The following is a 57671-nucleotide window of genomic DNA, read 5'->3' on the forward strand; positions in this document are numbered from 1 at the left end:
GGCGCCCGGCCGGGGCAGGATGGGCGGATGGGACGGGCGACTGACCGACGCAACGTGCTCCGCATCGACCTCGGGCCGGACGGACGGGTGGTCCGCCGGCTGGACACCCTGGCGGCCGAGGAGCCGTTGGAGATCCGGGTCGGTCCGGCTGGGCCGGGTCGGCGTCGTCCGCTCGCGGTGACCATGCGGACGCCCGGCGACGACCTCGACCTGGCGCTCGGATTCCTGCTCACCGAGGGGCTGATCCGGTCGGCCGACGACGTGCAGACCGCCCAGCTCTGCGCCGGGACGGAGACACCGAACACGTACAACGTGGTCGACGTGACGCTGGCCCCCGGCGTGCCCGAGCCGGCCACCGACCCGGCCCGCAACTTCTACACCACCAGTTCCTGCGGAGTGTGCGGCAAGGCGAGCATCGACTCGGTACGTACCCGCTCGGCGTACCGGGTCGCGGACGACCCGACGACCGTGCCGGCCAGCGTGCTCACCGCGCTCCCGGACACGCTGCGTTCCGCCCAGCGTGGCTTCGACCGCACCGGCGGACTGCACGCGGCCGGCCTGTTCACCACCGCCGGGGAGTTGGTCGTGCTGCGGGAGGACGTGGGCCGGCACAACGCGGTCGACAAGGTGGTCGGTTGGGCCGTCCGGGAACGGCGGCTACCCCTGGCCGGACACCTGCTGCTGGTCTCGGGACGGGCCAGCTTCGAATTGACCCAGAAGGCGTGGATGGCCGGGATACCGCTGCTCGCTGCGGTCTCCGCGCCGAGCACCCTCGCCGCCGACCTGGCCGCCGAGGCGGGGATGACCCTGGTCGGCTTCCTCCGTGGCGAAACCATGAACGTCTACACCGGCGACCACCGGATCGGCTGCTGACGCCACCTCGACCATGGCATTCGATTCCCGGGCTCAGGACCGTCGTGGGAAGGGGCAGGCATGAGGAAGGGTGGCGGAGCGCTGGACTGGTCCGGCTGCCGGAACGCGCGTGACCTCGGTGGTCTTTCCACCTCCGACGGGCACCTGATCCGGCGAGGTGCCCTGCTCCGGTCGGACAGTCACGAACGACTCACACCGCCCACCGTCGAGGCCCTCCGGAGTGGCCGGGTGAGCCGGATCGCCGACCTCCGCTGGGCCTGGGAGTGCACGAGACAGCCGAGTCCGTTCGTCGGCGATCCGGTCTACCGGCACGTGCCGATGCTCGACGACGTGCTGGCCTACACTCCACCGCCGGACACCTACGCCCCGATGCTCGACCACAACCGCCAGCGGATCGGTGCCGCCTTCCGAGCCGTGGCCGAGGCACCGCCGGGCGGTGTCCTCGTGCACTGCACGGCCGGACGGGACCGGACCGGCGTCCTGGTGGCGCTCCTGCTGACCGTCGCCGGGGTGGCCGCCGAGGACATCGCTGCGGACTACGCGCTCACCGACGCCTGTTCGCCACAGCCGATGCGGCACACCCTCACCCACCTCGACCAGCGCCACGGCGGCGTCCGGGCGTACCTGCTGGCGGCGGGTGTCGGGGCAGAGGCACTCGCGGCAGTGCGCGAACGCCTGCTGTCCGCCGGGGTCGGCCGAGACACGCCCCAATCGGCCTCGGCTACTGGCGGCCGGACCGCTTGACCAGAAGCGCAACCAGGCCGACGACGAGCGCAGCGGTCACGACGACGCAGAGCAGAACGGCTATGTGCCACGGCTTCAGAGCACCCATGCCGAGCACCGTACCGCCCATGGTCACCTTGTTGAATGGACGCTTCGGCCCTACGGCCCGCCCTGACCACGCGCTTTGCTCAGTACGCCCTGGACCGCCCGCCCTGGCCGCCTTCTCTCCCGTGGGCGACGACCAGGGCTGGCCTCGGGGAGGGCTGCCGGGGTAAAAGCTCAGCGACCTCTCCGCCGGCGTCGGCGACGGCTGGTGCGCTTGTCGTTGAGCACCGGCCAGTCGGTCAGCCGGGACGGTGGCACGCCCTGGCGGAGCAGGTCGTCGAGGAGCAGCGCCATCGAGTAGTCGGGATTCCGGGCAAGCACCCGTTCCAGGGCCACCGCCGCCAGCGCACCCTGACCGGCGCGGAACGCGGCGAAGGCCAGCAGGCAGCCCGGGGCGGCGGTCAACTCCGGCTCGCTCCGGCGGAACACGTCCGTCCAGAGCGCGAGGTGCTCGTCCGCGCCGTCGGTGCGTTCCCACACCTCGTCCCGCGCCGGCACGAAGGTCAGCAGCAAGCCGAGCCAGGCGACCTCGTCGTCGGTCGACCCCTCCCCGCGTCGGGTCCGTTCCAGCGACGCTTGGTGCGCCTGTCGGGCGGCCCCGATCATCGCCCGGCCGGAGATCAGTTCCTCGGGAGTCACCGCGCCGAGCAGGTCACCGAGACGTTCCCGGGCCTGGACGGTGGCCTCGCGCACCGCCTCCCGGGCCGGCCCCTCCACCGGAGCCACCTGGGCGGTCAACGCCGCCCGGTCGGGAAGGGCAACCTGCCCGGCGAAGACGGCGGCGGCGGTGACCTGGCTGGCCCGGGGGTCGTACCGGGTGCCCTCGGGCGGGCAACATCCGGGGTCGTCACAGAGGTACGACCAGTAGCGTTCGTCCTCCACCCGCAGGGCGTCCAGCACGGCGAGGCCGGTCCCGTCCAGCTCGCGGCGGACCGCGTCCAGCGTCACGGTGACGCGGGCGGCCGGACCGTACCCGATGGCGGTGGCCGCGTCGGCGCCCTGCCGGCCGATCACGGCGGCAAGGTACCGGGAGACGGGGCCGGGATCGGTGCCGGGCGGTGGCAGGTCGGCGCGCGCGGCGAAGATGATCTGCTTCTCCCGGAGCGCGACCAGCACCACGCTGTCGGCCGGGTGGAATCCGAGCAGGTACGGCACGGCGGCGATCAGGTCGGCGGGTGAGCGGACGGCGAGCCGGGGGCGGTCGGTGGAGTTCATGTCGGCAGCCTGCGCGGCGGACGGACCGGCGGGCAGACCCTGTGGACGACACACGTTCCGTCCACAGGTCGGGCACGCGCCGGCCCAGGTCAGCGTGAACGTGCAGTCAGTGCAGGTTGTGGGTGCGACGGGAGATGACCCGAGGAAACGACGGGTTGGTCGGTGGGCGCACAACCGGGGCAGCTCGACAGTGTCCCGGCGGGCACCATGCCGCCGCCGACCGGCTACCTTGCGCTCATGGACCTGGCCTACCTACGGGCACACCCGGCGCACCTGCCGACCTTCCTGACCCATCAGCGGATCCGGGAGACGCCGGTCTCCGGGGGCAGCATCTGCGCCGCCTCCCGGCTCACTCTGGACGACGGCCACTCGGTCTTCGCCAAGAGCTGGCCGGAGGGGGCCGACCAACCGGCCCCGGCGGGGTTCTTCGCGGCCGAGGCGGCCGGGTTGCGCTGGCTGCGCGAGGCGGACGCGGTGGCCGTACCCGAGGTGCTGGTGGCACTGCCGGAGCTGCTGGCGGTCGACTGGATCGAGCCCGGCGAGCCGACGCCCGACGCCGCCGAGCGGTTCGGACGGGAGCTGGCCGCCCTGCACCGCAGCGGCGCGCCGGCGTTCGGGGCCGACTGGCCCGGCTTCGTCGGCGCGCTCGACCAGGACAACACCCCGGATCCGGGGCCGTGGTCGACCTGGTTCGCGCAGCGCCGGCTCCTGCCGTACCTGCGGCGCTCGGTCGACGTCGGCGCGCTCACCGCCGCCGAGACCGCGCTGGTCGAGCGGGTGATCGACACCATCGGGGAGTACGGCGGCGACGAGCCGCCGGCCCGGGTCCACGGCGACCTGTGGCCGGGCAACGTCGTCTGGGGTCTGGACGGGCGGGTTTGGCTGGTGGACCCGGCCGCGCACGGCGGCCACCGGGAGACCGACCTGGCCCAGCTGGCGCTCTTCGGCGGCGCACCCCACCTGGACCGGATCCTGGCCGCCTACCGGGAGGCGTGGCCGCTGGCCGACGGTTGGCGGGAACGGGTGCCCCTGCACCAGCTCCACCTGCTGCTGGTGCACACCGCGCTGTTCGGCGCGACCTGGCGCGAGGCGGTCGGCCGGACCGCCCGAGAGGTGATCGACGAAGCCTCCGGCCGCGCTACCGTCGAGCGATGAGCGTGGACCAGCCGAGCACGGGCGGCCTCGTCGACCGGTACGGCCGGACCGCCCGGAGCCTGCGCGTGTCGTTGACCGACAAGTGCAACCTCCGCTGCACGTACTGCATGCCGGCGGAGGGATTGCCCTGGCTGGCCGGGCCCGATCTGCTCACCGACGACGAGATCGTCCGGCTGGTCGGGGTGGCGGTCCGCCGGCTCGGTGTGACCGAGGTGCGGTTCACCGGCGGGGAACCGCTGATCCGTCCCGGGCTCACCCGGATCGTGGCCGCCGTGGCGGCCCTGGCTCCCCGCCCCCGGATCTCGCTGACCACGAACGGGATCGGACTGGACCGGGTCGCGCCCGCGCTGGTCGCCGCCGGGCTGGACCGGGTGAACGTCTCCCTGGACACCCTGGACGCCGACCGGTTCGTCCGGTTGACCCGGCGTCCCCGCCTCGCGGACGTGCTCGCCGGCCTGGCCGGGGCGGCGGCGGCCGGGCTCCGACCGGTCAAGGTCAACGCGGTGCTGATGCGCGGGATCAACGACGACGAGGCGCCCGAGCTGCTCCGGTTCGCGCTGGCCCACGGCTACGAGCTGCGGTTCATCGAGCAGATGCCGCTGGACGCCCAACACGGCTGGGACCGGTCCGCCATGGTCACCGCCGACGAGATCCTCACCGCTCTGACCGGGGCGTTCGCCCTGAGCCCCGACCCGGTCGCGCGTGGGGCGACCCCGGCTGAGAGCTGGCTGGTCGACGGCGGCCCGGCCCGGGTCGGGGTGATCGCCAGCGTCACCCGGCCGTTCTGCGGTGACTGCGACCGCACCCGGCTCACCGCCGACGGGCAGGTCCGGTCCTGCCTCTTCGCCACCTCCGAGTCGGACCTGCGCGGGGCGCTGCGCGCCGGGGCGGACGACGCCGAACTGGCCCGCCGCTGGCAGCGGGCGATGTGGGGCAAGGCCGCCGGACACGGCATCGACGACCCGACCTTCCTGCAACCCGCCCGGCCGATGTCGGCGATCGGAGGCTGACGTGCGGCCGGACACCGGGACCCCGCAGGGGCCGCCTGAGACACAGGTCACCATCCGCTACTTCGCCGGGGCCCGGGCCGCCGCCGGGCGCGCCGAGGAGCACGCGGTCGCCGGGCGTACGCTCGACGAGGTCCTCGACGACCTGGTCGGGCGGCACGGCGACCGGCTCGCCCGGGTACTCCGGGCCGCGAGTTTCCTGGTCGACGGCGTGACCTGTCATGATCGTCGGACCCCGCTCCCGGCCGGGGCCACGATCGACGTCCTGCCCCCGTTCGCCGGGGGCTGAGGGAGGCAACGCGTGTTGGCGGTCCTGGGCTTCGTGGGCACCCTGGCCCTGGTCACCGGTCTGATCCACCTCTACCTCTGGAAGCGGCTGGTCCGGGACACCACCCGTCCCGGTCGCTGGCGCCGGATCGGCACGGTCACCGTGCTGGTGCTGGCGGTGCTCGTACCGGTGACCATGGTTGGCACCCAGGCGGGCCTCTACTGGCTGGCCTGGCCCGGGTATCTCTGGCTGGCGGTGATGTTCTACCTGCTGGTCGTTCTCGTCGCGCTGGAGGTGCCGATGCTGGTGGCCCGGCTGGTGCTGCGCCGCCGGGCCGTCGCCGCCGAGCCGACCGCCGCCGCCCCGGAGCCGGCCCTGGTGGGGGCCACCGGCCCCGCCGACCCGCCGGCCGTCGACGCGGTCCGGCAACCCGATCACGACCCGGCCCGCCGGCTGCTGCTGGCCCGCGGCGCGGCGATCTTCGCCGGACTCACCGCGACCGGCGTGACCGGGTACGGCATCCGCACCGCGCTCGGCCCGCCCCAGCTCGACCGGGTGCAGATCCCGCTGGCGAAGCTGCCCCGCAGCATGGACGGGCTGCGCATCGCCACCGTCTCCGACATCCACCTCGGTCCGCTGCGCGGCCGGGCGCACACCGAGCGGATCGTGGCCGCCATCAACCGGCTCGACGCCGACCTGGTCGCGGTCGTCGGTGACCTGGTCGACGGCAGCGTCGCCGAGCTGGGCGAGGCCGCCGCCCCCCTGCGTGGCCTGCGCTCCCGTTTCGGCAGCTTCTTCGTCACCGGCAACCACGAGTACTACTCCGGTGTCGAGGAGTGGGTGCGGGAGGTGGACCGGCTCGGCCTGCGGGTGCTCCAGAACGAGCGGTTGGAGATCGCCGCCCGGGGTGGCGTGCTCGACCTGGCCGGGGTGAACGACCCGTCCGGTGAGGGCGGCACCGGTCTGGCCGCCGGGCCGGACTACGCGGCGGCGCTCGGCGACCGGGACACCTCCCGGCCGGTGGTGCTCCTGGCCCACCAGCCGGTGGCCGCGCTGGAGGCCTCGAAGTTCGACGTCGACCTGCAACTGAGCGGGCACACCCACGGCGGGCAGATCGTGCCGTTCAACCTGGCCGTTCGGCTCGAACAGCCGGTCGTCTCCGGCCTCGGCGAGGTGGACGGCACCAAGGTCTACGTGACCAACGGCGCCGGCTTCTGGGGTCCACCGGTACGCGTCGGCGCGGAGCCCCAGATCACCCTGGTCGAACTCCGCTCCCGCTGACCCTCGGGCGGGCTACGGCGGCGGCCGGTAGCTGCGGCTGACGATGGTGCGGACCTTGCGCAGGGTCGCCTCGGGGTCGTTGACCGCGTCCCGCCACCGCTCGACCAGGGCCTGGAGTTCACACACCCGGGCACTGAGCTGGGCGATCGTCCGCTGCGCCGAGGCCATCTCGGTCCGGGACTCCACCATCTCCCGCTCCAGCTCCACCAGGCGTGCCCGCAGCGGCTGCACCAGCGTCAGGGCGGCGTCGGTGAGCGTGTCCGCCGCGTCCGCCTTGAACTTCCCCCGCTGGAAGAGGACCGCGACGATGGCACCCACACCACCGAGACCGCCCGCGACGCCGATCACGGAAAGCAGTACCTGGACCCACTGGGGAGCATTCGGGACGCTCGGGGCCGGCCCCTCGGTCGGCGTCCTCACGGCGTACGCCCGAACGGTGACTCGCGCTCCACCTCCCGGCCGATCTCGGACAGCCGACGCAGGATGAGCACGATCTCCACTGAGCGCCACACCGAGCCGATGGCGACCGCGGCGATGAACAACGTGGCGGCGATCGCCTGGGTCCCCGCGGTGGTGGAGAGGGCGACCACGTACATGCCGGTCACCGTGGCGAGGATGAGGACGGCGGCCAGCTCGATCCCGAGCCGGGTGGCGCACTGCCCCGGCCAGACGATGCCCAGCAGCCCGGTGAGACCCGCGACCAGCAGGCCGAACTCCCAGCCCGTCTGGACCAGATCCGGCATGGCCTGCTCCACCGAGGGGGGCCGGACGTCCAACGCCATCATCAGTGCGCCACAGACCGGCGCCACCAGGAGTACCACCGTCTCGTAGGGACGGATGCGTGTCTGATCGAGGATTCTCATCGTCCGTTCCTCTGCCGAATGCGTCATGACACCAAGCCGGCCGTCACGGCGGCGTCACGTCCGGCGGCCCGGGCGACGATGGGACGCCGGAGCGTCACGGGGATTACCCATGTCACCGCCGCGCGTGGCGGGGAGCGGGCCTCCGGCCGGGCGTGACAGGATGCGGCGTGTCTCCGTTCAGCGCCGTACCCTCCGGTGGCCCCTCGCCGTTCGTCGCGGACCTGCACATTCACTCGAAGTACTCGCGGGCGTGCAGCCGCGACCTGACGTTGCCGAACCTGGGCTGGTGGGCCCGGCGCAAGGGCATCGGCGTGCTCGGGACCGGCGACTTCACCCATCCCGCCTGGTACGACCACCTGCGGGAGACCCTGCACCCGGCCGAGCCCGGCCTGTACCGGCTCGGTCCCGAGGCCGAGCGGGACATCGCCCGTCGACTCCCGCCCCGGCTGGCCGACGCGGCCGAGGCGGACCCGGTCCGGTTCATGCTCAGCGTGGAGATCTCCACGATCTACAAGCGGGGCGACCGGACCCGCAAGGTGCACCACCTGATCTACCTGCCCGACCTGGACGCGGTGGCCCGGTTCAACGCCGCCCTCGGCCGGATCGGCAACCTCGGCTCGGACGGCCGCCCCATCCTCGGGTTGGACTCCCGGGACCTGCTGGAGATCACGCTGGAGGCGAGCCCGGACGGCTACCTCGTCCCCGCGCACATCTGGACGCCGTGGTTCTCCGCGCTCGGCTCGAAGTCCGGCTTCGACGCGATCGCCGACTGCTACGCCGACCTGGCCGAGCACATCTTCGCGGTGGAGACCGGGCTCTCCTCCGACCCGGCGATGAACTGGCGGGTGGCCAGCCTCGACGCCTACCGGCTGGTGTCCAACTCGGACGCGCACTCGCCGCCCGCGCTGGCCCGCGAGGCGACGGTCTTCGCCACCGGGCGGGACTACTTCGCCATCCGGGACGCGCTGCGGACCGGCGACGGGCTGGCCGGGACGATCGAGTTCTTCCCGGAGGAGGGGAAGTACCACGCCGACGGGCACCGGGTCTGCGGGGTGAACTGGTCGCCCGAGCAGACCCGGGCGGCCGGCGGGCGCTGCCCGGAGTGCGGCAGACCGCTCACCGTCGGCGTGCTCAGCCGGATCGAGGAGCTGGCCGACCGGACCGAGGGACACCGCCCGGAGCAGGCCCGCGAGGTCACCCACCTGGTACCGCTCGCCGAGATCCTCGGCGAGATCAACAAGGTGGGCCCCCGCTCGAAGAAGGTGGAGGGAAAGCTCAACGACCTGGTAGCCGCGCTCGGCCCGGAGTTGGAGATCCTGACCACCGCCCCGCTCGACGAGCTCCAGCGGGTCGGCGGGGAGCTGCTCGCCGAGGGGATCGGCCGGCTCCGGCGGGGCGAGGTGCGCCGGGTGCCGGGCTTCGACGGCGAGTACGGGGTGATCACCCTCTTCGACCCTGCCGAGCTGGGCGCCGCCAGCGGGTCGGGCGGCCAGGAGACGCTGTTCGACGTACCCGTGCCGAAGCAGCGGTCGCCGAAGGAGCCAGCGGCCGCGCCCCGGGCCAAGAGCCCGGCGAAGGCCGAACCGAAACGGCGCCCGGCACGCGAGGCGGCCGTTCCCGCACCACCGATCGCGCCCCCGCCCTCGCCGCACGAGCCGTTCGAGCCGATGCTCGCCGGGATGGAGGAGGTCGGCACCGGCCTGCTGGACCGGCTGGACGCGATGCAGCGGGTGGCCGCCTCCGCGCCCGGCGGGCCGCTGCTGATCGTCGCCGGACCGGGCACCGGCAAGACCCGGACGCTGACCCACCGGATCGCCTACCTCTGCGCCGAGCTGAACGTCTTCCCGGAGACCTGCCTGGCGATCACCTTCACCCGACGGGCCGCCGAAGAGCTGCGGCACCGCCTCGACGGGCTGCTCGGTCCGGTCGCCGAGGACGTCACCGTCGGCACGTTCCACTCGCTCGGGCTGACCATCCTGCGGGAGAACGCCGAGGCGGTGGGGCTGCCGTCGGACTTCCGGATCGCCGACGACGCGGACCGGACGGCGGCCCGCGCCGAGGCCGGTGACGACGAGGCCGCCTACACCGACCTGCTGCGTAAACAGCAACTCGTCGACCTGGACGAACTGCTCACCCTCCCGGTCGAGCTGCTGCGCGGCGACCGGAAGCTGGTGCAGCGGTACCGGGACCGGTGGCGTTGGATCTTCGTGGACGAGTACCAGGACGTCGACGCGGTCCAGTACGACCTGCTCCGGCTGCTCAGCCCGCCCGACGGGAACCTCTGTGCGATCGGTGACCCGGACCAGGCGATCTACTCGTTCCGGGGTGCGGACGTCGGCTACTTCCTCCGTTTCTCGGAGGACTTCACCGACGCGCGGCTGGTCCGGCTCAACCGCAACTACCGTTCGTCGGCACCGATCCTGGCCGCGGCGGTGCAGGCCATCGCGCCGTCCTCGCTGGTCCGGGGCCGCCGGCTGGATCCGGCCCGGCTCGACCCGGAGGCGCCGCTGGTCGGCCGCTACCCGGCGGCCTCCGTCACCGACGAGGCCGACTTCGTGGTCCGGACCATCGACGAGCTGGTCGGCGGACTCTCGCACCGGTCGCTGGACTCCGGACGCATCGACGGCCGAGGATCGAACGTCTCGTTCTCCGACATCGCCGTGCTGTACCGCACCGACGCCCAGGCTGCCCCGGTCCTGGACGCCCTGACCCGGGCGAACATCCCGGTGCAGAAACGCTCGCACGACCGGCTGCGGGACCGGCCGGGTGTGGCGGCCATCGCCCGCGAGCTGCGACACGCTGATGGGCTCGACGGTGGTCTACCGGCCCGGGTACGCCTGGTCGGGCAGGTCCTCGCCGACCGGTTCGCCACGCCCACCCTGGACTCCACCGGCTCGGTCCGTCCCGAGGACGTCCGGACGGCGGTCGACCTGCTCACCCCGCTGGCCCGGCGCTGCGGCGACGATCTACCGCTGTTCCTCTCGCAGCTCGCCACCGGCGCGGAGGTCGACGCGCTCGACCCGCGCGCCGAGGCGGTCACCCTGCTCACCCTGCACGCCGCGAAGGGCCTGGAGTTCCCGGTGGTCTTCCTGGTCGGCTGTGAGGACGGACTCCTGCCGCTGCGCTGGCCCGGCTCGACGCCGGACGAGGACGACATCGCCGAGGAGCGGCGGTTGTTCTTCGTCGGGCTGACCCGTGCGCAGGACCGGCTCTACGTCAGCCACGCCGGCCGGCGGGCCCGGCACGGGTCGGAACGGGACTGCCGCCCGTCACCCTTCCTCGATGTGATCGACCCGGGCCTCTTCGAGCGCCTCGGCGACGAGGAGCCGGCCCGGCCGAAGAACCGCCAGCTCCGACTGATGTGAAAGCGTGCGTCCCGACCGTCCCGCCCGGACGGTAGGCCCGGCGGACGACACCCACCGCAGGTGACGGCACACGTTCGGGGCATCAGCGGAGCGGGTCGGTCACGCTACGGTGACCAGGGCGGCGGCGTCCCTGTGCTGTCCGGCCGCCGACCACTCGTGCCCAGGAGGCGAGCATGGCGAACTACGGACCACCGGGGGCGAACCGCCCGGAGCCGTGGCACGAACCGCCGGACGAGTCGCACCCGTGGCGCGACCACGAACCGCCGCGAGCCGGCGGTTACCCGGGGTCCGGCCGCCAACCGTGGAACGACGGCCACCGTCAGGGGTACGACCAACCGTGGAACGACGGTCCCCGGCAGGGCGGGGCGTACCCGGTCGGGGAGCCGGCGTACCTGGGCCACGGGCCGGACCGGTATCCACCGGAGCCGGCGGATCCGCCCCGGCGCTCCGGCGGACGGGGCCGCATGGTCGCGGTGCTCGCCGTGCTGGCGCTGCTGGTGCTCGGCGGCGGCACGGCCCTGTTCCTGCTCGCACGCGCCGACGAGCCCGACCCGCCGCCGGTCACCGCGCTGCCCTCGGCCACGGCCACCCCGTCCGGGCAGCCCGCCGGTCAGCCGGACGGCGCGGTGGACGGCTCACCGAACGCCCTGGCGCCCGAGTCGTCGGCCGATCCACGCTTCGCGAAGGCGGGACAGTGCGTCCGCAACGACGGGCGGGCCGGCGGCCGGCCGAAGCTGCTGGTCACCGGGTGCGGGCCGAAGACCTACGAGGTGCTGCGACGGTTCGACGGGGCGACCAGCGGCGAGAAGGATGCCGAGGCGAAGTGCGCCGACGTCGACGGGTACACCGACTGGTACTTCTACAACAGCGAGCTGGACACGCTCGACTTCGTGCTCTGCCTGAAGCTGCGCTGACACCGCCCGGGCGGACCCGCTACCGGAGTCTAGGGCTGTCTAGCGTGGACGGCAGACAGCCCTAGACTCCGCTCGATCCCGTCGCCCGGCGAGACACGCCGATGCCGTCCTCTACGTATCTCTAGCTGCGGCGCTAGACGGCCCGATACGGTGCGAGACGTGGATCCGGTCCGCAACCCGTACGCTCCGGGCGCCGGGCAGCGTCCCCCCGAGCTGGCCGGCCGGGGGCGGGAGCTGGACGTCTTCGACATCGTGCTGGAACGGATCGCCCGGGGCCGCCCGGAGCGCAGCCTGATGCTCACCGGGCTGCGCGGGGTCGGCAAGACGGTCCTGCTCAACACCCTGCGTTCCCAGGCCATCGGTCGGCTCTGGGGCACCGGCAAGATCGAGGCACGGCCGGACCAGTCGCTGCGTCGTCCGGTGGCAGCGGCCCTGCACATGGCGGTGCGGGAACTCGCCCCCCGGCACCGTGCTCCCGAACGGATCGACGCCTTCCTCGGCGTGCTCAAGGCGTTCGCCCAGCGTGGTGCGACCACGGCGGGCGGAAGGGCCGGCGCGCCCCGGCTGCGGGACCGCTGGCAGCCGGGGATCGACGTGCCGGCCAGCAGCGGCCGGGCCGACTCCGGGGACATCGAGATCGACCTGGTGGAGCTGCTGACCGACGCGGCGAGCGTCGCCGCCGACGTCGGCACGGGCATCGCGGTCTTCATCGACGAGATGCAGGACGTCGGCCCGGAGGACGTCAGCGCGCTCTGCGCCGCCTGCCACGAGCTGTCCCAGCTCGGCGCGCCGCTGATCGTCGTCGGTGCCGGGCTGCCGCACCTGCCGGCGGTGCTCAGCGCCGCGAAGTCGTACTCCGAACGGCTCTACCGCTACCAGCGCATCGACCGGCTCGACCGGATCGCCGCCGACCAGGCCCTCTGCGCGCCGGCCGCGCGGGAGGAGGTCGAGTACGAGCCGAAGGCGTTGGACCTGCTCTACGAGTCCTCCGGCGGCTACCCCTACTTCGTCCAGGCGTACGGGAAGGCCACCTGGGACCATGCGCCCCGCTCACCGATCACCGCCGCCGACGTCCGGGTGGCGGCGCCCGAGGCCGAGGCGGAACTGGCGGTGGGCTTCTTCGGGTCCCGGTTCGAGCGGGCCACCCCGGCCGAGCGGGAGTACATGCGCGCGATGGCGACCCTGTCCCGGGTCGACGGCGACCCCGGCGAGTCCCGGGACGACATGGACGCCGCGGTGCCGACCGCCGAGATCGCCCGGGCGCTGGACCGGAAGCCGGCGAGCCTCTCCCCGGCGCGGGACGCGCTGATCAAGAAGGGGTTGATCTACTCCGGGGAGCGCGGCACGGTGGCCTTCACCGTCCCGCACTTCGGCCGTTACCTGCGGACCCAGCCGGGCTGACCGGCCAGCGCGCCACGCTCGTCACGGTGGTGGCGGACGGGTCGACGTGGGCGGGTCGGTCCGGGCGGCGCTGCGGCTCAGACGCGGGACCAGGGGGGCGGGAAGACCACCTCGCCCCGGGGCACCCCGTCCTCCCCGCTGGCGGTCGCCGGCAGCACCAGCGCCTGCCACGGCTCGCCCAGGCCGGACCAGGGACTGGACAGTCCCATCCGGTCCGCCCGGTCGAACCCGAACCGCCGGTAGTACGCCGGGTCGCCGAGCACCACGACCAGCCGCTCGCCGAGTTCCGTGGCCGCCTCCAGGGCGGCCTGCACGACGGAGGCGCCGAGGCCGATCCGCTGCCGGTGCGGTGCCACCGCCACCGGTCCGAGCGCCAGGGCCGGGAACTGGCCGGGATCGACCCGGACCCGGGTCAGCAGGGCGTAGCCGACGACCTCGCCGCCGTACTCGGCGACCATGGCCAGTTCCGGGAGCCAGGCGTCGCTGTCGCGCAGCTCGTCGACCAGCCTCACCTCGGGCGGGACCGGCACGTCGGGGCGGGCGAAGGCTCCGGCGAGCACCCGGCGGATCGGGTCGGCGTCGGCGGGGCCCTCGGGTCGCAGCCGCAGCGTGGTCACCCCGGGCACGTTACCCGTCCCGGCAGGTCCACCCGGGACGGACTCGCCGGCCTCCCCGGGGCGAACGACGAGGCCGACACGCCCGGGACAGGACTCGCGGGCAGATCGACGGTTGCAGCCATGATCGTGGCCGGCACGGGGTATGACTGAGCCATGAAACCCGTACGCTCCCTCGCCCGTGTTCTGCTGAGCGGCATCTTCCTGGCCAGCGGACTCCGGCAGCTGCGCAACCCGGAACAGTTCACCGCGCAGGCCAAGTCGGTCACCGACCGGATCACCCCTCTGCTGGAGCAGGCCGGCGGTGCCCTGCCCAGCGACGCCGAGGCGCTGGTCCGAGCCAACGGCGCGGTGCACGTGGCCGGCGGGCTGATGCTCGCCACGGGGCACCTCACCCGCCCGGCCTCGCTGCTGCTGGCCGGTTCGATGGTGCCGACCACGCTTTCCGGGCATCCCTTCTGGACCCACGACGACCCGGCGACGCGGGCCAACCACCAGGTGCACTTCCTCAAGAACCTCGGGTTGATCGGCGGGCTGCTGCTCGCCGCGGCCGACACTGAGGGTCGACCGAGTCTGCGCTGGCGCGCCGGGCACCGGATCGGCCACTCCCGACGCTCGGTGCAGCGCGCGGTCCGTACCGCCCGACGGGAGACCCGACTGGCCGTACGGACGGCGACGGCGGCCCGTCGGCTCCCCGGCTGACGGTGGTCCCACTCCGACACACGACGGGTCGACAGCCCGGCTGACCTGGCCGGGCACTCCCTCGTCCCTGGCCTCACCCCCCGCTAAGGCCGCTAATCACCTGAACCCCCCGCGAGGCGTTAACGCGGTGGAAATGTCAAAAACTGGTGTGGGATCGGACACGGTCGCATAACGCGGGAGGCATCAACGTGAGGCACCGTTCTAGGCTCCGTGCGGGACCTGGACGGACAGGACGAAGTTGGTACGGGGGTGGCCACACCATGCCGGCGACCGTCGGGAGACGGGCGGACCGACTCGCCCCCGTGCGCCGTGCAGCCCGGGGGTTCGACCGCCGCACGGCCGTCCGCCTCGGAATCGTGGCCGCCGCCGTCTACGCCGCCTGGCTCGCCATCGGCGAGTTCGGCCGGCCGTACAACTTCTTCGACATGAAGATCTACCACGGCGCGATGGCCTGGTGGGTCAACGGCAACGAGCTGTACGACTTCATCGCCCCCGACACCACCCTGGGTTTCACCTACCCGCCGTTCGGCGCGCTGGTCATGCTGCCCATGGCACACCTGCCGGTCGGGGTCGCCGGTTGGCTCAACGCGCTCGGCAGCACCGCCGCGCTGGCGGTCGTCCTGGCCGGGCTGCTCCGGCCGGTCGCCGACCGGCTCGGCCAGCCGCTCTGGTTCGTGGTCGCGGTCGCGGTGCCCCTCGCCGTCGCCATCGAGCCGGTTCGCGAGACGCTCGGCTACGGTCAGGTCAACCTGTTGCTCTTCGCGCTGGTCATGGCCGACCTGATCGGCCTGCGGTGGCGTTCCCGGCGGGGCACCCGGTACCGCCGGGACGACGGCCCGCTGCGCCGGTTCGTGTTCAGCGGCGTCTGGGCCGGCGCGGGGATCGGGCTGGCCACCTCGATCAAGCTCACCCCGGCGCTGTTCATCGTGTACCTGCTGATCACCCGGCAGTGGCGGGCAGCGGCGACCGCGGTCGGCACCGCGATCGGCGTCACGCTGGGCATGTTCACGCTGGCCGGCACGGAGTCCCGCGCGTACTTCACCCGGGTGCTCTGGCAGACCGAACGGGTCGGCGCGGCCGACATGACCCCCAACCAGTCCCTCGCCGGGCTGTTGGCCCGGCTCTACGACTCGATCGAGACGCCCGGGTTGCTCTGGCTGGCGTTCGCGGTGCTGATGCTCGCGCTCGGTCTCTCCCGGTCGGCCAACGCGCGGGCCGACGGCGACGAGCTGACCGCGTTCACCCTGGTCGGGCTCACCACCAACGTGATCAGTCCGATCTCCTGGACGCACCACCTGGTCTGGGTGATCCCGGCGATCGTGGTGCTGGCCGACGCCGCGCTGCGGCGGCGTGAGGCGAGCCGGGGTCCGATGCAGCGCTCCGGTGCGGCGTCGTACGGCGGCCCACCCGGAGTCAACGGCCTCCGCTCGCCGATCTGGTACCCGACCATGACCGGTTTCCGGCACGCGGCCGCCGCAGTCCTGCTCTACCTGCTCTTCCTCGTCTCGCCGATCTGGCCGTACGAGCACCAGCTCCCCGAGGTGTCGCACTACGCCGACGGCCTGTTCGGCGCGCTGATGGAGAACTCGCTGGCCCTGGCGCTGATCGTGCTGGTGGCGGCCCTGCCGTGGCGGCCCGGTGCCGAACCGGCCTTCTACGCCGACCGGCTGGGTCGCCCCGACCTGCTCGCCCGCCGCTGAGCGTCGCCCCGCGCCGGTCCTCGGCAGGCCTGACCGTCACCCCGGCCCTGGTTCGCCCCCGGAGCCGGCGTGCACGAACCGGGCGGCCTCACCTCCGGCGAGGCGCTGGAGGCGGGCCGGGCTGCGCGTGGCCGTCCACGAGGCCGCCAGCCGTCGTTCCGGCCGCCCGGTCACGGGCAGTTGACCCACTCTTCGGTGCCGTCGGCGAAGACCTGCCGCTTCCAGATCGGCAGCCGTGCCTTCACCTCGTCGACCAGGCGGGCACAGGCGGCGAAGGCGGCCGCCCGGTGGGCCGTACTGACCGCCGCGACCAGGGCCGCGTCCCCGATCTCCAGCGGGCCGATCCGGTGCGACACGGCGACCGCGTACACGTCCGGGTGGGCGGCCACCTCGGCGGCCACCGCGCGGAGCACCTCGGCGGCGCTCGGGTGCCCCTCGTACTCCAGCGCGTGCACCGACCGGCCGTGGTCGTGGTCGCGGACCACGCCCTGGAAGGCGACCACCGCCCCGGCCCGCCGGTCGGCGACCGCCGCCTCGTGGGCGGCGGCGTCCAGTGGCGCGGTGGTGACCTCGGCGATCATCACCGTACGGTCGGCGGTCGGGTGGACGGTCACGACGTACGCTCCCCGGGCAGCAGCGGCAACGGCACGACCGGTACGCGTGCCCCGGCCTCACCGGTGGTGTCCGGCCGGATCACCGCGAACCCGTCGGCGCCGGCCAGTCCGCGCAGCATCGCGGAGCCGACGTGGCCGACCGGGTGGGCGGTGCCGGACGCGGCGTCCAACCGGACCAGGGCGAGATGGGTGTAGGAGCCCCGACCCCGGATCGGCTCGGCCAGGGTGGCGTACGGCAGCACCGGCATCGGCCGGCCCTGGAGCCCGGCGAGCAGCGGTGCGACCAGCGAGACCAGCGCGACGATCGCCGACTGCGGGTTGCCGGGCAGCCCGGCGACGAAGCGGATCCGCCCGTCGTCACCGACCAGCCGGGCCAGCAGCATCGGGAAGCCGGGCCGCACCGCCACGGTGTTGACGACGTAGTCGGCACCGAGGGCCTGGAGGGCGGGGTGCAGGTGGTCGACCGGCCCGTGCATCGTCCCGCCGGTGGTGCAGACCAGGTCCGCCCCGTTCAGGGCCGCGCGCAGGGCGGCCACGTGGGCCGGGAGCGTGTCGGCGACCGGGCCGACGACGTCGGCGGGACGCACCTGGCAGCCGTACCGCCGCAGCCAGGCCGGCACCGCCGGGCCGAGCGCGTCGCGGACCCGGCCGGCAGCGGGCGGGCCGGCGGTGAGCAGTTCGTCCCCGAAGACGAGCAGCGCGGCCCGGGGTGGCCGGCGGACCGGTAGCGAGTCGTGGCCGCAGGAGGCGGCCAGCCCGATCAGCCCCGGGTCGACCGGAGTGCCGGTGGGCAGGAGTTCCTCACCGGCCCGCGCCTCCTCGCCCGTCGGTCGCCACTCGGGTGCCGGTCGGGGCGTGCCGCTCACCCGACCGTCGGCGGTGCGCGTGGACTCCTCGATCCGCAGGATGGCGGAGGTGCCCTCGGGCACCATCGCGCCGGTGGCGATCTCGACCGTCGTACCGTCCCCGGTCAGGGGGTCCGGGATGCTGCCGGCGAGCACCCGGCCGACGACGCGCCACGGCCCGGAGCCGCGCACCGCCCAGCCGTCCACGCTGGAGGTGGGGAAGGCGGGCAGGTCGGTACGGGGCGTCAGCGGTTCGGCGAGGGTGTGCCCGTCGGCCTCGGCGAGCGGCCGGACGACGACGGGGAGCGCGGCGGCCAGGCCGACCGCGTAGACCCGGGCGCGGGCCTCCTCCCAGCCGGCCGGCGGCGGCGCGCCGCCCGGATCCCCGACGGTGCTGCTCCCGGTCAGCTCACTGCGCACGCTCACGCGGACCACCCTATCGGGGCACGGACTGCCCGGCGCGCGTCCGCCGGACGGCCGGCCCACCCGGACGGCGCCCCGGTACGACCGTCAGTGGTCGCCGCCGCGCAACTGGTCGACGGTGTGGGCGAGGATCGGGCCGAGCACGGCCAGCCCGTCCCGGGCCCCGCCGGTGGAACCGGGGAGGTTCACCACCAGGGTCCGTCCGGCCACTCCGGCGAGCCCCCGGGAGAGCACCGAGGTGGGTACGGTGGCCCGGCTGTGCGCGCGGACCGCCTCGGCGATGCCGGGGATCTCGTAGTCGAGGACCTCCCGGGTGACGTCCGGGGTCCGGTCGGTGGGGGTGACGCCGGTGCCGCCGCTGGTCAGCACCACGTCCACGCCGTCGGCGACCGCAGCGCGCAGGGACCGGCCGACCGGGTCGCCGTCGGGCACCACCACCGGTTCGTCGACCGTGCAGCCGAGTTCCCGGAGGCCGGCGACGAGGATCGGGCCGCTGGTGTCGGCGTACACCCCGGCGGCGGCACGGTTGGACGCCACGATCACGCGGGCCCGGATCACGGCCGGTCCTCCGGCCGCCGCCAGTCGCCGGTCTTGCCGCCCTCCTTGCGGAGGACGCGCACCGCGTCGACGGAGGCCGCCGGATCGACGGCCTTGACCATGTCGACCAGGGCGAGCCCGGCGGTGGCGACCGCGGTGAGCGCCTCCATCTCCACCCCGGTCCGGTCCGCGGTACGGGCGGTCGCGGTGATCTCCACCGTGTCCTCGGTCAGCTCGAAGTCCACGGTCACCCCGTGCAGGGCGATCGGATGGCAGAGCGGGATCAGGTCCGGCGTGCGCTTGGCACCCATGATGCCGGCGAGGCGACCCACGGCGAGCGCGTCGCCCTTGGGCAGGCCGTCCCGCCGGAGCAGCCCGATCACCTCGGTCGTGGTCCGCAGCCGGCCGGCGGCGACGGCCCGGCGGCCGGAGACCGGCTTGGCGGAGACGTCGACCATGCGGGCCGCGCCCGCCGGGTCGAGATGCGTCAGCTGCGCGGGTTCGGTCACGTCCGTGAGCCTAACCCCGCCGTGACATCCGGAGCGGTTCCGGACGGCCGGCCGCACGGCGACGGTCGGGACGGTCACTCCGGGCGGGGTTTCCAAATGCCCCGGGACTATCCGAAGATGCACAGCAAAGATGTCCCCGAACCGCTGTCGCCACGAACCCGACCACTTCCCGACGACCGCGCTCCGATTACTCTCCGCTTCCCGGGCAATTCCGGAGGATCAGAGGTGCCCCACAATGACCGTCATCGGCGATTCGGGCCGGTCGCCTTCTCCAGCCGTCGGTGACCGGACGGTCACCGACCGATCCACCGGACGGGGCCACCCACCCCTCCGACCCGCCGGTGTGCATTCCGCAGCATCACGCGACAGTTTGAATGCGGAGCGAAAGCAGATCACCCCGCTCCGTTCAGGTCGGATGGACAGAAAGTAACAAAAGGCCGGACTCTTAACTAATGTTGCATATACCGACATTTATCGTACCTAAGCTGCCATATCCTTGCCTAAGCTGCAGGTAGAGCAGGCAGGCGCCGGCACCCCCAGCGGGGCCGGAGGGGCAGAAAGGGTCGGGCCATGCGTGGCAGCGAGTGGGAGTGAATTAGACCCGGGAAGCGAAGATTCCCTGCGGTACGCTGCAGAGGCCAGCGAACCCCGGGGACGAACTGTGGCTGTTCTCAGGCGACACATGAATGAGACCGATCGGCAGCTTCGACTGCTTGTCGGTCTCGTCGTCGTGGTGGCCCTGGGCGTCGAGGTGGCGGCGGTCTGTGTCGCCGTGCTCACCAGACTCCCGACAACCGCCAGTGACGTCGCGATGCTGGTGATGCTCACCCTAATGATCTTCGTCAGCGCATCGACGAAGGCGCGAATTCGTATCCGGTCGACCACGCATTCGATCAGCTGGAACGAAACGGCAATCATCATCGGTATAGCTATCGCCCCCACGCCGTGGGTGATTCTCTGCACCGGCCTCGGCGTCGCCCTCGGCTCGCGCAAGCTGCCCGCCATCAAGATGGCCTTCGGCATCGGCAAGAACGTGCTGGTCGCCGGGACCGCCGGCCTCGTCCTCGCCACACTTGGCTGGTCATGGCCCCCGCCCGGACTCGTCGACCTCGTCGTGCCGGTGGCCGTCGCCTACCTCGCCGCCGCCCTCGTGGACGACCTGCTGGCCATCCCGGTCATCGCGCTCGCCTCCCGCACCCGCGTCTCCCGCCAGTTCCGCAGCAACCTCGACCTGCGCCTCACCGGCTTCGCGGTGCGCTTCGCGGTCGCCCTCTGCACCCTGGCCATCCTCCAGGCCGACACCAAGCTGCTGCTGGCCGTGCCGCCACTCGTGCTCAGCCTCCACCTGGCCTACTCGCACCGCATCCAGACCCGCACCGAGCAGCAGGCCTGGCAGCGACTCGCCCGCACCACCGACGCGCTCAACTCGGTGGACCTCGACCGGGTGCTCACCACCGCGGTCACCCAGGCGGCCGAGCTCTTCTCCGCCGACGAGGTGGAGATCGAGCTGCACGACGGCCGGCGCAGCGTACGCGGCAACAGCCAGAAGATCACCCACGACGGCCCGGTGGGCGAGCCCACCACCGTGGACGGTTCCGTCATCCCCATCCCGCTGGAGGGACACGACCGCAGCCTCGACGTCGGCGTGCTGCGCCTGCGCTTCCGCGGCCCGGTACGCCTCAACGAACGCGAGCAGTACACCCTGCGGACCTTCGCCTCGGCCCTGTGCACGGCGGTCCGCAACGCACAGGCGTACGCCGAACTGGCCCGGGCCGCCGCCGACCACGCCTACGCGGCCACCCACGACGCCCTCACCGGCCTGGCCAACCGCCGGCACCTGCTCGACCAGGGCAGCGCCCAGCTCAACGGCCGCCACGCCGACGGCGTCACCGCCCTCGCGCTGATCGACCTCAACCACTTCAAGGAGATCAACGACACCCTCGGCCACGCCGCCGGGGACCGGATCCTCGTTCAGGTGGCCGCCCGACTACGCGAGGCGACCCGGGACGACGACCTGGTGGCCCGGCTCGGCGGCGACGAGTTCGCCATCCTCCTGCGCGGACTGCCCGCCCCGGCGATGGCCGCCCACCGCGCCGAAGCCCTGCTCAGCGCCCTGCACGAACCCTTCGACCTGGACGGCATGCGAATCAGCGTCGAGGCCAGCGGCGGCATCGCCGCCGCACCGGGCAGCGGCGGCATGGCCGAACTGCTCCGCCGCGCCGACGTCGCCATGTACCAGGCCAAACGCAACGGTCAGCGAATCGCCAGCTACACCCCTGCCCGGGACACCGCCGACCTCGGCCGACTGGCTCTCGGCGGCGACCTGCCCCGGGCGGTCGCCGACCACGAGTTCGCGGTCAACTTCCAGCCCATCGTCGACCTCGCCACCGGCGAGGTGGTCGGCGCCGAAGCCCTCGCCCGCTGGCACCATCCCACCAACGGCACCGTCGACCCGGCCCGCTTCCTGGAGGCCGTGGAACGCTCCGGCCACCTCCCCGCCTTCGCCGAGGCCGTCCTCGACCAGGCCCTCCTCGCCCTGGTCAGCTGGCGGGAGGCCGGATTCGACATCCCGGTCGCGGTCAACGTCTCCCCGCGCAGCCTGCTCGACGCCCGCTTCCCCGGCTCGGTCCTCGCCCGGCTGCGCGCCCACGAACTCCCACCCGACCGGCTGATGCTGGAGCTGACCGAGAACCTCACGCTCAGCCAGCTCGACATCGTCGACCGGGTCCTCGGCCGACTCCGCGACGAGGGCGTCCGCCTCGCCCTCGACGACTTCGGCACCGGCTACTCCTCGCTCTCCCTGCTCTCCCGGATCCCGGTGCACGAGATCAAGATCGACCGGACCTTTGTCACCGACATGGAAAGCTCCGCCGAGGCGACCGCCGTCATCCGCTCCACCCTCGACCTCGGACGCAGCCTCGACCTCACCGTCGTCGCCGAGGGCGTGGAGAGCGAACCGCAGCGCCGCGCGCTCTGGGAACTCGGCTGCCTCGCCGGCCAGGGCCATCTCTTCGCCCGCCCGATGCCCGCCAGCCGGTTCCTCGCCGCCCTCCACCGGGGAGCCGGCGGCCGACCCGGCACCCTCGCCCCTCCCCTGCACGACGCGGGCGCGGTGATCCGCCTCGCCCCCGGCCGCCGACCGAACGGACGGAACCGGACGGACCGTCTGCCACACTCTCCCGCGTGACCAGTCGGCCCGCGCCCCGCAGCAGCTCCGCACCCTCCGGGCAGCGCACCCCGCCCATCTCACGCCCCCGCCGGATCTGGCAGGCGATCGACGGCGCGGCCGGCGGGCTCCCCCTCGACCTCGGCCTCTACGCCGCCTCAGCCGCCTTCGCCGGGATCACCGCCGTCACCTCCACCCTCCCGCCCCACCGGGCCTGGGGGGCGGTCGCCGGCATCGGCTACCTGGTCGCGGCCCTCCTCGCGGCCGGCCAACTCCTCGCCCGCCGACGCCGCCCCGACAGCCCACTGGCCGGCACCACCGCCCGCTCGGCAGTCACCGCCCTGACCTGGACGACCACCGCCCTCCTCCCGCTCGGCTGGCAGGCCGCCCAACGGTCCGCCGGACGAACCGACCGGGCCCAGGAGGAGGTCGTCGTCGTCGAGCACTCCGGCGCGCGGCTGCTCCACGACGGCACCCCCTACCTCGGCCACGACGCCATCGCCGCCCTGCCCCCGGGGGAACAACTACTCGGCTACACCCCGTACCAACCCGGCATGGCCCTCTTCGGCCTCCCCCGGGCCGCCCTCGACACCTGGTGGACCGACGCGCGCGTCTGGTTCGCCCTCGGCACCGCGCTCGCCCTCGCTCTCGCCGTCCGCACCCTGCGCAGCGGCGGCACCGGTCGCGGCAGTGCCGATCGTGACCGTGTCGCCGGGCACCGGGGCCGGCTCGACGCCGCACTGCTCCGCGCCGTCCAGGCCGCCACCGTTCTGCCGATCTGCGCACTCACTCTCGCCACCGGCGGCGACGACCTGCCCGTCCTCGCGCTCTGCCTGCTCGCCCTCGCCTGTGCCGCCACCGGCCGTGCCGGACTCGCCGGACTCGCCGTCGGCCTCGCCGGGGCACTCAAGCTGTTCGCCTGGCCGATCGCCCTCGTCCTGCTCTTCTGGGCCGTCACCCGCCGTGCTGGCGGACGCTTCGCCGTCGGCGCGTTCGGTCTACCCGCCGCCGCCCTTCTGCCCGCCCTCCTCGTCGACCGCGACGCCCTGGTCGAGAACGTGCTGCGCTTCCCCCTCGGCCAAGGCCTCGTCACCAGCCCCGCCGCATCCCCGTTCCCCGGCCACCTGATCGCCACCGGCCTCCCCGCCGGCCGGACCATCGCCACCGGCCTGCTGGTCGCGGCCGGCCTGGCGATCGCCGTCCACCTGCTGCGCCGGCCGCCCCGCACCGCCGCCGCCAACGCCCTGATCTGCGGGTACGGGCTGCTCGCCGCGATCGCCCTCATGCCGGCCACCCGCTTCGGGTACCTGCTCTACCCGCTCGCCCTCCTGCTCTGGGCACCCGCCCTCCGACTCGCCGTACCCGACGGCTCCTCTTCGGCCGACTCCCCTGCGGGAGCGACCGACAGGGCGTAGACCTGAGACATGACCACGTACCGCAACCGCGCCGAAGCCGGCGAGGCGATCGCCGACCGACTCGACGGACTGGCCGGGCAGCCGGACGTCGTCGTGCTCGGGCTCGTCCGGGGCGGGGTCCCGGTCGCCCAGGTGGTCGCCGACCGGCTCGACGCCCCCCTGGACGTCCTGGTGGTCCGCAAGCTCGGCATGCCCTGGGCACCCGAGGTGGCGTTCGGCGCGCTCGGCCCCGCCAACGTGCGGGTCCTCAACGACATGGTCGCCGGCCGGATCGACCCCGAGGAGGTCGACGAAGTCGTCCGCCGCGAACAGACCGAACTGGAACGCCGGGAGCAGCTCTACCGGGCCGACCGACCACCACTGGACCTGACCGGCCGGACCGCCGTGGTCGTCGACGACGGCCTCGCCACCGGGGCCACCGCCCGCGCCGCCGTCCAGGTGGCCCGCCACCTCGGTGCCCACCGCGTCGTGGTCGCCGTTCCGGTCGGCTCCCAGGAGGCGTACGACATGCTCGCCACCGAGGCCGACCAGGTGGTCTGCGTCCAGACACCCCCCGACTTCGGTGCGGTCAGCCGTTACTACGACGACTTCCACGAGGTCTCCGACCAGGAAGTCACCGGAGCGCTCGCCGGGGCATCCTCAGGTTGACCGGGTACCGTCGAGAAATGCAGCTCACCTGTCCCAAGTGCCACGGAGACATGCGCCAGTACGAGCGCAGCGGAGTCGTCGTCGACCAGTGCGGCGAGTGCCGGGGAATCTTCCTCGACCGCGGCGAACTCGAAAAGCTGTTCGAGGCGGAGGCGAACTGGAACAAGCAGAACCCGGCCGCGCCGCCGCCCGGCCAGGCACCGGGGCACGCCCCCGGTCAGCCGGGCGGATACGTCCCGCCGCCCCCGCCGCCCGGTGCCGCACCGCACCAGCCCGGTTACGGCGCCGTGCCCCCGCCCCCGCCCCCGCCGCCGGGCTACCCGGCCGCGCCCGCACCCGCCTACGGCAGCCACGGCAGCCACGGTCACCAGCACCACGGCTACCACGGGCACTACCGCCGCAAGAAGCAGCACGGCTTCCTCGGCGACTTCTTCGGCTGATCCACGCGGCGCTCAGCCGCCGGCCCGCCCTGCGGCCGGCGGCTGACCCGCCCGACGGTTCTCGGACCGACCCATCCGGTGCTCCGTAGGCCGACCTGCTCCACCACCTGCTCGCCGACGCCCAGCGCGCGCTGGTCGCCCTGGCCAGCCCCGCCCACGGCCCGGCCGACGTCGACGACGTCACCTACTGGCGGTCCTTCCCGGCCGGCGACGCCGACTCCGCCCGCCACGCCTGGTGGGCCCGCCGGTCCGCCGCCGCCTTCGACCGTCCCGCCGGAGTGGTCCGGCTCTGGGCCGACACCGCCCCGGCCGCCGTCCGCGCGGCGACCGCCGCCGACCCGGACCAGTTGGTGAGCACCCAGGGGCACGTGCTCCGGGTCGCCGACCTGCTCGCCACCCTGACCACCGAGGCGGCGGTGCACCACCTCGACCTCACCGTCGACCTCACCGTCGACCTGCCCGACGCGCCGGGACCGGGCCCGCTGGCCCGTACCGTGGCGGTGACGACGATGGACGGCCTGCTCAGCGACGACGCGGTCCGGCCCGCCGGCTGGACCGACGAGGAGTACCTACTGAAGGCGACCGGCCGGCTCCCGCTCACCGACGCCGACCGGACCGACCTGGGCGAGGTCGCCGGCTGGTTCCCGCTACTGGGCTGAGTGCGGGCCGCGCCGCGCCGTCTGCTGGCGACTACACTGTGGACCGGGCCGTTACTGGCGTTGAGGTGGAGCACCACCGGGGAGCGGCCCGACGACCGTCGATGCCGTACGCCTGGGCGACCCTTCACGAGGCTCAGGAGTGCCCCATGGCCCAGACGCCCCCGGCCCGGCTGATGGACGGCCGTGACCTCGCCCGGCGCATCGTCGACACCGCTTCCGCCACCGCTGCCGACCTGCGGCGGCGTACCGGCACCGCCCCGTGCCTGGCGACTGTGCTGGTCGGCGACGACCCGGCCTCCGTCACCTACGTCCGGATGAAGCGCACCCGCTGCGAGCAGGCCGGTGTCCGCTCCCGACACGTCGCCCTGCCCGCCTCGACCACCACGGACGAGCTCGTCGGGGCGATCACCGCACTGTCCCGGGACCCCGAGGTGCACGGCATCCTGCTCCAGCACCCAGTCGGGGCGCACATCGACGAACGTGCCGCCTTCGAGGCCATCGCCCCGGAGAAGGACGTCGACGGCGTCACCATGCGCTCCTTCGCCGCGATGGGGTTCGGGCTGCCCGGCTTCGTCTCCTGCACGCCTGGCGGCATCCTGCGGCTGCTCGACGAGTACCGGGTCGACCTGGCCGGCAAGCACGCCGTGGTGGTGGGGCGCAGCCCAATCCTGGGCAGACCGGTCGGCCTGCTCCTGCTCGGGCGGGACGCCACGGTCACCTACTGCCACTCCCGTACGACCGAGCTCTCCACGATCACCCGCGAGGCCGACGTCCTGGTCGCGGCCGTCGGCCGGCCGCGCTTCCTCACCGGGACGGACATCAAACCCGGCGCGGTGGTGGTCGACGCCGGCTACAACCCGGGCAACGTCGGTGACGTCGACTTCGCGTCCGCCCGTGAGCGGGCCAGCCTGATCACCCCGGTCCCGGGCGGGGTCGGACCGATGACCATCGCGGTCCTGCTGGCCCAGACGGTGGAGGCGGCGACACGTCAGCTCAGCGTCGGCTGACCCCGCAATCGCGGAACGGGAACGACTGTCAGACGATCGCCATGTCGACGAACCGTGACAGATGAAGTTGCGCGGCCACGGTCACGGTGTCGGTCGGTCCATTCCGATGCTTGGCAACAATGAAATCCGCCTCCCCGGCCCGGGGCGACTCCTTGTCATAGTAGTCGTCACGGTGCAAAAGAATTACAACGTCAGCATCCTGCTCAATCGAGCCAGACTCGCGCAAATCGGACAATTGGGGTCGCTTGTCGGTCCGCTGCTCGGGACCACGGTTCAGCTGACTGACCGCGATGACCGGGCACTCGACCTCCTTGGCGAGGAGCTTGAGCCCTCGGGACAGGTCCGCGACCTCCTGCTGCCGACTCTCCGTGCGCTTCGGCGACGTCATGAGCTGGAGGTAGTCCACCACGATCATCTTCAGGTCGTGCCTCTGCTTGAGCCGGCGCGCCTTCGACCTGATCTCCATCAGGTTCATGCTCGGGGTGTCGTCGACGAAGAGCGGGGCCTCGCTGATTTCGCCCATGCAGCGGGCCAGCTTGGTCCAGTCGTCATCGGAGAGCTGCCCACTGCGCAGCACGTGCAGCGGCACCCGCGCCTCGGCCGAGAGCAGTCGCATGACGATCTCGACCTTGCTCATCTCCAGCGAGAAGATGGCTGCCGCCTGGTTGGCCCGAATCGCCGCATTGCGCGCAAAGTCCATCGAGGCTGTGCTGTTGTGAGTCGGGATCATCGAGCGCCCTGCCAGGTACAGGTGCTCGTCGTTGTCCACAGTCACGCACCGCACCGGCACGCTGGGGACCGGTCGGACATCAACGATGTACCGCGAGCCAGTGCGGGCCGATCCGGCTGCGGCCACGCGCCGTTCCTTGTGAGCGATGCGCTTGCGCTCCAAGCGGAACACGTCGTCGTCGGTGGTGAAGTTCACGACATAAGCTACCGAAGTGTCCGAATGCCGGCCCTTCACCTTCCTGGTGGTCATGCTGCACCGATAGCCGAGGCTGACAACCAGCTCACGCATGTCCTCGGCGAGCTGTCGCGAGGTGACGCAGAACTGCACCGAGGCAGTAGAGGTCACCGTGCCGTCAGTGTCGAGCAGGCCAGCGAGGAGCTGCCGGCGCTGCTGCTCGGACGCGCGCAGATACGCAACAGGAATGTGCTTGTTGCCAAGGACGCCGGTGGTGCGCAGATAACCGGTGAAAGACCCATAACGGCTGCGGCAGTCGGCACAGCTACGACTACCGTTCCAACTGCTCTGAACGACCTTGCCACAGAACCGGCACCCACCCGTCTCTCGGCGGTCGACCAGTCCCTTGGACTTCCCGCCACATGACTGGCCGCAGGTGTACACACTTGGCCCGCGAGGGCTGAACCGCTCAGCGCACACCACACACTCCCGGTCGGCCAGCGGAGGCGGGGGAAGCAACCCGATCGAGTACCGCATCTTGGCAGCCATCGGCCGGACCACGAAACCGTCGGCCTCGATGTAGGCGACCAACTCCGGGTCAGCCATGGTGAACGTGGCAGCGGCTGAGGTGCCGTCCCCCAGCCACGCACCCAAAGTGTATGGAGGGATCAGCAAATCGTCACGATGGGGCAAAGCCAATGGCCGCGCGTTCTCCACGGCGTGGTTGAGCCGGTTGTCCCCGCCTGTTCGCAATGTCGCGGCGATCTGTGCGGTCGTCACCACGCCCTCGTGGTCGGCTGCCGTCTCCGCGTTCCGCAACCTGTTGACGCGCTGTTCCAGCGCTGTGAGTAGTGCCCGACGAGAGTACGCCCGTACGTGCCGGCGCCAGGGCCTCCCGGCCCGTACGTACTCGCGGCTCACCTCACCGGCAGGTCCCACCTGGTGCGCGACGACATGCAGGACATTGCGAAACTCCTCGCCGACCAGACCAACCGCCTCACCGAAGGACACCAGACTGTCCGGTTCACTCTCGGACAGGTGTCGAGCGTCGGCCACGGCCTTCCGCAGATGCTCCGGCCACTGGTGGTTCGGGCTGGCCTCGGATCGCTGTCGGCGACTTGCTCTCGTGGTGGTTTTCCACAGGTGTTCGGCATCAGCCACGATGGTCGACCCGTCGGAGAACTCGACCTCATAACACGGTCGGTCGTATCTGATGTCGAAGGCGGCGGTGACCGTGGTCGGCGTACCGTCGGCGGCGAGCAACTGGTCCCCGACCTTGACCTCGCCCATGGTCGTCCACCCCTGTGGGGTGGGCAGCGGGGTGTCGAGGGCTAGGGCCTTACCCAGACCGGGCCTTCCTGCAACGATGATCAACTGCCCCGGGTGGAGGCCGTTGAGGAGGCGGTCCAGGTCGCTGAAGCCGGTCGGCACGCCGGTCATCACGCCGCCCTGCGCCCCCACCGCCTCGATCTCGTCGAGGGTGGGCTGGAGCATGTCGGCGAGGACGGCGAAGTCCTCGCTGACCCGCTTCTCGGTGACGTCGTAGATGGCCTGCTGGGCGAGGTCGACGACGTCGTCCACGTCGCGGCTGCCGCCGGCGGCGGTGCCGTAGCCGAGTTGGACGATCCTGGTGCCGGCCTCGACCAGCCGGCGGAGCACGGCCCGCTCGGCGACGATCCGGGCGTAGTAGGCCGCGTTCGCGGCGGTCGGCACGCTCGCGATCACGCTGTGCAGGTAGGGCGCGCCGCCGATGCGGACCAGGTCGCCGGAGTCGGCCAGCGCCGCCGCGACGGTGATCGGGTCGGCCGGCTCGCCACGGCCGTAGATCTCCAGGATCTTGTCGAAGATGGTGGCGTGGATGGGCCGGTAGAAGTCGTGGGTCTTGAGGATCTCGACGACGTCGGCGATGGCGTCCTTGGACAGCAGCATTCCGCCGAGTACGCACTGCTCGGCGGCGACGTCCTGGGGTGGGGTCTTGTCGAACTGACCGTCCCGCTGGGCCGGAGCGGGCGACTGCCCGTTGGCCCGTGCCTCTGTTCGCATGTCGTCGGTGACCGACACCGGCTCCCCCTCCGCTGCGTCGGATCGCGTCCGGCCAGCCACCGGCGCGGCGGCTTGCCGCCGACCGGTCCGGCGATCGGGGGCCATCGTGGGGCCGGTCGGGGGCCAACCATACGGAACCCGAGGTAAGGGGCTCAAGCAACCCGGTGGACGAGCCTCGGGACAACCTGTGGACAGGGAGCCCCTAGGTGTGTGCAGCTTGTGCACAAACTGTGGATAACTTGCGGGTAATCCAGATCACCATGGCTCTGAGCTGCGAAAACTCTGCACACAGCCTGTGGAGGAAGATTTTCCCGGCCGATCGGGCCCGGCGTCGTCCCGTACTATCTCGGGCATCGGCTCCGCTTGGAGGAGCGGATTGCACTTTCGGTTGAGAAGGGTCACGCTCCGGCCGTGAGTAACCGGGACTGGGCGCACGAGGTCCGCTCGCGTGAGCGTGCGCCGTCGTCCCTGTGGGGTGATCCGGCCGAGCCGTATCCACCCGCCCCCGCCGGTCCCGGGACGAGCAGCCGACGCCGCGCTGCCGAGCGCGGCCAGCGGGATCCGGTCGACGACCACGTGCCCCGGTGGGCGCGGGAGGGGGCCGTTCCGGATCCGGGTGGTGCCGGCCGGCACCGGCACCACCCGGTGGACGACGGCCACGTCCCGCCCCGGGCCGACCTCAGCTGGCGGAGCGGCGGGCGATGGGGTGCCGGGACGACGGGCTACCAGCAACCGTCAGGTGCCGGAACGGCGAGTTGGCGGGAATCGGCGGGTGCCGGGACGGCGAGCTGGCGGGAATCGGCGGGTGCCGAGGTGCCGGCCTCCGGTTCGGGTTGGTCGGGGCACACCCGTGGGTGGCGACTCGCCGAGCCGTCCGACACGCCGGGATACATCGGGAGCCGCCGGGCGGAGGACGATCCTGTTCCGGGTCCGGCACCGAGCCGGCACCGTCGTCTGCCGTCGCCCTGGTCGGGGGCGGGGTCGTCGGGGGTGGAGGATCCGGTCGGGCCGGCGGGACGGCCGCAGGCGCCCTGGCCGACCCGGCGCGGCCGGCCCGCGCCGGACGGGGCCCGGCTCCGGGAGGTCGGTCCGGAGCCCCCGGTCCGGGAGCCTGGGGCGTGGCACCGGCAACAGGACCGGGGGCCTGCTTCGCCGCCCGTTGCCGATCGGTGGGACGCATCGGGGGTCCACGTCTGGGACCGGCCGACGCCTTGGGAACGTGGCGGGTGGCCGGACGGCAGCGACCGGTGGGCGGAGTTCACCGACACCGGGCAGTGGGAGCGTCCGGTTCCGGGGACGCGACGTCGTCCGGCCCCGGTGCCCTCGAGGGGTCCGGCCCGGGTGCTGTCGCCGGCACCTCCGCCCGGGATGTCGCGTCGTCCCGCTGCCGTGCCGCGTCGTCCGGGCGGGGCCACGAGGGTGCCGCAGGTCCGTCGGATCGAGGAGGACCTGCTCGATCCGGATCCGCACGGTGGGATCAGGTCGCTGCTCTACACCGCCGGCTGCTACGTGCTGCCGGCGTTGGCGGTCTTCGTCTGGCTGCTCACGTTGAGCGGGCAGATGCCGACGGGGTGTGTCACGGGCCTCACCGGCGGGGGTTGCGCCTCGCCACGGGCACACGCGATCGACTCGTTCGTCTCCGCAGGGCCGCGGTTCGGGCTGGCGCTGGTGACGAGTCTGCTGGTGGCGATGCTGCTGCGGTGGATCGGGACCACGTGGCGGACGGCGACCCTGGCGATGGCGTCGTCGGTGGTGGGCGGGGGTCTGTCCACGGTGCTGATCAGCGCGGTGACCGGCGAGCCGATCGGCTGATCCGGCCACCAGCGGGGACCGTCCGGATGCGCCGAGAGGCCCGCACCGGTGTCGGCGCGGGCCTCTCGCGGGTGGTGCCGTGGTTACTTGCTCTGCACCACGTTCAGGTCGAACTTGGCCGTGACCTCCGGGTGCAGCTTGATCCGCACCGGGTACGAGCCGAGCGACTTGATGGTGCTGGTCAGCTCCAGCCGACGCCGGTCGAGGGTCGGGCCGCCGGCCGCCTTGACGGCGTCGACGATCTCGGCCGGGGTGACCGAGCCGAAGAGCCGCCCGCCGTCACCGGCGCGTGCCTTCAGGCTGACCTTGAGGCCCTCGAGCTGCGTCTTGACCTCGTTGGCGTGGCCGAGGTCGCGGATCTCGCGGGCCGAGCGGGCCCGCTTGATCACCGTGACCTGCTTCTCCGCACCCTTGGTCCAGGCGATCGCGAAGCCCTGCGGGAGCAGGTAGTTCCGGCCGTAGCCGTCCTTGACCTCGATGATGTCGCCCGGGGCACCGAGACCGGACACCTCCTGCGTCAGGATGATCTTCATTTCGGTGCCTCCTCTCAGCGGGTGGTGGCCGTGTACGGCAGGAGCGCCATCTCACGGGCGTTCTTGACCGCACGGGCGATCTGGCGCTGCTGCTGCGAGGTGACGCCGGTCACCCGCCGAGCGCGGATCTTGCCGCGGTCGGAGATGAACTTCCGCAGCAGCGCGGTGTCCTTGTAGTCGATATAGGTGATCCCGTCCTTATCGAGCGGGTTCACCTTCTTCTTCGGCTTGCGCAGTGCCGCAGCCTTGGCCATTGCTCGTGCTCCTGGTTTGCGATCGCGGGCGCTCGGCGCCATTAGAACGGGGGCTCCTCGTCGAAGTTTCCGCCGCCCGAACCGCTGCGGGAGGGGGCCGGTGCAGCCGAGGCCCAGGGATCGTCGAAGTTGCCTCCGCCGCCCTGGCCGCCACCGCCACCACCACCGAAGCCGCCGCCTCCGCCACCGGAGCGGGACATCTTCTGCACCTTCGCCGTGGCGTAGCGCAGCGACGGGCCGATCTCGTCGACCTCAAGCTCGATGACGGTGCGCTTCTCGCCCTCGCGGGTCTCGTACGACCGCTGCTTCAGTCGACCGGACACGATCACCCGACTGCCCCGCTGGAGCGACTCGGCGACGTGCTCGGCGACCTGACGCCAGACGGTGCACGGAAGGAACAGCGGCTCGCCGTCCTTCCACTCGCCGGAGGCCTTGTCCAGGAACCGGGGCGTGGAAGCGACCCGGAACTTGGCGACCGCCGCACCCGAGGGGGTGAAACGCAGCTCAGGATCATCGGTCAGGTTACCGATGACCGTGATGGTGGTGTCTCCTGCCATGACCATCTCCTCGCACACTCGTCAGCCGCTGTACAGGCTCGCAGAGCCGTATGACAGAGCCGACGAGTTCGATCCGGGCGAACCGGGTGGGTGGACGCTTAGCGCATCTCCGGCCGGATGACCTTGGTGCGCAGCACGGACTCGTTGAGGCGCAGCTGACGGTCCAGCTCGGCCACCGCTGCGGGCGTCGCCTGCAGGTCGATGACGGCGTAGATGCCCTCGGTCTTCTTGCTGATCTCGTACGCGAGGCGCCGGCGGCCCCACACGTCGGTCTTCTCCACCGAGCCACCCGCGGTCCGGATCACGTTCAGGTACGTGTCGAGCGACGGGGCGACGGTGCGCTCCTCGAGGCTGGGGTCGAGGATCACCATGATCTCGTAATGACGCAAGACGTGCTCACCTCCTGTGGGCTAAGCGGCCACGGTCCTTCCGTGGCAGGAGGTCGTGCGTCGTGCCCGGTCCGGTCTGGGGGAACCCAGCCGGGGGCGGGCAACCGGGCAAGGATACCCGGTCCCGACGATCATGCCTGCGACGGCCGGACGCGCCGCCTGGCGGGCCGGACGACCAGCCGGAGAGCGCGCGGTCCGGCGCAAGCGGACGACCGGTGTGGCGGCAGAGCGTTCGCTGGGCCGGCAACGGAACCAGGGCCCTCTTCCGCTCGTCGCACACGACGGAAGAGGGCCCTGATCCACTGGGCCGCGGGGCGCCCCGTCCGCATTCCTTGGGTGGGACCTGGGGAGGAACGACCACACCGATGAGGTTGGACCGGGAGCGCCCCGCGGAGCTATATCGTGTTGTTACCTGACGTTACATCAAGCCTTGTCTCCTGTTGAGCTAAATGCCCTGATTGTCGTTAAGAGAATCGTGCTCGGCGGGAGGCCCCGGGAGGGTCGGCAGGCAGGCAGCCCGCCAGCCACCTCGGAGGGGCCGACGAAGGCTGTTCCTCCACCTCGCCGGGCCGCGGGACAGCGGGTGCCCCGGTCCACACGGGCCGCCGACTCTCACCAGATCAACGACCGCTCCAGGTCGGGGTGACGCTGGCCGGAGGCGCTCCGGGGACGCACCACCCAGGCACGGCGACGCCCCTTGTGCCGTCACCCCGGCAGCGGCGACCGCCACGTAGGCTCGCCTGCATGCGTATCGGAGCCCACGTCGACTCGGCCGACCCGCTCGCGGAGGCGGCGTCCCGAGCCGCTGACGCCGTGCAGTTCTTCCTCTCCGACCCGCAGGGCTGGGAGGCACCGGAGCCGAGGGAGGACGCCGACCGTCTCCGCGCCGCGGAGGTCGATGTCTACGTCCACGCGCCGTACGTCGTCAACGTCGCCACGACCAACAACCGGATTCGGATCCCCAGCCGGAAACTGCTGCTCGGACACGCGACCGGGGCCGCCGCGATCGGCGCGAAGGGGCTGATCGTGCACGGCGGCCACGTCAACGCCGGCACCGACCTGGCGATCGGCTTCGACAACTGGCGCAAGACGTTCGCGTACGCCGCCGACAACGGCGGATTCGGCGTACCGGTCCTGATCGAGAACACCGCAGGCGGGGACAACGCCTGCGCCCGGCGACTGGACGCGCTGGCCCGGCTCTGGGACGCGGTGGGCGCCTACGACGTCGGGTTCTGTCTGGACACCTGCCACGCCCATGCCGGCGGGGAGGAACTGCTCGACCTGGTGGACCGGGTCAAGGCGGTGACCGGCCGGATCGACCTGATCCACGCCAACAACTCCAAGGACGCCTTCGGGTCGGGCCGGGACCGGCACGACAACCTGGCCGGCGGCACCATCGATCCGGAACTGCTGGTGGCGGTCATCCGGGCAGCTGACGCGCCGGTGATCGTGGAAACCCCGGGCGGGGTCGACGGACAGGGCAACGACATCGCCTTCCTCCGGGAACACCTGGGCGGGACGACGGCATGAGCAGCGGGACGTCCGACACGACACGGACCGGCCCCGGAACCGACGGCGACCGGCCAACGACCGGAGCAACCGTCCCGGGCCCGGAGACCGCCGCACAGGCGGTGAATGCCGGGCGGCCGAGCGACGCCGTGGAAACGGACGCCACGGGGAAGCGTGAGGAGACCGGGAAGGCGGAGGCCGCCGAAGAGCCGAAGGCCACCGGTCCGGATCCCGCGCCGGCCCCGACCTCGAAACACACCCAGCCCTCGAAGGGCGCTCGCGACGGCGAGAAGGCCGAGCCCGGCGTCAAGACCGAGCCCGGCGCCCCGACCGGAGACGACAAGAAGGCCGAGGGCGACAAGAAGGCCGAGGGCGACAAGAAGGCCAAGGACAGCAAGAATGCCAAGGACGGCAAGGACGGCAAGGACGCCACGGCGGGTGCCGATACCGGCGCCGAGCCGGCGGATCCCTGGCAGGCGTTCGGACCAGCCCCGGAGACCGTGCCGGGCCGGCTCCGGCGGGCGGCCCGGGCGGTCGGCCGGTTCCTGGTCCACGAGTGGACGCTGGCCACCCTCGGCTCGCTCGTGCTGGCCGTCCTGCTGACCTGGCCGACGCTGCGCTACCCGCTCTACACGCTTCCGCAGGACTACTACGACCCGGCGCTCCAGGCCTGGCAGGTCGCCTGGTCGGGGCACATCCTGCTGACCGACCCGGCCCAGTTGTGGCAGGCGAACACCTTCTACCCGGAGTCGTGGAGCTTCGCTTTCTCCGACACCCTCCTCGGGTACGCCCCGGCGGGCATGATCGGCACCGGCCCCGAGGCCGCCCTACTCCGCTACAACATTCTCTTCGTGCTCGCGCACGCGCTGGCCACGCTGGGGGCGTACGCGCTGGCCCGGCAGCTCGGTGCGGGCCGGATCGGCGCGGCGGTGGCCGGGGTGAGCTACGCGTACGCGCCGTGGCTGCTGGCGCAGGCCGGTCACCTGCACGTCATCTCCAACGGCGGCATCCCGTTGGCGCTGGCGATGCTGGCCCGGGGACACGGCTGGTCGCTGCGGTACGGCTACCGCCCGAAGCGGCGGCACGCCGGGTGGGCGCTGGCCGGTTGGCTGGTCGCCGCTTGGCAGCTCAGCCTCGGCTTCGGCATCGGCCTGCCGTTCGCGTACGTGCTGGCCGGGGTCGTGCTGGTCGCCACGCTCACCTGGTACCTGCGGCGGTACTGGATCCGCCCGGTCCGGCACCCGTTCGGTGCCCGGCTGCTGATCACCGACCTGGTCGGAGGTCTGGTCTTCGCCGCGACCGGCGTGCTGCTGTCCATCCCGTACTTCACGGTGGCGGAGCAGCACCCGAACGCCCGACGCAGCGTCGGCGACATCGACGTCTACTCGCCGCCGGCCGTCGGCTTCCTCACCGCGCCCGCCGAGTCGCGGATCTGGGGTGGCCTGCACGAAGGGGCCCGGGCGGCACTGCCCTGGCACCCGGAGATGACCCTGCTGCCGGGCTTCGTGCTCTACGCGCTCGCCCTGGGTGGGCTGTTCTTCTCGGTGTGGCGGCTGCGCCACCGGTTGCTGCTGCTCGCCGGGGTGCTGGTCAGCATGGTGCTGGCGATGGGCACCCGGTTCTTCGGCGGCACCTTCACCTACCTCCCGCTCGTCGAGCACCTGCCCGGCTGGGACGGCATCCGGACGCCGGGACGGTTGATGCTCTGGACCACCCTGCTGCTCGGGCTGCTCGCCGCCGGCACGCTCACCGCCTTCGCCATGCGGGTACGCGAGATCGCTGCCCAGCGGATCCCGCCCTGGCCCGGCCCCTGGCTGCGGACGGCGACCCTGCTGCCGCTGTTGCTGGTCGTGGTGGAGGGGCTGAACGCCACGCCGCACCCGGTGGTGCCGCCCCAACCTGCGGCGATGCGCACCGTGCAGGGGCCGGTGCTGGTGCTGCCGAGCGGGCAGAACCTGGATCAGCCGGTGATGCTCTGGACGACCAGCAGATTCCAGGACGTGGTCAACGGCGGCAGCGGGTTCACCCCGGTGAAGCTGGCCGAGACGCGGGAGGCGACGCAGACCTTCCCGGACCCGGCCAGCATCGATCACCTGCGGCGGCTCGGGGTACGGACCGTAGTGGTCCCGCGCGGGCAGGCGACCGGCACGCCCTTCGAGATCGCCGTCGAACTGCCGGTCGACGCGCTCGGCATCCGCCGGGAGGAGATCGGCGACGCGGTGGTCTACCACCTCTGAGGCGTCGCCCTGGTCCGCCGCCGTCGAGGAGGGCGGGCCGCCCGCCGGTCGGCTCGCGGTGGGCCACCGCCTCCGACGGCTCGCGGTGGGCCACCGCTCCGGGGGGTCAGGTCGCGGTCGCGCCGACCGGTTCCGGCTCCGGTGCTGCTGACCGCTGCCGCCAGCGGGTGTACCAGGGTGCGTCCGGTGCTCCGTCGAGCAGGCCGCCGTCCGGGTCGTCGGGGTAGGTGGCGCGGACCGGGTCGCGTTCGGGGTGCAGGACGTCCCGCACGATCAGCACGCAGAGCAGCACCACCGTGGCCAGGCGGAGCGTCGAGGCCAGCACGAACACACCCTCCGGGAAGACCGGGCGGCTGGTCGCCGAGCCGAGCAGCTCGCCGTAGAACGCGGCGAAGTAGCCGACCTCGGCAATCTGCCAGGCCAGGAAAGCCCCCCAGCGCGGTCGGGCCAGCACCACCAGGGGCAGCAGCCAGAGCACGAACTGCTGGGACCAGACCTTGCTGAAGATAAGGAAGGCGGCGACCACGAGGAAGGCGAGCTGGGCCAGGCGGGGACGACGCGGGGCCAGCAGCGCCAGCGCGGCCACCCCGAGGCAGGCCAGCCCGAAGAGGGCGTACGAGAGGTAGTTGAGCGTCGCGATGTTGGCGTTCAACCACTCGAACGGTCCCTGTTCGGTCGGGCTGCCCGGGTTGATCTTTCCGTCGAGGTACCGGCCGATGTACCAGAGCGTGCCCCAGTCGATCGGTCGGGTGCTGTTCAGCTCGAAGAAGCGGTCCCAGTTCTCCCGGTACGGCACGGCCGCCGGCAGGTTCACCGCGACCACGGTGAGAGCCGCCGTACCGAGGGCGGTCAGCGCGGCGCGCACCCTGCCGGCGCGAAGGGCGAGCACCAGGATCGGGCCGAGGACGAACAGCGGCCACATCTTGGCCGCGCCGGCCAGGCCGAGCAGCACCCCGGCCAGCACCGGCCGGCTCCGGGCCCAGGCCAGCAGGCCCAGCGCGCCGAGGCCGATGGCGAGCAGGTCCCAGTTGACGGTGGCGGTGAGCAGCAGTGCCGGGGCGAGGGCGAAGAGGGCGGCGTCCCACGGTCGTCGGCGGCGCAGGGCGAGGATGACGGCGACCGTGACGACCGCCAGCGCGCCGAGCACCAGCACGTTCAGGTTGTAGAACCACATGCCCTGGTTGATGCCGGGATCGTCCACCCCGAGGGCGTGCACCGGCAGGCCGAGCACCCCCATGAAGTACCCGGTCAGCACCGGGTACTCGACCGGGTGGTCCCGGTAGGGAACCTTGCCCTCGTTGAGGCCCTCGGCGTAGTAGAGGGCGAGCACGTCGGTGTAGCAGAACCGGGTGTACTGGACGTTGTTCTGCCAGGCGCCGTCCTGGCAGGGCGACTTCTGCACCCAGTGCAGGGCCAGGGTGAGGCAGGTCAGGGCGAGCACGATGCGTACCGCTGTCCAGAAGCGACGCTCCGAGCCGGCGGGCCGGTCCAGGGCGGCCGCGTGGTCACCGAGGGGGCCGCCGATGAGCTGGGATGTGCCCCGGACGAACCCGTCGGACCGGGACGGATGGTCGCTGCGCTCAGCGTCGTCGATGCCAGCGGTCGGCTGCGTGCTCATAACCAGGCATCCTGCCGTACCCGGGGGCTCCGCGTCCCGCCCGTCGGGGACGTTGTCCCGACGGGCGGAAAGCGCTCACGGCGGCCGGACGAGGTCCGGCCGCCGTGAGCGGTGTGCTGTCTCAGTCGTCGTTACGGTCCCGGGGTGGTGGCGACACCTGGTCACCGCCGCCACCGCCGCCCGGACCGGGTGGAGTGCCCGGGTTGGGCGGGGTGCCCGGCCCGCCCGGTCCGCCCGGCCCACCGGGGGTACCGCCCCCACCGTCCCGGCAGAGGATGTTCAGCGGGTCGAGGCAGGGCGGGTTCTGGCCGGGCGTCGGGGTGGTCGGCGGCGGCGGGGGCGGCGGCTCGACGCCGTTGCCCTTGCTCTGGTCGCCGATGCCGGTGACGTCCGGCAGGGACCTGGCGTCGGCGCCCTTGAGCGCGGCGTTCATGTACCGCTCCCAGATCGCGCCGGGAAGTCCGCTACCGCCGATGTCCTGGCCGTTCTTGTCGCGGATCTGCGGTTTCTTGGAGTCCCTGCTGCCGACCCAGACGGCGGTGGCGAGGTCCGGCGTGTAGCCGACCATCCAGGCGTGCGCGTTGTCCCTGCGGTCGTACTCCCAGGTACCGGTCTTGCCGGCCGCCGAACGACCGTCGTCGAGCCCCCGGTTGTTCTTGCCCGGGATCTCCTTGAGCACCGCGCTGACCTCGCGGGCGACCTCGCGCTTGATGAGCTGCTGGCCACCGGTCTTGCTCAGCTTCTCACCGGTGCCGGGGAGCTTCTCCCACTTACCGGTCTCCTCGTTCTGCTTCTCGACCGAGAACACGAAGTGGGCCTTGTTGTACCTGCCCTCGTTGGCGAGGGTGGCGAGACCGTTGGCGTGGTCGAGCACGGTCACCGGGTACTGGCCGTAGCCGACCACGTGGTAGAAGGGATCCGGGGCGACCTTCTCCGGCTTCTCCTTGGTCAGGTCGATCGGCTTCGGCGGGTTGTCGGAGGTGGTCCACATCGTGGTGATGCCGGCCCGACGCGCGATGTCGATGATCTTGTCCGGGCCGATCTCGCTGCTGACGTGGTAGAACGGCACGTTGTACGACTCGACGGTCGACTCCTGCAGCGTGCACCACCGGTTGCAGCGTCCGTTGGCGCTGACGTCCCGACCCGCGTTCTGCACCTCGTTGGCGAAGCCCTCCGGCTTGAACGGCTTGGCGTCCCAGTGCGACTTGACCGAGATGCCGGCGTCCAGTGCGGCGGCCAGGGTGTAGACCTTGAACGACGAGCCCGGGGGGTGCCCGCCGGTCAACTGCCCGCCGATCATGTTCTTGCCCGCGTAGTCGAACCCGGTCCCGTCGTCACCGCCGTAGTAGGCGAGCACCCGACCGGTCTTCGGGTCGATCGAGACCGCCGCGGCCATCAGGTTCTTGGGCTGGTCGGCGAGTTCCGAACCCTTGGCATTCTGCCGGATGACCGCTTCCATGGCGTTCTGCTTCTTGGCGTCGATCGTGGTCCTGATCCGCAGGCCATCGGAGCGCAGCAGGCTGGCGCAGGTCGGCTTCTCGCTTACCGGCTCCTCCGTGTCGGTGCAGAGCCCCCACTGTGCCAGTTCCTGGCGGACGTAGTTGACCACGTTGCCCTTGGGCGTCTTCACGCTGAAGTCGATCGGCTTGACCTTGGGGATCTTGGGGTAGGCGGCCGGCTTCTCGGCCGGCTTCAGCCACCCCTTCTCCACCATGCCGTCGATGACGTAGTTCCACCGCTCCTGGGCGGCCTGGAGGTTGATCGCCGGGTCGTAGCCCTTGTGGGTGGCGCTCGGCTCCGGCTGCTTGATCACCGAGGCGAGCACCGCCCCCTCGGCCGGGTTCAGATTCTTCGCCGACTTGTTGAAGTACGCCTTCGCCGCCGCCTCGATGCCGTACGCGTTCCGACCGAAGTAGATCGTGTTCAGGTAGTGCTGCATGATCGTCGGCTTGTCGTACTTCTCGTTGAGCTTGGAGGCGAGGATCGCCTCCTTCACCTTCCGGGCGTACGTGTCGTCCTTCAGGCTCTCGTAGGCGTTACGGGCGTACTGCTGGGTGATGGTCGAGGCACCCTGCTTGTCACCGCCGCTGAAGTTGTTCCAGGCGGCCCGGGCGATGCCCTTGTAGTCGACACCGGAGTGCTCGTAGAAGTTGCGGTCCTCGGCGGCGGCGACCGCGTGCTGGACGTGCTCCGGAATGTCCTTGATGGTGACGAACTCGCGGTTCTCGTTGCCGAGCCGCGCCACCACGGTCTTCATGTCGTAGGCGTAGATGGTGGTCGCCAGCGGCATCGGCAGCTGGTCCGGGACCGGCACCTTGGTCGAGTAGTAGGTGAAACCGACCACGCCGCCACCGACCAGCATGACCAGCACCGCGAAGCTGGCGATCAGGATGTTCACCCGTTTGCGCCGCTTCGCCCGCCGCCGGGCGTCCGGGTCCTGGTTGCGGGTACGACTGCGGCGGCCGGGACCGGTGGGACCGGCCGGGCCGTCCGTGTCCGGGCCGGGGCCGCCGGGCGGGGTGACGCTGGCCCGGGCGACGGTCGCCCGGCCCGCCATCCCGCCGGCCGCCGCGCCGCCCACGGCGGCGGAGCCGACCGAGGCGCGACCGCTGGGGCCGCCCACCGAGGCGCGACCGGCCGAGGCGGGGCTGACCGGACGCGCCGAGCCGACCGAGGCCCGGCCGCTGGAGCCGTTCCCCACCGAGGCCCGACCCGCCGGGGCGCCGCCGGCCGCCGGGGGAACCGGCACCGACGCCCGCCCGGAACCGGCCCGGCCGACCGAGGCCGAGCCGGACGGGGGTGGGCTGATCGGCGGGGCCATGCCGTGACGCGGCACGGAAGCCCCCCCACGGGCCACGGAGGCCGAGCCGGACACCGACGCGGAACCGGACACCGGGGCGCGTCCACTCCGCCCGGCCGCCCGAGGTGTCGGGGTGGCCCGGCCGTTGGGTGTCGCGCCGTCGTGCCCGGAAGACCATCCGGTTCCCCGGTCCTCCGCGCCGGGACGGCGGTACGCGTCGTCCGCCCCCGGCCCGGGGTCACCGTTCGGGCCCGGAATCCGGGCCCGCCCATGCGGGGAACTGGGATCGCCGTACGAGTTCATTCTTCACACCCTGCCGGTCGCGGTGGGACGCGAACACGCCACCACCGGTTTGCCGTGAGCTGTGCCACGCGGTCTCGCCGCCCGAGCACCTCGGGACGGGAGCCGCGGTATCTGTGCGCCGACCGGAGCGATCCGGCCGGTTGGCTGCCGATCGCCCCGCTCGTCGTCGTTGTCGGCGGCCGCCGAGGCGCGGAGTTCACCGTTGCGCCTCTCGCCTCCGTCGCGCGGCCGGAGCGCCGACCGCGTCCTGTTCCTGTCCGTCGTCCACGCCCGCGACCAGACCGTCCCGACCGAGCAGGAACTGCTCGACGAGATGGTTCCAGTCACAGCCGAGGCACACCTCCACCACGAAGACCTGGAACTCACGCAGAGTCATCGCCAGGACGGGGAGCTCGGCCGGGGTGCGCGCCTGGCCGGCGGACTGCTTCAGTTCGTCCCCGTAAATGTAGTGGACGTGGGTGAGGTTCTCCCGTCGGCAGATCGGACACCGTTGGTCGGTCGGTTCGCCGTGGAACCGGGCCGCGTTCTTCAGGTACGGCGACGCGTCACAGACGTCGTACGTGCCGACCCGGCCGGAGAGGACCTCACGCAGCACCGCCCGCTTCTGGAGCGAGTAGTCGACCACCTGGCGCTGCGTACGCATGCGGCAAAGGGTACGCGCTCCGGCCGGACGGAGCGACAACGCTCACGTTCGGTAGCGACACGAATCCGCTACCGGGGTTTGCCCGGATGCGGGTGAGCCGCTAAGTTGCGATGTATCGGTCCGATACATCGCGTCGACCGCCTGGTCCGCGGCCACGGGGATAGAGAGGATGGCCCGTGCTCGAGTTCGCCATCCTCGGCCTGCTTCAGGAGTCCCCGATGCACGGCTACGAGCTCCGCAAGGAGCTCAGCGCCAAGCTGGGCGCGATCCGGGCAGCGATCAGCTATGGCTCGCTCTATCCCACGCTGCGCCGGCTCCAGGCGGCGGGGTGGATCACCGAGGCCGACGAGACACCGGCGACCGCCGAGGAGGTTCCCGCGCTGACCAGCCGACGCGGTCGGGTGGTCTACAAGATCACCGCAGAGGGCAAGGAACGCTTCGCCCAGCTGATCGCCCAGGCCGGTCCGGAGACCTACGACGACACCGGCTTCGGCGTGCACTTCGCGTTCTTCGCCCGCACCGACCAGGCCACCCGCCTGCGGATCCTGGAAGGTCGGCGACGCAAGATCGAGGAGCGCCGCGAGGGTCTGCGCGACGTGCTGGGCCGGGCGGCCGAGCGCCTCGACGCGTACACCCTGGAACTTCAGCGCCACGGCCTGGACGCCTGTGAGCGCGAGGTCCGCTGGCTGGAGGAGCTCATCGCCAACGAGCGCTCCGGCCGGGCCCCGACCGCCCCCGGCAGTGGGACGGCCGCCGGTCCACGAGAAGACACCAGCCCGCCTCCGCCTGGAGAGTCCAGGAATGAGCGGCCGTGATGAAGAAGAAGGAGGCAGACGCTATGGGCTCCGTCCGCGTCGCCATCGTCGGTGTGGGTAACTGCGCCTCGTCCCTCGTACAGGGCGTGGAGTACTACCGGAACGCCGACCCGAACGATCGCGTCCCGGGTCTCATGCACGTCACCTTCGGCGACTACCACGTCTCTGACGTGCAGTTCGTCGCGGCGTTCGACGTGGACGCCAAGAAGGTGGGCATGGACCTCGCCGAGGCGATCGTGGCCAGCGAGAACAACACCATCAAGCTGTGCGACGTGCCGCCGACCGGCATCACCGTGCAGCGTGGCCCGACCTTCGACGGCCTGGGCCAGTACTACCGCGAGATCGTCGAGGAGTCCGACGCCACGCCGGTCGACGTGGCGCAGGCGCTGCGCGACGCGCAGGTCGACGTCGTCGTCTCCTACCTGCCGGTCGGCTCCGAGCAGGCCGACAAGTTCTACGCCCAGGCGGCGATCGACGCGGGCTGCGCGTTCGTGAACGCCCTGCCGGTCTTCATCGCCTCCGACCCCGAGTGGGCCAAGAAGTTCGAGGACGCGGGCCTGCCGATCGTCGGTGACGACATCAAGAGCCAGGTCGGCGCGACCATCGTGCACCGGGCGCTGGCGAAGCTGTTCGAGGACCGCGGTGTCGAGCTGCTGCGCACGTACCAGCTCAACTTCGGCGGCAACATGGACTTCATGAACATGCTGGAGCGCAACCGGCTGGTCTCGAAGAAGATCTCGAAGACCCAGTCGGTCACCTCCCAGGTGCCGCACGAGATGGCCAAGAGCGACGTGCACATCGGCCCGTCCGACCACGTGCCGTGGCTCGACGACCGCAAGTGGGCGTACATCCGCCTGGAGGGTCGCTCCTTCGGTGACACCCCGCTGAACGCGGAGCTGAAGCTCGAGGTGTGGGACTCGCCGAACTCGGCCGGTGTCATCATCGACGCCGTCCGGGCCGCGAAGATCGCGCTGGACCGGAAGATCGGTGGCCCGATCCTGTCGGCCTCGTCGTACTTCATGAAGTCCCCGCCGGTGCAGTACGCCGACCACGACGCGCACGCCGCCGTCGAGGCGTTCATCGCCGGTGAGGTCGAGCGCTGACGCGCTGACCGCCGCACACCGTCGAGGGCCGGGTCCACACGGACCCGGCCCTCGGGTCTGTCGTCACCGGCCGCCGTCAGCGCGAGCGCGGCCGGAGCCGGGCGGGACCGGCGTGGCGTCTCAGGCCCGCCGCGCCGGGTCGAAGAGCAGGTCGAGGTGGGCGTCCAACACGTCCATGGCCTGCTCGCGGGTGTAGTGCCCGCCCAGCAGGTAGATGCCCAGCCCCTCCATCAGCGCCAACAGGCCGGCGGCGGCCTCCTCGGCGTTCGGGCCGGGCAGGACACCGGCCAGGAAGCCGACCATCCGCGCGGTGTCCTCGTGCAGGCTGGCAGCGACCGTCGGTCGTACCGCGGTGTAGGCGAGGAACGCCAGGGCGACCCGCCCGTCGTCGCGCGTCTGGTCGTCGAGGGGCAGCAGCGCCGCGATCATCGTCCGCAGCAGCAGCCGTGGGGGCGGATCGTCGCCGAGCCGGGCGACCGCGTCGGTGACCCGGACCTGGTTACGCTCGCGGACGACGTCCAGGGCGAACGCCATCATCTCGTCCTTGGTACGGAAGTAGTGCTGCACCATCCCCGCCGAGACACCGGCCTCGGCCGCCACGTGGCGCAGGCTGACCGCCTCCAGGCCACGATCTGCGGCGACCCGCATCAACGCGTCCGCGATGAGCGATCGTCGCTCCTGGTGGTCGACCTTCCTCGGCACGCCACCGATGGTTCCACAGTGCGGTCGCACCAGCGCGCCCGGCAGTGCGCCGCGCACGACAGTGCGGTCGCACTGCCGGGCGCGCATCGGCCGCAGTCGGCCCCCGCCACCGACGCGGGTGGTCGGGGTGCGGGGCCGAGCCCGCGGCCTCCGTGCCCCCGGTGTTCCCGTCACTCGACGGTGACGGTTCCGGCCGCGCCGTCCACCGTGACGATCTGCCCGGTGGAGATCCTCCGGGTGGCCTCGGGCACGCAGATGACGGCGGGAATGCCGTATTCACGGGCCACGGTGGGGCCGTGCGCCATGACCGCGCCGGTCTCGGTGACCAGTGCGCCGGCGGTGAGGAAGAGCGGGGTCCAGCCCGGGTCCGTGGTCGCGGTGACCAGGATCTCGCCGGGTTCGACGTGCGCGGTTCCGGGGTCGTGGACGACCCGGGCCGGCCCCGTCGCCCGGCCCGCCGCCGCGCCCACGCCGGTGAGCGCGCCCTCCGCCGGAGGCGCCGGCAGGACGGCCTCGACGTCGGTGCCGTCGGACAACAGCGCCACCGGTACGTGCCTGCGGGACATCTCCCTGCGGTGCACTGCCCGGCGGGCGGCGACCGTGTCCCGGTGGTCGTCCTCGCGGTGCACCGCGCCGTGCACCTCGTCGAGGGTCAGGTACATGATGTCGTCGGGCTGGTCCAGCAGTCCGGCGCCGGTCAGGTCGGCGCCGACGAGCAGCAGTTGACGTCGCATCTCCCGCAGCTGGTACAGGCCGGCGAACTTGCCCGCCTCCCGCAGGCCGGCCAGCGACCGCGCCCGACGGAGCAGGAAGCCGGCGATCCGGCCGCGTACCGGCCGGCGGCGACGGGCCCGTGCGACGAGTTCCCGCAGGGTGTCCTCGGCGGTCGCGGCGGCGCGGTCGAAACGCCGGTCGGGCGCCTGCTCCGGGTCGGTGACCCGCAGGTAGTTGGCGATCATGGCGAGGACCGGTGCGGGATCCTCGTCCCAGCGCGGCACGCCGAGGTCGACCTCGGCCGCACCACGATGACCGTAGGCGTCCAGGAACGCCGCCAGCCCGATGTCCGGGAGCGTCCCCCGCAGGTAGCGCCCGGCCAACTCGTCGGGTGGAGTGTCGAGCAACAGTCGGCGGTGTTCACCGACGTCTTCAGCGAGCCGCCACAGCGCCAGGTTCATCTCGATGGTGACGTTGTGCGGCATCCCGCCCAGCACCGTGTGGATCTCGCCGGGGTCGGCGACGCCCTTGAGGAGTTCGGCGGGTAGCGCGGCGGCGAGCATGCCGGCCGCGATCGGCCAGACGAGGTCGTCCGGGCTCTCGTCCGTCTCCTGCGCCCGCAGGAAGCGCAGACGCTCGGCGGCGGTCGTCAGGTCGTCGGGCGCGACCGAGCCGAGCCGGAGCCGCTCGACGGCGTCGAACAGCCGGATCCGCGCCGCGTCGGGTCGGGCCAGCGCCCGGACGATCCCGGTCACCGCCCGCCCGGCCGTCCGCAGCGACGCGCCTTTCCCTCCGCGTACGCGGTGCGTCTCGGCTGCGCGTGGGGCGAAGCGTGGATCGGTCAACACGTGCCGCATGACCGCCTGGGCCCGAGGACCGAAGTCCACCGCCAGCAGTTTGACCAGTTGCCTGCGACCGGATCTGCTGCGGGTCATGTCCGTCAGGTCGCCGTAGAGGCGTCCGCCGATGTCGACGATGTCGGCCCGGACACCGAGCGGCGCGAGCATCGCCGCCACCAGCGATCTCAGCGTGGACATCCCCATCGGGGTGACCGGCTGCCGCATCCCCTGCACGTGGCCGAACTCGAGGTAGACCCGGGGCAGGGGCTTGCCGGTGTCCGGGGGCAGGGGGAACAGCGTGGTGATCGGCCGGGACTGCACCAGCCACAGGGTGCCCTGCCGGTCGACCACCCACTCCACGTCCTGGGGGCAGCCGAAGTGACTCTGGAGCCGCTCACCCGTCGCCCGCAGCTCCGCGAGCCGCGCCGCCGTCAGGCACCCCGCTCGCTGCTGGTCCGACCCGTCGAGCACGTAGTGGTCCACCGCGCCGGTGCCGTCCACGACGGCCGTGCCGGGGCCGGGGGCGGCGTCGACCACCATCTCGGTGCGGCAGCCGGTCACCGGGTTGGCGGTGAACAACACCCCCGACACGTCGGCGGTGACCATCCGTTGCACGATGACGGCCATCCCCGCCCCGCCGTCGATGTCGCGGGCGTCGCGGTAGGCGACCGCACGGTCGCCGTGCAGCGAGCCCCAGCACCGGGCGATCGCGGCGATCAGCTCGGCGGTGTCCGTGACGTCGAGGACGGTGTCGTGCTGCCCGGCGAAGCTCGCCTCCGGCAGGTCTTCGGCGGTCGCGCTGGACCGTACCGCCACCGGCCCCGCACCGAGCCGCTCGTACGCGGCGACGATCTCCGCTTCCGGGACGACACCGAGACGGTGTGCCTCGGTGGTGACACAGAACCCGTCCGGCACCCGTTCGCCCCGCCGGATCAACTCGCCCAGGCCGACCGCCTTGCCGCCCACGAGGTCGACGAGGTCGGCGGTCGCCTCGGACAACGCGATCACCTGCATGTGCGGCCTCCGGCCTTTGCAATACGACTGCATCGCGACAACCGTAGCCGCTTGGCAAGACGACTGCAATGTAAAGACCGTGGGGCCTGCACCTCGGGCCGTCCGAGCGGCGAGGGTCAGGACCAGGCGCGTTGGAGCGCCACCCGGGCCTCCAGCTCCAGCAGGTGCACCTTGCGGGGCAGGCCGCCACCGAAGCCGACCAGCTTCCCGCCCGCGCCGACGATCCGGTGACAGGGCACGATCACCGGGATCGGGTTCCGGTTGCAGGCCACCCCGACCGCCCGCGCCGCACCCGGGTCGCCGACCGCCTTCGCCACCTCGCCGTAGGTGACCGTCTCCCCGTACGGGATGCGGGTCATCTCCCGCCAGACCGCCCGCTCGAACTCCGAGCCCCGACGCGCGAGCACCGGCACGGTGAACTCGACCAGCTCACCCGCGAAGTACGCGTCCAACTCCGCCACGGTCCGCCGGGACAGCTCGTCGCGGGCCGGGCCGGCCGACTCCACCCGCCCGAAGTGCACGCCGCAGACCGCCGTGTCGTCCACGGCCACGGAGAGTTCCCCGATCGGGGTGTCGAGCACGGTCCAGCGCATGACCCCGATTGTCCCGCTCGGGACGACAGGCAAACTTCCGGCACCCCCGTGCGTCTGTATGACGGAGGTGGGCGGTGACAGAGGTGACCGACCGGGAGTTCACCGCGTTCGTCAACGAACGCGGTGACGCGCTGCTGCGCGTCGCGTACGCCCTCGCCGGTAACCAACACGGCGCGGAGGACCTGTTACAGAACGCGCTGGCCAAGGCGTACGCCCGCTGGCCCCGGATCCGGGGCGACGCGGAGCCGTACGTCCGGCGGATCCTCTACCACGACCAGGTCTCGGGTTGGCGACGTCGCAGCCGGCGGGCCGAGGTGCCGGTCGCCAATCCGCCCGAGCGACCGGTCACCCGGGACGACGACCACGACACCGATCTGCGGCTGCTGCTGCGGGACGCGCTGCTGACCCTGCCGCCCCGGCAGCGGGCCGTGCTGACCCTGCGCTACCTGGAGGACCTGAGCGTGGAACGGACCGCCGAGGTGCTCGGGTGCCGGGTGGGCACGGTGGCCAGCCAGGCGTCGCGGGCGTTGGCGAAGCTCCGCCACCTCGTCCCGGCCTTCGACGAGCTGGCAACCCGTGAGGAGGTGAACCGGTGACCCGGTCACAGGAGGAGACGCTGCGGACGGTCGTACGCGAACTGGCCGGAGCTGCGGAGCGCGCACCGGGGCTGGCGGTGGCGGCGCTGGCCCGGGGTCGCCGGCTGCGACGACGTCGGCGGATCGCCACGGCCGGCGGCACGGCGCTGGCGGTGCTGGCGGTGGCCGCGCCGTTCCTGCTGTTCCGCCCCGCCTCGGGCCGGCCGGTGGACACCGACCCCGTGCCGACGGCGGCTGCCGCCGCCCGGGGAATCTGGGTGCACCCACGCCCCGGTGAGGAGTGGACGGCCACTCCGCTGCGGCTGCCCGGCGGCTGGATCGTCACCGGAGCGAACGGGTACGCCGAGAGCGGCGGCACCGGGTACGTGCTGGACCGCAGCCAGGGCCGCTACCTGAGGAACAACGGGTACGCGATGTTCGCGGCCCCGCGCGGCACCCTCGCGGTGGTGTTCGGCACCGCCCGGCCAGAGGACACCGGCCTGCTCGACCTGGTGACCGGGGACGTCCGGTGGATCCGGACCGGACGGGCGAGCATGGGGAAGGGTTCCTGGTCTCCGGACGGCAGCCGGGTCGTGGTGACCCTGCACGACAAGGAGTCCGGCAGGGATTCCTTCGGTGTGCTCGACACCGACGGCCGGTTCCGGACCTTCGAGGTGGACAAGCGCGTCCGGTACTTCTGCACCGACCACTGCACCTTCACCTGGAGCCCGGACGGCCGGGAGGTGGTGCTGCCGCAGACCGACTCCGGCAAGCCGCGTACGGAGTCGATGCCGCACGCCCGGCGCGGAGTCCAGTTCTTCTCCGCCGACGACGGCCGGGCCACCCGGTTCGTCCCGGTTCCCGGCGATCCGACCGGCCCGTGGTCCTGGTCGCCGGACGGACGCCTGGTCGTGGTGAAGGGACAGACCGGCCCACTGGTCGTCGAGGTCGCCACCGGGAAGGTCCGGGGTTCCGCCCCGGACGAGGAGGCCGTCTGGGTCGACGACGACCGGTTGCTCCACCGACACGGGGACCACATGATCCTCACCGACCTCGACGGCGAGGAACGGGAATGGCAACCGTTGCCCCGCGACCTGGACGGTCTCGACCTTTCGATCGCCCCGGGCTGACCGTCCCGCAGCTTCTCGACGGGAACCCGCGCGGCGTTCAGCCGTCGTCCAACCGGTGGTTCCGTGAGGTTGCCTCGGGTAACTAGCGTGCAGGTCGTGGCCACCGGAACGCTCGTCTTCCTCGTCATCGGCGCGGTGAGCGTCGTGGTGCTGGCGTTCGCCCTGCTCGGCGGGGAACTGCTGCACGCCGTTCACCCCAATCTCGACGGGCCGGTCTCCCTGGAGGTCGTGGCCGGTTTCACCGGTGCCCTCGGTTTCGGCGGGGCCATCGCCAACGAGCTGATCGGAGGTGACAGCCCCGCCATGGTCGCCGGGGCGGCCGGCGTGGGCGTCCTCGCGGCCGTGCCCGCCGCATGGTTCGCGGCCCGGCTCGGCCGCGCCGCCCGGACCATGCACACCGACCCGACCCCCACCCGCGCCCACCTGGTCGGCGCGCTCGGCCTGGTCGTCACCCCGATCCCCACCACCGGGTACGGCGAGGTCCGGGTACGCCTCGCCGGGCAGCCGGTGAAGCTCAACGCCCGGGCCGACCGGCCGCTCCCGGTCGGCACCCAGGTCTTCGTCGTGGAGAGCCTCAGCGAGACCAGCGTGCACGTCGAGCCGTACTGAACCTTCCCGCAGAAAGACGGACCCCTACATGCCCCTCCTCATCGCCATCGGCGGAGCGGTACTGCTCCTCCTCATCCTGGTCATGTTCGTGCTGTCCCGGATCAAGGTGGCCGGGCCGAACGAGGCGTTCATCGTCACCGGCCGAAAGGGCCGGACCACCCAGACCGCCGACGGCGGCCGGTTGACCGACAACTCCGGGCAGAAGGTCGTCCTCGGCGCGTCGGTCTTCGTCCTGCCCGTGGTGCAGAAGCTCCAGTCCCTCGACCTGTCCAGCCGGCGGATCGACGTCGGCATCAAGGGCGCGGTGAGCAAGCAGGGCATCCGCACCGACCTGCACGGCGTCGCCATCGTCAAGGTGGGCGGCACCGAGGACGCGATCCGGGCCGCCGCCCAGCGGTTCCTGCACCAGCAGGACGAGATCGAGGACTTCACCCGAGAGGTGCTGGCCGGCGCGCTGCGCTCGATCGTCGGCCGGCTCACCGTCGAGGAGGTCATCCGGGACCGGGCGGCCTTCGCCAGCGCGGTCGCCGAGGAGGCCGAGCACTCGATGACCAACCAGGGTCTGGTGCTGGACACCTTCCAGCTCCAGGACATCCTCGCCGAGGGGTCGTACCTCCAGGACCTGGGCCGACCGGAGGCGGCGCGGGTGCTCAAGGACGCGTCCATCGCCGAGGCGCGGGCCCGGCAGCAGGCCGAGCAGGAGCGGTTGCTCGCCGAGGAGGTCATCGCCGAGGCGAACCGGAACCTGGCGTTGAAGCAGGCCGGCATCCAGGCCGAGATCGACGCGGCGAAGGCCAAGTCGGCGGCGGCCGGTCCGCTCGCCCAGGCCGAGCGGGACCAGGCGATCCTCACCGAGCAGCAGAAGGTGGCCGAGCGCAACGCCGAACTGAAGCAGCGCCAGCTCGACACCGAGGTCCGCAAGCCGGCCGACGCGGCCCGGTACAAGGTCGAACAGGAGGCAGAGGCGGCGCGCAACGCGGCGGTGCTCAACGCCGACGCGCAGCGGCAGGCCACCATCGCCGCCGCCCAGGCCGCCGCCGAGCAGGCCAGGCTGACCGGTGAGGGCGAGCGGGCCCGCCGGGCCGCGCTGGCCGAGGCGAACGCGATCGAGGGCGCCAAGGAGGGTGAGGCCGAGCAGCGTCGGCGTTCGGCGATCGCCGAGGCGGTCGAGCGGGAGGGCCGCGCCGAGGCCGAGGCCATCCTGGCCAAGGGACAGGCCGAGGCCGAGGCGATGGCCCGCAAGGCCGAGGCGTTCGCCGCGTACGGCGAGGCCGCCGTCCTGGACCTGCTGGTCCGGGTGCTGCCGCAGGTGGTCGAGGCGGCCAGCGCCCCGATCGGTGCGATCGACAAGATGACCGTCATCTCCACCGACGGTGCGTCGTCGCTGACGAAGTCGGTGGCCGGCAACGTCGCCCAGGGGCTCCAGCTCGGCACCGACCTGACCGGCATCGACCTGGCCGGCCTGCTCGCCCGCCTCGGCGCGGGCCGGACCGACAACGACGCACCGGCGGCCCCTCCGGCCGTGAACGCCTGACCAACACGAACGTACCCCTGTCCAGGAACTGGGCAGGGGTACGTTCCACTTCCCCAAAGGGCCGCCAGAACGGTGTCGGTCAGAGCACCGAATGCCCGTTGAGACCCTCCAGGCTGTCCCGCCCGTTCATCCCGGCCCCCGACCGCGCAGCCGCCGGGCTCGGGGCGTCGTACCTGTGGTCGGGATCCTGCAACAGCTTGGCGGTCAGGTCGTTCACCGCCACGTTCAGCCGGGCACGCAGCGCCACCTGATGTTCCTGGAGGGCCAGCTCGTGCTCCGCACGTCGCATCCGTGCCTGGTTGTCGATGCCGTCCCGCTCGGCGGAGTACCGGTCGACGATCCGGCGTTCCTCGGTGGTCACCTCGTCGACGAAGATCCGTTGGGAGCTCTCGCTCTTCACCCGGTACAGCCGGTCGTACCCGCTGTCACCACCGAAGAACTTGGCCACCATGGGCAGGCAGTCGACTGCGATGAAGAAGAACCGGATCGCCCAGGTGCTCACGAAGAGCGCCGCGCTGCTGCCGGACAGATCGTGCAGGGCGTCCAACCGCTCAAGGAACCCGATCGGCCCCTGGTGGCTGCGCTCCTCCTCCACCCGCTCGTCGATCTTCCTGTTCCGGTCCTGCTCAAAGCTCGCGACCGCGGTCCCGAGTTGTCTGTCGAGGTCGTTGACCCGCCCGCGCAACTCGGTGAGCCTCCGGTTGTTCTCCTCGATGGGGTGCGTCGCGGCGAAGGTGTCGGCTTCCCTGGTGCGTTCGTCGCAGCGCGGGCCGTCACCCGGCCGCCCGGTGAAGCCTTCACGCCGGGAGCCGCCACCCACGCACTCCTTGTTGGCGGCGGCACGCAACCTGGCGAGCTGGGCGCTGTCCTGGTCGACGACCTTCTGGAGAGTGGCCACCTCGGTACGCGTACCGGTCAGCTCCCGACGGATCGACGCCGGGGTGGTCTCGAACGAGAGCAGGTACTGCCGGCAGTCGGCCGTGACCGAGGTGTCCTCGGCGGTGGCCGTCTTCTCCCCGTTGCAGGCCAGCAGGCGGGTACGCAACGTGTCGAGTTGGACGCTCCGCTCCTCCTTGACGTGTTCCTCGATCGCGGTCTCGAAGATCAACATGACCAGCGGCTCCGCAACGACGAAGCCGAACATCACCGCCATGGTGGCTCGCACCAGCAGTTGACCGACCCGGCGGACGCCTCCCGCCATGCTGGTCACCAGCTGCCTGTCGAAGTTGAGGATGAAAAGGAACCAGAGCAGCGCGGGAATCAGGTGCCACGCGGACGTCCGCCCGAAGACCTGGTTCACGGCGATCCACATGGAGAACGCGGCGATCGACGCGGTACCGATGATCAAACCGCCCATGGAACTGTGTCGGGCCCGCTCGTGCCACACCCTGCCGAGCAGTTTCTCGTCCACGCCCGCCAGCGCCCGGAGCGGACGCGACGGTCCGGTCCCGCCGCGAGTGGCGCGGGTCCGCTCGTCCCGCTGGTCCGTCGACCTGCCGTGGTCAGTCAATGTCCGCCTCATTCGGGATGAAGTCCGGCCCAGCGTCGCCACCGTCCCGCTGCCCACCACCCTGCGGCCCCTGGGGCAGCGGGACCGGCGGCTCGTCGACTGCGGCCGGCCTGCTGCCGACCTGCTGCGCATTTCCGCCGATCAACTCGTCCACCAGACGGACCGGATCGAGGTCCGCCCGGTCCAGGAGGCCACGGGTGACCATGTCCTGCACCACGGTCCCAACCAGCCGGCGGTGCTCCAGCTCGGCTTCCCTGGCGAGACGGTGGTGCTCCGCCTCGGCTTCCCTGGTGTAACGGCGATGCTCCGCCTCCACGTCGTGCATCCGCTCGGCGACCTGCCCGACGTTGATCTCGTTACGGCTGACTCCCAGAGCGTCGGCGTAGACGGGTCCGGCGGACAGGATCGAGGCGTACCGCTCGACCTCGCCGTTCTGCCAGGCCACATCCAGTCGACTCACCTCCTGGTCCCATTCCTTGTCGCGGACCCGCCGACGCTGGGCGCGCAGGTCGGCGGAGGGATGCACCACGACGGAGCTGAGGGCGACATCCATTCCCGGCACCGACGGTGGCACCAGGTGGCAGTAGGCCGTGACCCGGGCGTCCGCCTGACGGCGGACCTCGTTGATGTCCTCGATCCGGTACTGGAGACCAAGATTCTTGAGCTCCCGGTCCTGCCACAGGTGGTTGGTCAGCACGGTGACGAGATCGGCCAGCCCGGCCTCGGCGACCGCTTCCGGACCGATGACCTGACAACGGAAGCTCACGACCACCGTGAACTCGTCCGCCGCACTCATCGAGGGAATGGCCAGCACGCACTGCTGGATGGCGGCGCGACGTTGTACGACGCTGACCGCGCTCGCCTCGACCACGACGTCGTCGCTGTGGTCGAGGTGACGGTCGCCGTAGAGTCGCTGCTGTCCGTTGACCCGGAACACGTAGACCGCGCCCGGTGGCAGGGCGGGCAGGTCGGTGACGGACCGTCGACGGGCACCGAAAAGGCGGCGCGGCGCCGGCGGCAGGTTCTTCTCCATGAGGACGGGATAAGACATCAGGTCTCTCTCTCGAATGTCGCGGGATGGCCCCGTCAACGCGGATCGGTACCGGCCGTCCCGCCGGCGAGGGCCGCGAGCAGCGCGGCGATCACCGGTCGGGTCGAAAGGGGATCGGCAGGGTCACGCAGGGCCTGGGTCAGATCCCGGCGCAGACGTACGCGCTCCGCCTCCGTCGACTGCCGATGCAGCACGGCGCCCAGTTCACGCACCGTGGGCTCGGCTCCGACGTGGCTGGCGAGGCATTCCAGGGTCAGGCGCAGCGCGGCGATGGCCGACGAGCGGTGAGGCAGGCTACGGAGAGCCTCGGCCCAGAGGGCCCCCACCGGCTCGATCGCCTCCCACCGCTGGCGCAGCAGGTAGGCCACCACCGGCTCGGCGCGTTCGAGGTGCTCCACGGAGAGCACTTCGAGGACCGCGTTTGTCGCGTGCCACGCGATGCGGGGCTCCGGGGCCTGGGTGAGGGTGCGACGCAGCCGTACCCTCAGGCGCTTGAGCAGGAGCGTCGCCGCCCCCGGGTCGGCCGCAGCGGTGCAGAACAGCAGGCCCAGCGAACGGACGGCCAGATCACGGATGGGCTTCCCCCGGGTGGACAGATGCCAGAGCCAGGGCTCCGCCTCGGTGTGGTAGCGGATGCCGAGCGGGCCACCGAGCGCCATCGCGGCAGTCACCGCCGGTCCCTGCCCCTTTCCGTCGGACCAGTTCAGGACCAGTTGCAGTGCGATCGGTGCCAACGTGTCGTCGGCGGCCATGCAGGACAGGACCGACATCGCGGTGAACCGTGTGGCGGCACGACCCTTTGCCCACCCGACGAGGATGTCCCGCACCTGAGGGGCGGCGTCATGGTTTCGGGCGAGCAGGGCCATCCCGAGGGCGAGTTGCAGGCGCACCTCCGTGTCACGGGACGTGGCCAACTCGTCGATCCAGGTCCGCAGCGGACGCCAGAGCCGGTAACCGCACTCGTACAGCTCGTGGAGCACGTACTCACGCATGCCGGCGGCGACGAACTCCACACGGCGTTCGGCCCACCCGAGATCGTCGGCGGGGTCGACACCGGTGCGGCGGGTCACCAGTCCGCCGTCCCGGTAGAGGTTGCGTCGTTCCTGTAACGGCTCGCGCGCTGACGTCTCCGGCACCGGAGGCAACGCGTTGCCGGACCGGGCGAGTTCCTCCGCGCGGTCGACCTCGCAGAGCCGGGCGTGCGCCTCCTCGAACTTGCGTTCGGGGAGCCCGTGCACGAAGGCGAGTGCCGTGACCCGGAGCAGGTCGGACCAGGACGTGGTCTCCGCGAACCACTTGGCTACCCGGTTCCGCTCGTGGTGTTCCGCCTCGGCCAGGGCGACGTCCACACCCTGGCCGAGACGGTCCAGCAAACGGACCATCTCGCCGGGGAGACGGAGTTCGGCCACCCGACACCGGATCCGCTCGGCGGCCTCGGCATCGAGGGGATTGCCGAGATCGAGGTACCTGTCCAGGACCTTGCCGGTTTCCGGCGGGCTCCACGGCACGGTGAGGTCGTCGTCGCTCCAGCCCAGGTTCTGCTGGTTGGTGGTGAACACCAGGTGGGCCCCGAGGCGATTCAGCCGCTCACCGAGCCGTCTGGCGTCGAACGCCTGCACCGCGACCTCGCGCTTCTCACCGAGCCAGTCGAGGACCACGTATCCACGGCCCTGGACGAAGTCGTACTCGTTGAGCTGAGCCAGGGTGATCGCCGGGGAGAGACCGACGATCCGGCCCCCGGCTCCGGTCCGCCCGCGCAGCAGTTGCAGAGCACCGGTCCGGCGTCCGATCCCGGGTCCGCCGACGAGAAAGACGATCCTGAATTGATCGAGCAGAGCTTCGGCCCGCCGGTGACCGTCCGGCCGTACGAAGTACCGCAGAGCGTGGTCGACCTCGGCAGCCGGGATCCGACCCACCGAGGCCTGGACCTTCGCTATTCCCCCGGCCAGACCGAAGGTCGCCTGGCCCGCGTGCACCTGGCCGTAGAACTGATTGATGACCCGCGCCTCTTGGCGCTGCTCCCAGAGGTCGGGGGTTTCCGGCTCGAGGGGGGCGGCGGGTGGGGGTCCACCTACGGCGGACTGCTCGCCTGGACCGGGGGAGTCCGGCCCGGGCGGTGCCGTCTCGGTTTCTGCTCCGTCCGGTCCGACAGGCGCTTCCGGGTCAACCACGGCTCCCACCAGAGAAGCCGAAGGTGGCGTGCCTGGCGTCCACTCCGCCATGGAAGACGTTCATCACGTCTGCCTCGTGCCGCTGTGGTCGCGGCCCGGGCGCACCCGCCGCAGCCCGGCCGACCGGTTCGTCGGTCGGGCCCTGCCCCTGCTGTGCCTGCCCGGGTGCGGCATCGGCATCGTCGCCGGCCAGATCGAGACGGTGGACGTCGACGCCGGGCACCCGCACCCACGCACTCGCCCGGTACTCCTTCTCCACCACCTGTGCCCGGTGGAAGTCGCCCTCGACGTAGGACGTGTGGTCGCCGAGCACAAGCGCCTGGAAGACGCCGTCGGAGAGAGCCAACGCCAGATTCGCCTGGGGAGCCGCAGCTAGCGCCCGTCGGAGGGGGGTCGAGTTCAGTAGTCGGGCAACCGCCACCACGCCCTGTCCGGCGTACCCGTTCGCTCCGGGGTACGCCGCCCCCTCGGCGATGGCGACTCGGAGTCGTACGCGGTCACCGTCGACCCGACGGCGGTTGAGTCGGTCCAGCTCCGCGTCGAGGTGGCGGACATAGTCGTCGGCGACCCTCGGCTCGTCGCGACCGAGAGGCACGAGAGCGAGCTCGCCGTCCCCCGTAGCCTGGGTCATCCAGGTCGCACGGTCGAGGCCGGCAGCCTTCGCTGCCCGGACGAAGAGCCGGACGAGCAGCTGTTGCAGCTCCTCCTGCGCCCAGTCGACCCGTCTGCCGTAGCTCTCGGCATCCACCGAAACACACAACTTGCGATCAAAGGATCCAACAGAAGTCAATGAAACGGCCTTCCCATACAAGCCACATCGGTCCCACTCGCAACTGTGCGGCAAGAGGTGGATGAGAATCCCGTACTAGTACGGGGTGTGATCTGTCATCTGGCTGACCCGGCGCAGACCTTCCAGGTCCCTGACCACCAGCCGCCGGTATCCCCGCGCGATCAACCCTTGTTGATCAAGATTTGTCAGCGCCTTCTCCGCGGTAGGTAGTGCCACCCCCGCCATCGACGCCAGCTCGCCCTGTCGTAGCGGAAGGCCAAGATCGACGCCCTCTGACGTCGTAACACCGTGCATCTCCGCCAGCCAGACGATGATGCGTCCGATCCGGGTGCGCGAGTCGTAGGCTCCGAGGTCGATACGTTGTCGGTTCGCCCACCGCAATCGACTACTGAAGGTCCTCTTGATCTCCGCGTCGATGTCTGGATGGAGCTTGCTGATTCGGCCAAGTTCGCCCAGCTCGATGCGCCTGG

The 57671-nt window shown here is 71.9% G+C and carries 51 protein-coding genes and 1 riboswitch (1 of these 52 running past the window's edge); of the genes, 27 read left to right on the top strand and 24 right to left on the bottom strand.

Annotated features, from left to right (window positions below; all coding sequences use genetic code 11):
- Positions 1–27: 27 nt before the first annotated feature.
- Positions 28–873, top strand: a complete 846-nt coding sequence (gene fdhD / locus ACIBJE_RS18460; protein ID WP_396749806.1) for a formate dehydrogenase accessory sulfurtransferase FdhD — start codon at positions 28–30, stop codon at positions 871–873.
- Positions 874–933: 60 nt separating this feature from the next.
- Positions 934–1617 (top strand): tyrosine-protein phosphatase, encoded by a 684-nt coding sequence (locus tag ACIBJE_RS18465; RefSeq protein WP_396749808.1) that lies wholly within the window; start codon positions 934–936, stop codon positions 1615–1617.
- Between the two features lie 258 nt (positions 1618–1875).
- Here ACIBJE_RS18465 and ACIBJE_RS18470 read toward each other — a convergent pair whose 3' ends face one another.
- On the bottom strand, positions 1876–2916 hold the full coding sequence (locus tag ACIBJE_RS18470; protein ID WP_396749810.1) for a DUF4192 domain-containing protein: 1041 nt from the start codon (positions 2914–2916) through the stop codon (positions 1876–1878).
- Positions 2917–3153: 237 nt separating this feature from the next.
- On the opposite strand from ACIBJE_RS18470, the gene ACIBJE_RS18475 reads away from it, so the two are divergent.
- From ACIBJE_RS18475 to ACIBJE_RS18490, 4 genes are read left to right on the top strand one after another with little or no spacing between them, the layout of a single operon-like run.
- The gene (locus ACIBJE_RS18475) at positions 3154–4071 is read left to right on the top strand and encodes a fructosamine kinase family protein (protein ID WP_396750096.1); all 918 of its coding nucleotides are present in this window, start codon (positions 3154–3156) and stop codon (positions 4069–4071) included.
- Positions 4068–5081, top strand: coding sequence for a GTP 3',8-cyclase MoaA (moaA, locus tag ACIBJE_RS18480; RefSeq protein WP_396749812.1), 1014 nt, complete (start codon positions 4068–4070; stop codon positions 5079–5081). Before ACIBJE_RS18475 ends, moaA begins: the two co-directional genes overlap by 4 nt.
- Position 5082: 1 nt before the next feature.
- Complete coding sequence (locus ACIBJE_RS18485) at positions 5083–5367, top strand: MoaD/ThiS family protein (protein ID WP_396749814.1); 285 nt, start codon at positions 5083–5085, stop codon at positions 5365–5367.
- Between the two features lie 12 nt (positions 5368–5379).
- Positions 5380–6627, top strand: a complete 1248-nt coding sequence (locus ACIBJE_RS18490) for a metallophosphoesterase (protein WP_396749816.1) — start codon at positions 5380–5382, stop codon at positions 6625–6627.
- Positions 6628–6639: 12 nt separating this feature from the next.
- Here ACIBJE_RS18490 and ACIBJE_RS18495 read toward each other — a convergent pair whose 3' ends face one another.
- Positions 6640–6975: a hypothetical protein gene (locus tag ACIBJE_RS18495; protein WP_396749818.1), complete on the bottom strand. Its 336-nt coding sequence runs from the start codon at positions 6973–6975 to the stop codon at positions 6640–6642.
- Positions 6976–7043: 68 nt separating this feature from the next.
- Positions 7044–7490 (bottom strand): hypothetical protein, encoded by a 447-nt coding sequence (locus ACIBJE_RS18500; RefSeq protein WP_396749820.1) that lies wholly within the window; start codon positions 7488–7490, stop codon positions 7044–7046.
- Between the two features lie 167 nt (positions 7491–7657).
- On the opposite strand from ACIBJE_RS18500, the gene ACIBJE_RS18505 reads away from it, so the two are divergent.
- The 3 genes from ACIBJE_RS18505 (at position 7658) to ACIBJE_RS18515 (ending at position 13170) form a co-directional block, all read left to right on the top strand.
- Complete coding sequence (locus ACIBJE_RS18505) at positions 7658–10855, top strand: UvrD-helicase domain-containing protein (RefSeq protein WP_396749822.1); 3198 nt, start codon at positions 7658–7660, stop codon at positions 10853–10855.
- Positions 10856–11028: 173 nt separating this feature from the next.
- On the top strand, positions 11029–11769 hold the full coding sequence (locus tag ACIBJE_RS18510) for a flagellar basal body protein FliL (RefSeq protein WP_396749824.1): 741 nt from the start codon (positions 11029–11031) through the stop codon (positions 11767–11769).
- A 159-nt stretch (positions 11770–11928) separates the two neighbouring features.
- Positions 11929–13170 carry an AAA family ATPase gene (locus ACIBJE_RS18515; protein ID WP_396749826.1) on the top strand — a complete coding sequence of 414 codons (1242 nt, stop codon included), beginning with the start codon at positions 11929–11931 and terminating at the stop codon, positions 13168–13170.
- Positions 13171–13247: 77 nt separating this feature from the next.
- Here ACIBJE_RS18515 and ACIBJE_RS18520 read toward each other — a convergent pair whose 3' ends face one another.
- The gene (locus ACIBJE_RS18520) at positions 13248–13796 is read right to left on the bottom strand and encodes a GNAT family N-acetyltransferase (protein WP_396749828.1); all 549 of its coding nucleotides are present in this window, start codon (positions 13794–13796) and stop codon (positions 13248–13250) included.
- 144 nt (positions 13797–13940) lie between these two features.
- Here ACIBJE_RS18520 and ACIBJE_RS18525 point away from each other — a divergent pair, with 144 nt between their 5' ends.
- Positions 13941–14486, top strand: coding sequence for a DoxX family protein (locus ACIBJE_RS18525; protein ID WP_396749830.1), 546 nt, complete (start codon positions 13941–13943; stop codon positions 14484–14486).
- Between the two features lie 260 nt (positions 14487–14746).
- Positions 14747–16186, top strand: coding sequence for a glycosyltransferase 87 family protein (locus ACIBJE_RS18530; protein ID WP_396749832.1), 1440 nt, complete (start codon positions 14747–14749; stop codon positions 16184–16186).
- Positions 16187–16356: 170 nt separating this feature from the next.
- Here ACIBJE_RS18530 and ACIBJE_RS18535 read toward each other — a convergent pair whose 3' ends face one another.
- The 4 genes from ACIBJE_RS18535 to moaC all read right to left on the bottom strand — a co-directional run bounded on the left by ACIBJE_RS18535 (position 16357) and on the right by moaC (position 19114).
- Positions 16357–16767 (bottom strand): molybdenum cofactor biosynthesis protein MoaE, encoded by a 411-nt coding sequence (locus tag ACIBJE_RS18535; RefSeq protein ID WP_396750098.1) that lies wholly within the window; start codon positions 16765–16767, stop codon positions 16357–16359.
- A gap of 29 nt (positions 16768–16796) precedes the next feature.
- Positions 16797–18053 carry a molybdopterin molybdotransferase MoeA gene (locus ACIBJE_RS18540; RefSeq protein WP_396750100.1) on the bottom strand — a complete coding sequence of 419 codons (1257 nt, stop codon included), beginning with the start codon at positions 18051–18053 and terminating at the stop codon, positions 16797–16799.
- A gap of 102 nt (positions 18054–18155) precedes the next feature.
- Entirely contained in the window at positions 18156–18626 is a 471-nt protein-coding gene (locus ACIBJE_RS18545; RefSeq protein ID WP_396749834.1) for a molybdenum cofactor biosynthesis protein B, read from the bottom strand.
- Positions 18623–19114, bottom strand: a complete 492-nt coding sequence (moaC, locus tag ACIBJE_RS18550) for a cyclic pyranopterin monophosphate synthase MoaC (protein WP_396749836.1) — start codon at positions 19112–19114, stop codon at positions 18623–18625. The genes ACIBJE_RS18545 and moaC overlap by 4 nt, the downstream gene beginning before the upstream one ends.
- A 682-nt stretch (positions 19115–19796) precedes the next feature.
- Here moaC and ACIBJE_RS18555 point away from each other — a divergent pair.
- The 6 genes from ACIBJE_RS18555 to ACIBJE_RS18580 all read left to right on the top strand — a co-directional run bounded on the left by ACIBJE_RS18555 (position 19797) and on the right by ACIBJE_RS18580 (position 26449).
- Positions 19797–22301 (top strand): putative bifunctional diguanylate cyclase/phosphodiesterase, encoded by a 2505-nt coding sequence (locus tag ACIBJE_RS18555; protein ID WP_396749838.1) that lies wholly within the window; start codon positions 19797–19799, stop codon positions 22299–22301.
- Between the two features lie 56 nt (positions 22302–22357).
- Positions 22358–23695 (top strand): glycosyltransferase 87 family protein, encoded by a 1338-nt coding sequence (locus tag ACIBJE_RS18560; RefSeq protein WP_396750102.1) that lies wholly within the window; start codon positions 22358–22360, stop codon positions 23693–23695.
- A 9-nt stretch (positions 23696–23704) separates the two neighbouring features.
- Positions 23705–24343: a phosphoribosyltransferase gene (locus ACIBJE_RS18565; protein ID WP_396749840.1), complete on the top strand. Its 639-nt coding sequence runs from the start codon at positions 23705–23707 to the stop codon at positions 24341–24343.
- A 17-nt stretch (positions 24344–24360) separates the two neighbouring features.
- Entirely contained in the window at positions 24361–24783 is a 423-nt protein-coding gene (locus tag ACIBJE_RS18570; protein WP_396749842.1) for a zf-TFIIB domain-containing protein, read from the top strand.
- A 95-nt stretch (positions 24784–24878) separates the two neighbouring features.
- Entirely contained in the window at positions 24879–25442 is a 564-nt protein-coding gene (locus ACIBJE_RS18575; RefSeq protein WP_396750104.1) for a maleylpyruvate isomerase N-terminal domain-containing protein, read from the top strand.
- 40 nt (positions 25443–25482) lie between these two features.
- Positions 25483–25567, top strand: a riboswitch (ZMP/ZTP riboswitch).
- Positions 25568–25588: 21 nt separating this feature from the next.
- Positions 25589–26449 (top strand): bifunctional 5,10-methylenetetrahydrofolate dehydrogenase/5,10-methenyltetrahydrofolate cyclohydrolase, encoded by an 861-nt coding sequence (locus tag ACIBJE_RS18580; RefSeq protein ID WP_396749844.1) that lies wholly within the window; start codon positions 25589–25591, stop codon positions 26447–26449.
- A gap of 28 nt (positions 26450–26477) precedes the next feature.
- Here the strand turns inward: ACIBJE_RS18580 and dnaB are convergent, their stop codons facing one another.
- Complete coding sequence (dnaB, locus tag ACIBJE_RS18585) at positions 26478–29396, bottom strand: replicative DNA helicase (protein ID WP_396750106.1); 2919 nt, start codon at positions 29394–29396, stop codon at positions 26478–26480.
- A 1419-nt stretch (positions 29397–30815) separates the two neighbouring features.
- Here dnaB and ACIBJE_RS18590 point away from each other — a divergent pair.
- Positions 30816–31208 (top strand): hypothetical protein, encoded by a 393-nt coding sequence (locus ACIBJE_RS18590; RefSeq protein ID WP_396749846.1) that lies wholly within the window; start codon positions 30816–30818, stop codon positions 31206–31208.
- Positions 31209–31291: 83 nt separating this feature from the next.
- Here ACIBJE_RS18590 and rplI read toward each other — a convergent pair whose 3' ends face one another.
- The 4 genes from rplI to rpsF all read right to left on the bottom strand — a co-directional run bounded on the left by rplI (position 31292) and on the right by rpsF (position 32941).
- Positions 31292–31741, bottom strand: coding sequence for a 50S ribosomal protein L9 (gene rplI / locus ACIBJE_RS18595; protein WP_377659053.1), 450 nt, complete (start codon positions 31739–31741; stop codon positions 31292–31294).
- Positions 31742–31755: 14 nt separating this feature from the next.
- Positions 31756–31995 (bottom strand): 30S ribosomal protein S18, encoded by a 240-nt coding sequence (gene rpsR, locus ACIBJE_RS18600; protein WP_013289355.1) that lies wholly within the window; start codon positions 31993–31995, stop codon positions 31756–31758.
- Between the two features lie 41 nt (positions 31996–32036).
- The gene (locus ACIBJE_RS18605; RefSeq protein WP_396749848.1) at positions 32037–32552 is read right to left on the bottom strand and encodes a single-stranded DNA-binding protein; all 516 of its coding nucleotides are present in this window, start codon (positions 32550–32552) and stop codon (positions 32037–32039) included.
- A 98-nt stretch (positions 32553–32650) separates the two neighbouring features.
- On the bottom strand, positions 32651–32941 hold the full coding sequence (gene rpsF / locus ACIBJE_RS18610) for a 30S ribosomal protein S6 (RefSeq protein ID WP_088981398.1): 291 nt from the start codon (positions 32939–32941) through the stop codon (positions 32651–32653).
- A 744-nt stretch (positions 32942–33685) separates the two neighbouring features.
- Here rpsF and ACIBJE_RS18615 point away from each other — a divergent pair.
- Positions 33686–34471, top strand: coding sequence for a deoxyribonuclease IV (locus ACIBJE_RS18615; protein ID WP_396749851.1), 786 nt, complete (start codon positions 33686–33688; stop codon positions 34469–34471).
- Positions 34468–36687 (top strand): hypothetical protein, encoded by a 2220-nt coding sequence (locus tag ACIBJE_RS18620; RefSeq protein WP_396749853.1) that lies wholly within the window; start codon positions 34468–34470, stop codon positions 36685–36687. Before ACIBJE_RS18615 ends, ACIBJE_RS18620 begins: the two co-directional genes overlap by 4 nt.
- A 106-nt stretch (positions 36688–36793) precedes the next feature.
- Here the strand turns inward: ACIBJE_RS18620 and ACIBJE_RS18625 are convergent, their stop codons facing one another.
- A complete protein-coding gene (locus ACIBJE_RS18625; protein ID WP_396749855.1) occupies positions 36794–38305 on the bottom strand; it encodes a glycosyltransferase family 87 protein in 1512 nt (503 codons plus the stop codon).
- Between the two features lie 121 nt (positions 38306–38426).
- Positions 38427–40703 carry a transglycosylase domain-containing protein gene (locus ACIBJE_RS18630; RefSeq protein WP_396749857.1) on the bottom strand — a complete coding sequence of 759 codons (2277 nt, stop codon included), beginning with the start codon at positions 40701–40703 and terminating at the stop codon, positions 38427–38429.
- Between ACIBJE_RS18630 and ACIBJE_RS18635 the strand changes: the two genes are divergently transcribed.
- The gene (locus ACIBJE_RS18635) at positions 40696–41133 is read left to right on the top strand and encodes a hypothetical protein (RefSeq protein WP_396749859.1); all 438 of its coding nucleotides are present in this window, start codon (positions 40696–40698) and stop codon (positions 41131–41133) included. The genes ACIBJE_RS18630 and ACIBJE_RS18635 overlap by 8 nt on opposite strands.
- Positions 41134–41604: 471 nt before the next feature.
- Here the strand turns inward: ACIBJE_RS18635 and ACIBJE_RS18640 are convergent, their stop codons facing one another.
- Entirely contained in the window at positions 41605–42051 is a 447-nt protein-coding gene (locus ACIBJE_RS18640) for a DUF5318 domain-containing protein (protein ID WP_088981394.1), read from the bottom strand.
- A gap of 176 nt (positions 42052–42227) precedes the next feature.
- On the opposite strand from ACIBJE_RS18640, the gene ACIBJE_RS18645 reads away from it, so the two are divergent.
- Together ACIBJE_RS18645 and ACIBJE_RS18650 are read left to right on the top strand one after the other, a co-directional pair.
- Positions 42228–42866 carry a PadR family transcriptional regulator gene (locus ACIBJE_RS18645; protein ID WP_396749861.1) on the top strand — a complete coding sequence of 213 codons (639 nt, stop codon included), beginning with the start codon at positions 42228–42230 and terminating at the stop codon, positions 42864–42866.
- 23 nt (positions 42867–42889) lie between these two features.
- Positions 42890–43969 carry an inositol-3-phosphate synthase gene (locus tag ACIBJE_RS18650; RefSeq protein WP_285791500.1) on the top strand — a complete coding sequence of 360 codons (1080 nt, stop codon included), beginning with the start codon at positions 42890–42892 and terminating at the stop codon, positions 43967–43969.
- A 120-nt stretch (positions 43970–44089) separates the two neighbouring features.
- Here the strand turns inward: ACIBJE_RS18650 and ACIBJE_RS18655 are convergent, their stop codons facing one another.
- The 3 genes from ACIBJE_RS18655 to ACIBJE_RS18665 all read right to left on the bottom strand — a co-directional run bounded on the left by ACIBJE_RS18655 (position 44090) and on the right by ACIBJE_RS18665 (position 47831).
- Positions 44090–44671, bottom strand: coding sequence for a TetR/AcrR family transcriptional regulator (locus ACIBJE_RS18655; RefSeq protein ID WP_396749864.1), 582 nt, complete (start codon positions 44669–44671; stop codon positions 44090–44092).
- 170 nt (positions 44672–44841) lie between these two features.
- A complete protein-coding gene (locus ACIBJE_RS18660) occupies positions 44842–47238 on the bottom strand; it encodes a PEP/pyruvate-binding domain-containing protein (protein ID WP_396749866.1) in 2397 nt (798 codons plus the stop codon).
- Between the two features lie 116 nt (positions 47239–47354).
- Entirely contained in the window at positions 47355–47831 is a 477-nt protein-coding gene (locus ACIBJE_RS18665; protein ID WP_396749868.1) for a methylated-DNA--[protein]-cysteine S-methyltransferase, read from the bottom strand.
- A gap of 74 nt (positions 47832–47905) precedes the next feature.
- Here ACIBJE_RS18665 and ACIBJE_RS18670 point away from each other — a divergent pair, with 74 nt between their 5' ends.
- The 4 genes from ACIBJE_RS18670 to ACIBJE_RS18685 all read left to right on the top strand — a co-directional run bounded on the left by ACIBJE_RS18670 (position 47906) and on the right by ACIBJE_RS18685 (position 51679).
- Positions 47906–48427, top strand: coding sequence for a SigE family RNA polymerase sigma factor (locus tag ACIBJE_RS18670; RefSeq protein WP_396749870.1), 522 nt, complete (start codon positions 47906–47908; stop codon positions 48425–48427).
- Positions 48424–49536, top strand: a complete 1113-nt coding sequence (locus ACIBJE_RS18675) for a TolB family protein (RefSeq protein ID WP_396749871.1) — start codon at positions 48424–48426, stop codon at positions 49534–49536. The genes ACIBJE_RS18670 and ACIBJE_RS18675 overlap by 4 nt, the downstream gene beginning before the upstream one ends.
- Positions 49537–49623: 87 nt before the next feature.
- Positions 49624–50145, top strand: a complete 522-nt coding sequence (locus tag ACIBJE_RS18680; RefSeq protein WP_396749873.1) for a hypothetical protein — start codon at positions 49624–49626, stop codon at positions 50143–50145.
- Positions 50146–50173: 28 nt separating this feature from the next.
- The gene (locus ACIBJE_RS18685; RefSeq protein ID WP_396749875.1) at positions 50174–51679 is read left to right on the top strand and encodes a flotillin family protein; all 1506 of its coding nucleotides are present in this window, start codon (positions 50174–50176) and stop codon (positions 51677–51679) included.
- 79 nt (positions 51680–51758) lie between these two features.
- Here ACIBJE_RS18685 and ACIBJE_RS18690 read toward each other — a convergent pair whose 3' ends face one another.
- The 5 genes from ACIBJE_RS18690 to ACIBJE_RS18710 all read right to left on the bottom strand — a co-directional run.
- A complete protein-coding gene (locus ACIBJE_RS18690) occupies positions 51759–53090 on the bottom strand; it encodes a DUF4407 domain-containing protein (protein WP_396749877.1) in 1332 nt (443 codons plus the stop codon).
- A 91-nt stretch (positions 53091–53181) separates the two neighbouring features.
- On the bottom strand, positions 53182–54240 hold the full coding sequence (locus ACIBJE_RS18695) for a hypothetical protein (protein WP_396749879.1): 1059 nt from the start codon (positions 54238–54240) through the stop codon (positions 53182–53184).
- A gap of 35 nt (positions 54241–54275) precedes the next feature.
- Positions 54276–56156: a hypothetical protein gene (locus tag ACIBJE_RS18700; protein WP_396749881.1), complete on the bottom strand. Its 1881-nt coding sequence runs from the start codon at positions 56154–56156 to the stop codon at positions 54276–54278.
- Between the two features lie 247 nt (positions 56157–56403).
- Positions 56404–57159 (bottom strand): hypothetical protein, encoded by a 756-nt coding sequence (locus ACIBJE_RS18705; RefSeq protein WP_396749883.1) that lies wholly within the window; start codon positions 57157–57159, stop codon positions 56404–56406.
- A gap of 117 nt (positions 57160–57276) precedes the next feature.
- Positions 57277–57671 carry the 3' portion of a Crp/Fnr family transcriptional regulator gene (locus ACIBJE_RS18710; RefSeq protein WP_396749885.1) on the bottom strand. It continues 229 nt past the right edge of the window, so only the last 395 of its 624 coding nucleotides appear in the window; its start codon lies beyond the right edge, outside the window; the stop codon is at positions 57277–57279.

Source organism: Micromonospora sp. NPDC050187, assembly GCF_044459745.1.
GTDB lineage: Bacteria > Actinomycetota > Actinomycetes > Mycobacteriales > Micromonosporaceae > Micromonospora.

Excerpts from the sequence above, each read along its gene's own strand:
- fdhD (WP_396749806.1), top strand. The coding sequence starts at position 28 with ATGGGACGGGCGACTGACCGACGCAACGTGCTCCGCATCGACCTCGGG.
- ACIBJE_RS18465 (WP_396749808.1), top strand. The coding sequence starts at position 934 with ATGAGGAAGGGTGGCGGAGCGCTGGACTGGTCCGGCTGCCGGAACGCG.
- ACIBJE_RS18470 (WP_396749810.1), bottom strand. The coding sequence starts at position 2,916 with ATGAACTCCACCGACCGCCCCCGGCTCGCCGTCCGCTCACCCGCCGAC.
- ACIBJE_RS18475 (WP_396750096.1), top strand. The coding sequence starts at position 3,154 with ATGGACCTGGCCTACCTACGGGCACACCCGGCGCACCTGCCGACCTTC.
- moaA (WP_396749812.1), top strand. The coding sequence starts at position 4,068 with ATGAGCGTGGACCAGCCGAGCACGGGCGGCCTCGTCGACCGGTACGGC.
- ACIBJE_RS18500 (WP_396749820.1), bottom strand. The coding sequence starts at position 7,490 with ATGAGAATCCTCGATCAGACACGCATCCGTCCCTACGAGACGGTGGTA.
- ACIBJE_RS18510 (WP_396749824.1), top strand. The coding sequence starts at position 11,029 with ATGGCGAACTACGGACCACCGGGGGCGAACCGCCCGGAGCCGTGGCAC.
- ACIBJE_RS18525 (WP_396749830.1), top strand. The coding sequence starts at position 13,941 with ATGAAACCCGTACGCTCCCTCGCCCGTGTTCTGCTGAGCGGCATCTTC.
- ACIBJE_RS18530 (WP_396749832.1), top strand. The coding sequence starts at position 14,747 with ATGCCGGCGACCGTCGGGAGACGGGCGGACCGACTCGCCCCCGTGCGC.
- ACIBJE_RS18535 (WP_396750098.1), bottom strand. The coding sequence starts at position 16,767 with ATGATCGCCGAGGTCACCACCGCGCCACTGGACGCCGCCGCCCACGAG.
- ACIBJE_RS18555 (WP_396749838.1), top strand. The coding sequence starts at position 19,797 with ATGAATGAGACCGATCGGCAGCTTCGACTGCTTGTCGGTCTCGTCGTC.
- ACIBJE_RS18565 (WP_396749840.1), top strand. The coding sequence starts at position 23,705 with ATGACCACGTACCGCAACCGCGCCGAAGCCGGCGAGGCGATCGCCGAC.
- ACIBJE_RS18570 (WP_396749842.1), top strand. The coding sequence starts at position 24,361 with ATGCAGCTCACCTGTCCCAAGTGCCACGGAGACATGCGCCAGTACGAG.
- ACIBJE_RS18580 (WP_396749844.1), top strand. The coding sequence starts at position 25,589 with ATGGCCCAGACGCCCCCGGCCCGGCTGATGGACGGCCGTGACCTCGCC.
- dnaB (WP_396750106.1), bottom strand. The coding sequence starts at position 29,396 with ATGCGAACAGAGGCACGGGCCAACGGGCAGTCGCCCGCTCCGGCCCAG.
- rplI (WP_377659053.1), bottom strand. The coding sequence starts at position 31,741 with ATGAAGATCATCCTGACGCAGGAGGTGTCCGGTCTCGGTGCCCCGGGC.
- rpsR (WP_013289355.1), bottom strand. The coding sequence starts at position 31,995 with ATGGCCAAGGCTGCGGCACTGCGCAAGCCGAAGAAGAAGGTGAACCCG.
- ACIBJE_RS18605 (WP_396749848.1), bottom strand. The coding sequence starts at position 32,552 with ATGGCAGGAGACACCACCATCACGGTCATCGGTAACCTGACCGATGAT.
- ACIBJE_RS18615 (WP_396749851.1), top strand. The coding sequence starts at position 33,686 with ATGCGTATCGGAGCCCACGTCGACTCGGCCGACCCGCTCGCGGAGGCG.
- ACIBJE_RS18620 (WP_396749853.1), top strand. The coding sequence starts at position 34,468 with ATGAGCAGCGGGACGTCCGACACGACACGGACCGGCCCCGGAACCGAC.
- ACIBJE_RS18625 (WP_396749855.1), bottom strand. The coding sequence starts at position 38,305 with ATGAGCACGCAGCCGACCGCTGGCATCGACGACGCTGAGCGCAGCGAC.
- ACIBJE_RS18635 (WP_396749859.1), top strand. The coding sequence starts at position 40,696 with ATGTTCACCCGTTTGCGCCGCTTCGCCCGCCGCCGGGCGTCCGGGTCC.
- ACIBJE_RS18640 (WP_088981394.1), bottom strand. The coding sequence starts at position 42,051 with ATGCGTACGCAGCGCCAGGTGGTCGACTACTCGCTCCAGAAGCGGGCG.
- ACIBJE_RS18650 (WP_285791500.1), top strand. The coding sequence starts at position 42,890 with ATGGGCTCCGTCCGCGTCGCCATCGTCGGTGTGGGTAACTGCGCCTCG.
- ACIBJE_RS18660 (WP_396749866.1), bottom strand. The coding sequence starts at position 47,238 with ATGCAGGTGATCGCGTTGTCCGAGGCGACCGCCGACCTCGTCGACCTC.
- ACIBJE_RS18665 (WP_396749868.1), bottom strand. The coding sequence starts at position 47,831 with ATGCGCTGGACCGTGCTCGACACCCCGATCGGGGAACTCTCCGTGGCC.
- ACIBJE_RS18685 (WP_396749875.1), top strand. The coding sequence starts at position 50,174 with ATGCCCCTCCTCATCGCCATCGGCGGAGCGGTACTGCTCCTCCTCATC.
- ACIBJE_RS18695 (WP_396749879.1), bottom strand. The coding sequence starts at position 54,240 with ATGTCTTATCCCGTCCTCATGGAGAAGAACCTGCCGCCGGCGCCGCGC.